This window comes from Microbacterium sp. ARD31, assembly GCF_031844425.1.
Genome location: NZ_JAUZVE010000005.1, coordinates 284,104 through 341,384 on the forward strand (window position 1 = coordinate 284,104; position 57,281 = coordinate 341,384).

51 protein-coding genes (2 of these 51 only partly in view) are annotated in these 57,281 nt (G+C 71.5%); 19 read left to right on the top strand and 32 right to left on the bottom strand.

The features are described from left to right. A protein-coding gene (locus Q9S36_RS16885) for a CHAT domain-containing protein (protein WP_311286126.1) crosses the window boundary here: on the top strand, positions 1–615 show its end. It extends 1,851 nt beyond the left edge of the window; 615 of the gene's 2,466 nt are visible here — the last part of the coding sequence; its start codon lies off the left edge, out of view; the stop codon is at positions 613–615. A 221-nt stretch (positions 616–836) separates the two neighbouring features. Here Q9S36_RS16885 and Q9S36_RS16890 read toward each other — a convergent pair whose 3' ends face one another. Further along, a complete protein-coding gene (locus Q9S36_RS16890; protein ID WP_396653788.1) occupies positions 837–1,598 on the bottom strand; it encodes a LysR substrate-binding domain-containing protein in 762 nt (253 codons plus the stop codon). 38 nt (positions 1,599–1,636) lie between these two features. On the opposite strand from Q9S36_RS16890, the gene Q9S36_RS16895 reads away from it, so the two are divergent. Continuing rightward, the gene (locus Q9S36_RS16895) at positions 1,637–2,032 is read left to right on the top strand and encodes a DUF1304 domain-containing protein (protein ID WP_311286181.1); all 396 of its coding nucleotides are present in this window, start codon (positions 1,637–1,639) and stop codon (positions 2,030–2,032) included. Positions 2,033–2,059: 27 nt separating this feature from the next. Here Q9S36_RS16895 and Q9S36_RS16900 read toward each other — a convergent pair whose 3' ends face one another. Continuing rightward, positions 2,060–2,677, bottom strand: coding sequence for a thermonuclease family protein (locus Q9S36_RS16900; protein ID WP_311286127.1), 618 nt, complete (start codon positions 2,675–2,677; stop codon positions 2,060–2,062). Positions 2,678–2,725: 48 nt separating this feature from the next. Then, positions 2,726–3,133 carry a transferase gene (locus Q9S36_RS16905; protein WP_251451886.1) on the bottom strand — a complete coding sequence of 136 codons (408 nt, stop codon included), beginning with the start codon at positions 3,131–3,133 and terminating at the stop codon, positions 2,726–2,728. Positions 3,134–3,439: 306 nt separating this feature from the next. Here Q9S36_RS16905 and Q9S36_RS16910 point away from each other — a divergent pair, with 306 nt between their 5' ends. Further along, positions 3,440–5,026, top strand: a complete 1,587-nt coding sequence (locus Q9S36_RS16910; RefSeq protein WP_311286128.1) for a PucR family transcriptional regulator — start codon at positions 3,440–3,442, stop codon at positions 5,024–5,026. Positions 5,027–5,036: 10 nt separating this feature from the next. On the opposite strand, the gene Q9S36_RS16915 is transcribed toward Q9S36_RS16910, so the two are convergent. From Q9S36_RS16915 to Q9S36_RS16960, 10 genes are all read right to left on the bottom strand, one after another. Beyond that, positions 5,037–6,467, bottom strand: coding sequence for an FAD-binding oxidoreductase (locus tag Q9S36_RS16915; RefSeq protein ID WP_311286129.1), 1,431 nt, complete (start codon positions 6,465–6,467; stop codon positions 5,037–5,039). A 66-nt stretch (positions 6,468–6,533) separates the two neighbouring features. Next, positions 6,534–8,186: an amidohydrolase gene (locus tag Q9S36_RS16920; protein WP_311286130.1), complete on the bottom strand. Its 1,653-nt coding sequence runs from the start codon at positions 8,184–8,186 to the stop codon at positions 6,534–6,536. A 3-nt stretch (positions 8,187–8,189) separates the two neighbouring features. Continuing rightward, positions 8,190–9,101 (bottom strand): ABC transporter permease, encoded by a 912-nt coding sequence (locus Q9S36_RS16925; RefSeq protein WP_311286131.1) that lies wholly within the window; start codon positions 9,099–9,101, stop codon positions 8,190–8,192. Beyond that, positions 9,098–10,045 (bottom strand): ABC transporter permease, encoded by a 948-nt coding sequence (locus Q9S36_RS16930; RefSeq protein WP_311286132.1) that lies wholly within the window; start codon positions 10,043–10,045, stop codon positions 9,098–9,100. The genes Q9S36_RS16925 and Q9S36_RS16930 overlap by 4 nt, the downstream gene beginning before the upstream one ends. Beyond that, positions 10,038–11,222 carry an extracellular solute-binding protein gene (locus Q9S36_RS16935; protein ID WP_311286133.1) on the bottom strand — a complete coding sequence of 395 codons (1,185 nt, stop codon included), beginning with the start codon at positions 11,220–11,222 and terminating at the stop codon, positions 10,038–10,040. The genes Q9S36_RS16930 and Q9S36_RS16935 overlap by 8 nt, the downstream gene beginning before the upstream one ends. Positions 11,223–11,263: 41 nt before the next feature. Further along, positions 11,264–12,424: an ABC transporter ATP-binding protein gene (locus Q9S36_RS16940; protein ID WP_311286134.1), complete on the bottom strand. Its 1,161-nt coding sequence runs from the start codon at positions 12,422–12,424 to the stop codon at positions 11,264–11,266. A 248-nt stretch (positions 12,425–12,672) separates the two neighbouring features. Further along, complete coding sequence (locus tag Q9S36_RS16945) at positions 12,673–13,473, bottom strand: DNA-formamidopyrimidine glycosylase family protein (protein WP_311286135.1); 801 nt, start codon at positions 13,471–13,473, stop codon at positions 12,673–12,675. Continuing rightward, a complete protein-coding gene (locus Q9S36_RS16950; RefSeq protein WP_311286136.1) occupies positions 13,466–18,346 on the bottom strand; it encodes a DEAD/DEAH box helicase in 4,881 nt (1,626 codons plus the stop codon). The genes Q9S36_RS16945 and Q9S36_RS16950 overlap by 8 nt, the downstream gene beginning before the upstream one ends. 84 nt (positions 18,347–18,430) lie before the next feature. After that, the gene (locus tag Q9S36_RS16955; RefSeq protein ID WP_311286137.1) at positions 18,431–20,056 is read right to left on the bottom strand and encodes an ABC-F family ATP-binding cassette domain-containing protein; all 1,626 of its coding nucleotides are present in this window, start codon (positions 20,054–20,056) and stop codon (positions 18,431–18,433) included. Between the two features lie 247 nt (positions 20,057–20,303). Then, positions 20,304–20,987 carry an alpha/beta fold hydrolase gene (locus Q9S36_RS16960; protein ID WP_311286138.1) on the bottom strand — a complete coding sequence of 228 codons (684 nt, stop codon included), beginning with the start codon at positions 20,985–20,987 and terminating at the stop codon, positions 20,304–20,306. Positions 20,988–21,050: 63 nt separating this feature from the next. Between Q9S36_RS16960 and Q9S36_RS16965 the strand changes: the two genes are divergently transcribed. Together Q9S36_RS16965 and Q9S36_RS16970 are read left to right on the top strand one after the other, a co-directional pair. Continuing rightward, positions 21,051–21,638 (top strand): NUDIX hydrolase family protein, encoded by a 588-nt coding sequence (locus Q9S36_RS16965; RefSeq protein WP_251451854.1) that lies wholly within the window; start codon positions 21,051–21,053, stop codon positions 21,636–21,638. A gap of 26 nt (positions 21,639–21,664) precedes the next feature. Then, positions 21,665–23,581, top strand: coding sequence for a M3 family metallopeptidase (locus Q9S36_RS16970; protein ID WP_311286139.1), 1,917 nt, complete (start codon positions 21,665–21,667; stop codon positions 23,579–23,581). A gap of 10 nt (positions 23,582–23,591) precedes the next feature. Here Q9S36_RS16970 and Q9S36_RS16975 read toward each other — a convergent pair whose 3' ends face one another. Continuing rightward, positions 23,592–24,662: a low specificity L-threonine aldolase gene (locus Q9S36_RS16975; RefSeq protein ID WP_311286140.1), complete on the bottom strand. Its 1,071-nt coding sequence runs from the start codon at positions 24,660–24,662 to the stop codon at positions 23,592–23,594. Between the two features lie 198 nt (positions 24,663–24,860). On the opposite strand from Q9S36_RS16975, the gene Q9S36_RS16980 reads away from it, so the two are divergent. Continuing rightward, positions 24,861–26,258: an MFS transporter gene (locus tag Q9S36_RS16980; protein WP_311286182.1), complete on the top strand. Its 1,398-nt coding sequence runs from the start codon at positions 24,861–24,863 to the stop codon at positions 26,256–26,258. After that, on the top strand, positions 26,255–27,211 hold the full coding sequence (locus Q9S36_RS16985; protein ID WP_311286141.1) for a rhamnan synthesis F family protein: 957 nt from the start codon (positions 26,255–26,257) through the stop codon (positions 27,209–27,211). The genes Q9S36_RS16980 and Q9S36_RS16985 overlap by 4 nt, the downstream gene beginning before the upstream one ends. Positions 27,212–27,221: 10 nt before the next feature. Here the strand turns inward: Q9S36_RS16985 and Q9S36_RS16990 are convergent, their stop codons facing one another. Continuing rightward, positions 27,222–27,887 (bottom strand): SDR family oxidoreductase, encoded by a 666-nt coding sequence (locus Q9S36_RS16990; protein WP_311286142.1) that lies wholly within the window; start codon positions 27,885–27,887, stop codon positions 27,222–27,224. Beyond that, positions 27,884–29,296 (bottom strand): DUF6421 family protein, encoded by a 1,413-nt coding sequence (locus tag Q9S36_RS16995; RefSeq protein WP_311286143.1) that lies wholly within the window; start codon positions 29,294–29,296, stop codon positions 27,884–27,886. Before Q9S36_RS16995 ends, Q9S36_RS16990 begins: the two co-directional genes overlap by 4 nt. Before the next feature lie 100 nt (positions 29,297–29,396). On the opposite strand from Q9S36_RS16995, the gene Q9S36_RS17000 reads away from it, so the two are divergent. After that, the gene (locus Q9S36_RS17000; RefSeq protein WP_311286144.1) at positions 29,397–29,879 is read left to right on the top strand and encodes an Lrp/AsnC family transcriptional regulator; all 483 of its coding nucleotides are present in this window, start codon (positions 29,397–29,399) and stop codon (positions 29,877–29,879) included. Positions 29,880–29,888: 9 nt separating this feature from the next. After that, positions 29,889–30,869 carry a diacylglycerol kinase family protein gene (locus Q9S36_RS17005; RefSeq protein ID WP_311286145.1) on the top strand — a complete coding sequence of 327 codons (981 nt, stop codon included), beginning with the start codon at positions 29,889–29,891 and terminating at the stop codon, positions 30,867–30,869. On the opposite strand, the gene Q9S36_RS17010 is transcribed toward Q9S36_RS17005, so the two are convergent. Next, positions 30,859–31,344, bottom strand: coding sequence for a hypothetical protein (locus tag Q9S36_RS17010; RefSeq protein ID WP_251451835.1), 486 nt, complete (start codon positions 31,342–31,344; stop codon positions 30,859–30,861). The two genes, Q9S36_RS17005 and Q9S36_RS17010, sit on opposite strands and share 11 nt — an antisense overlap. 165 nt (positions 31,345–31,509) lie before the next feature. On the opposite strand from Q9S36_RS17010, the gene Q9S36_RS17015 reads away from it, so the two are divergent. Then, positions 31,510–32,727, top strand: coding sequence for a histidine kinase (locus Q9S36_RS17015; protein WP_311286146.1), 1,218 nt, complete (start codon positions 31,510–31,512; stop codon positions 32,725–32,727). Continuing rightward, positions 32,724–33,368 (top strand): response regulator transcription factor, encoded by a 645-nt coding sequence (locus tag Q9S36_RS17020; protein WP_311286147.1) that lies wholly within the window; start codon positions 32,724–32,726, stop codon positions 33,366–33,368. Before Q9S36_RS17015 ends, Q9S36_RS17020 begins: the two co-directional genes overlap by 4 nt. Before the next feature lie 107 nt (positions 33,369–33,475). Here the strand turns inward: Q9S36_RS17020 and Q9S36_RS17025 are convergent, their stop codons facing one another. The 10 genes from Q9S36_RS17025 to Q9S36_RS17070 form a co-directional block, all read right to left on the bottom strand. Further along, positions 33,476–35,008: a CoA-acylating methylmalonate-semialdehyde dehydrogenase gene (locus Q9S36_RS17025; RefSeq protein ID WP_311286148.1), complete on the bottom strand. Its 1,533-nt coding sequence runs from the start codon at positions 35,006–35,008 to the stop codon at positions 33,476–33,478. 85 nt (positions 35,009–35,093) lie between these two features. After that, positions 35,094–36,404, bottom strand: coding sequence for an aspartate aminotransferase family protein (locus Q9S36_RS17030; RefSeq protein ID WP_311286149.1), 1,311 nt, complete (start codon positions 36,402–36,404; stop codon positions 35,094–35,096). Positions 36,405–36,522: 118 nt separating this feature from the next. After that, on the bottom strand, positions 36,523–37,188 hold the full coding sequence (locus Q9S36_RS17035; protein ID WP_311286150.1) for a hypothetical protein: 666 nt from the start codon (positions 37,186–37,188) through the stop codon (positions 36,523–36,525). A 134-nt stretch (positions 37,189–37,322) separates the two neighbouring features. Beyond that, a complete protein-coding gene (locus Q9S36_RS17040) occupies positions 37,323–38,504 on the bottom strand; it encodes an ABC transporter substrate-binding protein (protein WP_311286151.1) in 1,182 nt (393 codons plus the stop codon). Between the two features lie 37 nt (positions 38,505–38,541). Then, complete coding sequence (locus tag Q9S36_RS17045) at positions 38,542–39,360, bottom strand: ABC transporter permease (RefSeq protein WP_251451807.1); 819 nt, start codon at positions 39,358–39,360, stop codon at positions 38,542–38,544. Continuing rightward, the gene (locus Q9S36_RS17050) at positions 39,357–40,154 is read right to left on the bottom strand and encodes an ABC transporter ATP-binding protein (protein ID WP_311286152.1); all 798 of its coding nucleotides are present in this window, start codon (positions 40,152–40,154) and stop codon (positions 39,357–39,359) included. The genes Q9S36_RS17045 and Q9S36_RS17050 overlap by 4 nt, the downstream gene beginning before the upstream one ends. Then, positions 40,151–41,065 carry an ABC transporter permease subunit gene (locus Q9S36_RS17055; RefSeq protein WP_311286153.1) on the bottom strand — a complete coding sequence of 305 codons (915 nt, stop codon included), beginning with the start codon at positions 41,063–41,065 and terminating at the stop codon, positions 40,151–40,153. Before Q9S36_RS17055 ends, Q9S36_RS17050 begins: the two co-directional genes overlap by 4 nt. Next, entirely contained in the window at positions 41,062–42,081 is a 1,020-nt protein-coding gene (locus tag Q9S36_RS17060) for a TIGR03842 family LLM class F420-dependent oxidoreductase (protein ID WP_311286154.1), read from the bottom strand. Before Q9S36_RS17060 ends, Q9S36_RS17055 begins: the two co-directional genes overlap by 4 nt. A 10-nt stretch (positions 42,082–42,091) precedes the next feature. Then, the gene (gene hydA, locus Q9S36_RS17065; protein WP_311286155.1) at positions 42,092–43,525 is read right to left on the bottom strand and encodes a dihydropyrimidinase; all 1,434 of its coding nucleotides are present in this window, start codon (positions 43,523–43,525) and stop codon (positions 42,092–42,094) included. 136 nt (positions 43,526–43,661) lie between these two features. Then, a complete protein-coding gene (locus tag Q9S36_RS17070) occupies positions 43,662–44,510 on the bottom strand; it encodes a nitrilase-related carbon-nitrogen hydrolase (protein WP_311286156.1) in 849 nt (282 codons plus the stop codon). Between the two features lie 189 nt (positions 44,511–44,699). Between Q9S36_RS17070 and Q9S36_RS17075 the strand changes: the two genes are divergently transcribed. The 4 genes from Q9S36_RS17075 to Q9S36_RS17090 all read left to right on the top strand — a co-directional run bounded on the left by Q9S36_RS17075 (position 44,700) and on the right by Q9S36_RS17090 (position 49,014). Then, entirely contained in the window at positions 44,700–45,932 is a 1,233-nt protein-coding gene (locus Q9S36_RS17075) for a histidine kinase (RefSeq protein WP_311286157.1), read from the top strand. After that, positions 45,929–46,567: a response regulator transcription factor gene (locus Q9S36_RS17080; protein WP_311286158.1), complete on the top strand. Its 639-nt coding sequence runs from the start codon at positions 45,929–45,931 to the stop codon at positions 46,565–46,567. The genes Q9S36_RS17075 and Q9S36_RS17080 overlap by 4 nt, the downstream gene beginning before the upstream one ends. A 132-nt stretch (positions 46,568–46,699) precedes the next feature. Beyond that, positions 46,700–47,482: an ABC transporter ATP-binding protein gene (locus Q9S36_RS17085; protein ID WP_311286159.1), complete on the top strand. Its 783-nt coding sequence runs from the start codon at positions 46,700–46,702 to the stop codon at positions 47,480–47,482. Positions 47,483–47,619: 137 nt separating this feature from the next. Continuing rightward, on the top strand, positions 47,620–49,014 hold the full coding sequence (locus Q9S36_RS17090) for an FtsX-like permease family protein (protein ID WP_311286183.1): 1,395 nt from the start codon (positions 47,620–47,622) through the stop codon (positions 49,012–49,014). A 79-nt stretch (positions 49,015–49,093) separates the two neighbouring features. Here Q9S36_RS17090 and Q9S36_RS17095 read toward each other — a convergent pair whose 3' ends face one another. After that, the gene (locus Q9S36_RS17095) at positions 49,094–49,648 is read right to left on the bottom strand and encodes a hypothetical protein (RefSeq protein WP_311286160.1); all 555 of its coding nucleotides are present in this window, start codon (positions 49,646–49,648) and stop codon (positions 49,094–49,096) included. Positions 49,649–49,695: 47 nt separating this feature from the next. Between Q9S36_RS17095 and Q9S36_RS17100 the strand changes: the two genes are divergently transcribed. After that, positions 49,696–50,355, top strand: a complete 660-nt coding sequence (locus Q9S36_RS17100; RefSeq protein ID WP_311286161.1) for a 2-phosphosulfolactate phosphatase — start codon at positions 49,696–49,698, stop codon at positions 50,353–50,355. Positions 50,356–50,758: 403 nt separating this feature from the next. On the opposite strand, the gene Q9S36_RS17105 is transcribed toward Q9S36_RS17100, so the two are convergent. From Q9S36_RS17105 to Q9S36_RS17115, 3 genes are all read right to left on the bottom strand, one after another. Then, positions 50,759–51,247 carry a SprT-like domain-containing protein gene (locus Q9S36_RS17105; RefSeq protein WP_311286162.1) on the bottom strand — a complete coding sequence of 163 codons (489 nt, stop codon included), beginning with the start codon at positions 51,245–51,247 and terminating at the stop codon, positions 50,759–50,761. A gap of 30 nt (positions 51,248–51,277) precedes the next feature. Next, positions 51,278–51,805: a tetratricopeptide repeat protein gene (locus Q9S36_RS17110; protein ID WP_311286163.1), complete on the bottom strand. Its 528-nt coding sequence runs from the start codon at positions 51,803–51,805 to the stop codon at positions 51,278–51,280. 89 nt (positions 51,806–51,894) lie between these two features. Beyond that, complete coding sequence (locus Q9S36_RS17115) at positions 51,895–52,758, bottom strand: fused MFS/spermidine synthase (RefSeq protein ID WP_311286164.1); 864 nt, start codon at positions 52,756–52,758, stop codon at positions 51,895–51,897. A 240-nt stretch (positions 52,759–52,998) separates the two neighbouring features. Here Q9S36_RS17115 and Q9S36_RS17120 point away from each other — a divergent pair, with 240 nt between their 5' ends. The 3 genes from Q9S36_RS17120 (at position 52,999) to Q9S36_RS17130 (ending at position 56,719) form a co-directional block, all read left to right on the top strand. Continuing rightward, positions 52,999–54,672, top strand: a complete 1,674-nt coding sequence (locus Q9S36_RS17120) for an ABC transporter substrate-binding protein (RefSeq protein WP_311286165.1) — start codon at positions 52,999–53,001, stop codon at positions 54,670–54,672. An 86-nt stretch (positions 54,673–54,758) separates the two neighbouring features. Further along, positions 54,759–55,763 carry an ABC transporter permease gene (locus Q9S36_RS17125; protein ID WP_311286166.1) on the top strand — a complete coding sequence of 335 codons (1,005 nt, stop codon included), beginning with the start codon at positions 54,759–54,761 and terminating at the stop codon, positions 55,761–55,763. Then, positions 55,763–56,719, top strand: coding sequence for an ABC transporter permease (locus Q9S36_RS17130; RefSeq protein ID WP_311286167.1), 957 nt, complete (start codon positions 55,763–55,765; stop codon positions 56,717–56,719). The genes Q9S36_RS17125 and Q9S36_RS17130 overlap by 1 nt, the downstream gene beginning before the upstream one ends. 30 nt (positions 56,720–56,749) lie before the next feature. Here Q9S36_RS17130 and Q9S36_RS17135 read toward each other — a convergent pair whose 3' ends face one another. Further along, on the bottom strand, positions 56,750–57,281 hold the 3' portion of the coding sequence (locus Q9S36_RS17135) for an ABC transporter ATP-binding protein (protein ID WP_311286168.1). Its footprint extends 1,193 nt past the window's final position; 532 of the gene's 1,725 nt are visible here — the last part of the coding sequence; the start codon falls outside the window, past its right edge; the stop codon is at positions 56,750–56,752.

Here is a 57,281-nt window from a genome sequence, read left to right on the forward strand (position 1 = left end):
CCGGCCCTGCGCGGCCGCGTGTTCACCCTCGCCGTCTCGGCGACGAGGTGGGTGGCGCTGCGTGCGGGCACCGCCTCCTCCGCCCGCGCGGGGTTCGCCGTCGGACCGCGGGTGTCACGCGGGCGGGAGGAGATCGAGCGGGCCGCGCGGTCGTGGCCGGCGGCGACGGTGCTCGACGACGCCGACGCCCGGGTCGACGCGGTGACCCGCCTCGCCGGCGAGGTGGACGTCCTGCACATCGCGGCCCACGGCCGGCACGCGGTGGACAACCCGCTGTTCTCGGGTCTCGAGCTGGCCGACGGCGCCCTCTTCGGCTACGACATCGACCGCATCCCGACCGTGCCGGACACGGTCGTTCTGTCGGCGTGCGAAGTCGGCCGTTCGTCGGTGCGATGGGGCGAGGAGGCGATCGGCATGACGCGCGTCTGGCTCCACGCGGGCACCCGCTGCGTGGTGGCCGCCCCGGTCGTCGTCGCCGACGACGCCGCGTGCGAGCTGCTGGGGGCGATGCACGCGGAGCTCGCCGCGGGTCTCGCGCCCGCCGAAGCGCTCGCCGCGGCATCCGCTCGAACCGGCATCATCGCGCCCTTCCAGTCCCACGGGGCGGGGTTCTGACGAACCGGGAGAACTTCTCCGCGGTCGATGTATCAGGGCGCCCGTACGGGGCTCCTTCACTTCGGAACGACCCACGCAGCTCGGAGGCGGGGACCCCGGGCACTGGGGGCGCTGACGACCGCTGGGGGCGCGAGGAACGCGCGGTCGTCGCGGGTCGTTCCGGGGGATGTCGCAGAGACCCAGGTCGGCGACATCCCTCTTCTTCGTGCGCGCGGCGACGGTCAGTCGCGCGAGGAGTTGGCCGTGCGTCCCCGCACGATGCCGATGAAGGTCTCGACGAAGGGCGACGGGTCATCGACAGGCCAGGCCAAGGCCACCGTCGAGACGGGGCCGTCCGTCAGGGGACGGTATTCGACGTCCTTGCGGCGGTGCAGGCGCGCGAGCGACATCGGCACGATGACGACCCCGACACCGGCGGCGACGGTCGCGATGGCCTCGGCGGTGTCGGCCGGGGCGCCGAAGGCGGGTGCGACGGCGCCGGGGACGGTCACGCCGAGGACGTCGTCGCGCGGGGTCAGTACGATCTCGCCCGCCAGGTCGGCGAGGGCGAGATCGTCCGCCGCGGTGAGGTGAGACTCGGCTGCGGCGACCACGACCGGCATCTCGTCGTAGAGGCGGATGACGTGGACGTCGTCCGCCTGCAGGGGCAGGCGCACCAGGGCCGCGTCGACCGTCCGTTCCGCGAGCGCGTGCAGCTGTTCGGCCACGGCGAGAGGTTCGAGGACCAGATCGACGCCCGGCATCCGCTCCTGCCACACATCGATCCACTTGCCGGGGGTGGCGCCGGGGATGGCGCCCAGGCGGAAGGGGCCGGGGGGAAGGGGCGATGACGGCGCTGGCGCATCGGGTGCCGTGCGCGAGCGAGGACGGGAGGGCTTCGCGGCCCCGGTCTTCGGGGCCGAGGCGCGACCGCCCGTGCGCCCCGCGCCGCCCGGACGCCCCGGTCGTGGGGGTCTGCGGGGGGCACCGCCGCGTTTCGCCATGTCGTTCAGCGTAGCCCGGGCGTATCGTTCGCCTCATGATCGCGATCATCGCCACGGTCGTCGCCGCGCTGGCCGCGCTGCTTCACGTCTACATCTTCGTCATGGAGAGCGTGCAGTGGAGCCGGCCCGCGATCTGGCGGCGCTTCGGCGTCAAAGACCAGGCTGCTGCCGACACCGTGCGCCCGATGGCATACAACCAGGGCTTCTACAACCTCTTCCTCGCGATCGGCGCGGTCATCGGGATCGTGCTGTTCTGGGCGGGCGCGCCCGGCACGGCGGCCGAGGTCGCCGGCCGGACCCTCGTGCTGTTCTCACTCGGATCGATGGCCGCCGCGGCGCTCGTCCTGACCACGACGGGACGCGCCTATCTTCGCGCGGCGCTCCTGCAGGGCACGCTGCCGCTGGTCGGATTCGTCCTGATGCTCTTCGCGTAGCCCGCGGTCGGGGTCCGCGACCCGAGGTCACCAGCCGCAGGAAGCCCATGATCCCGCGCCCGCCTCCCGTGCGTCCTGCTCGGCGCGGGCGAGGAGCGGGGCGTAGGCGTCGTTCGGGGCGATCACCATCGTGGTGGCCAGTCCGTCGGCGACGAGCGCGTGATTGACGAACCCGCCGTCCTCCGCCCACACGTACAGCAGCGCGCGGTCGTAGCGGTCGCGCAGTTCGGCGTCAGGAGCCGCCCACACGGTCGAGCCCTCGGGAAGCAGCGCGGCCAGTCGTTCGGCCGCCTCGCGTCCCCCGCAGTGCAGCTCGGGGTGCACCTCGGGCGCGTCGATCCCGATCAGGCGTACGCGCGTCGAGGCTCCCACCTCCAGGATGCCGGGGTCCAGCGCTCGCGCCCGCAGCGTGTCGCCGTCGACGACATCCTCGACGGACAGCCGGATCGCGCCCGCCGGCGGCGCGGGGATCCCTGCCGTGGCGGGCGGTCGTTCAGGAGACGGTGGGGCCGGGTCGGTGCGCTCGATTCCCCCTGCGACAGCGCCCACCACGACAGCGCCCACCACGACAGCGCCCACCAAGACAGCGACCCCCGCCATCGCGGCGATCACGCGGGTGATCGCCGGTGCGAGGGGTCGTTTCACATCCGGAACGTTAGCCGGATCGTCGGACGTCGGTGCGGCTGATGCCTCTCAGGCGGCCAGTCGAAGCCCGCGACGGTCGGTCGCGACGCGCTCGCCGTCGCCGATCGTCTCGTCGTCGCCGATGAGCGCACCGCCGGCCACACGGGCTCCGGAGCCGATCTGCGTGCGGACGCCGATCTTCGCGCCGGCGCCGATCGCGGCCTTGGGTCCGATGTGGGCGTGCGGCGCGATGTCCGCCTCCGGCCCGATCACGGCATCCGACTCGATCCACGCACCGCGACCCACGCGGGCGCCCGCGGCGACCTGCACGCCCGGCTCGATGTACGCGCCGGCTTCGACCACGGCGCTGGCGTGCACCTTGGCCCCGTGCGCGATCAATCCGCGGCCGTTCGCGTGCTTGCGGTATCGCAGCGTTTCGCCCCGGTCGTTCTCGATGTCGACGTAGTTCTTGCCCACGATCTCCTCCTCCGGCGCCGGGTGGTGCCGAGTAAAGGTAGAACTCGGCGTTGTACAGATTCATTCCCCCGCATCCACCGGTTTGGATGCACGGTCTTGCCACTTCTTCGTCGACGAGGTATGGACGGATTGGATCGGTTCGGCACGGTGCTCTTCCGGACACTTCGACCGGACCGTCGGATAGGCTGGCGACGACCCGAACTCGCAAGCCGGAAGAGGTGCCCCGCCGTGTTCGAACACCGACAGGATCGGGCGAGTCAGACGGAACGTCCGAGCCCGAGGACGGCCACCGAAACGCTGCCGACGGTGCGTGAGGTCATCGCTCTGGACGCCGTGGCGCAGGGTGTGCCGGAGGTGGTCGTGGGCGGGGCCGCACTGGACGCCCGCGTGCGGTGGCTGCACGTCTCCGACAACGCCGGTGTCGGCAAGCTCCTCTACGGTGGCGAGCTGCTGCTGTCCACCGGAAAATCGTGGCCGGTCGACACCGACGAGCTGCGCGCGTTCATGTACGAGCTCGCGGACGCGGGGCTGTCGGGGGTCATCCTCGAACTCGGCACCCACTACCAGTACACACCGGCGGTGGTGATCGAGGCGGCCCGCCAGCGGGACCTCGCTCTGGTCATCCTGCATCGCGAGCTGAAGTTCGTGAACATCACCGAGGCCGTCCACCGACGGATCATCACCGGCCAGACCGATGCCCTGCGCGCTCGCGACGAGGTTCGCGAGCGCTTCACCGCGCTCGCCCTGCGCGGCTCGCCCGCCGACTTCATCGTGCATCAGCTCGCGCAGACGCTGGGCGCGCCGGTCGTTCTGGAGAACCTCGCGCACGAGGTGGTCGCCGCCGAGGTGCCCCTCTCCCTCGAGGACGAGCTGTTCACCGACTGGGAGCTGCGCTCGCGCTCCGCGCACCGGCGCGCCGAGCACCGGCGCGAACGTGCGCTGCCGGCCGGTGACGAGGACTGGCTGGTCATCGCCGTCGAGGCGCGCGGCATCCGCTGGGGGCACCTTCTGGCCCTGCCCGGGCCCGAGCACGCCGCCGGTCGCACGGCGGTGCTCGAGCAGGGCGCGATCGCGCTCGCTGTCGGGCGCCTCGCCGACGGTGATCTCGATGAGTGGGGCCGGATCGGCCGACGCCGCCTCGTCGATGGGCTGTTGGCCGGACGCTTCGCGGGCGCGGGCGGCGCCGCCGCACGGCTGGAGGCCGCGGGCCTGCCGGTGCGCGGTGCGCGGCTCTACGGAGTCGTCGTCGCCGGAGCACCTGTCAGTGCGGAGGGTGCAGAGGCTGCCGCCCGCGCACTGCGCGCGCGGGTGCTGACCGGATCGGCGCCCGACGCCGTCGTCACTCCGGCGTCCGCGCTGCTGCTGTCGGTGCCCGCCGACGCCGTCTTCGACGATGCGGCGGCCCTCGCGTTCGCTCGCGCGGCCATCGACCCCGCGGCCGACGCCGAGCGCGTCGTGGTGTCGGTCGGCCGTGCTGCGGAAGACATCGACACCGCGCTGATCTCGCTGCACGAGGCCGTCGACCTCGCCCGGGGGCGCCGCCGCCGCACCGGCCGCGGCCCGCAGCTGCGTCGCGCCGAGAACCGTCCGCTGGTGCAGCTGGTCACGGCGCTCCGCGACGACCACCGGGTCCTCGACCACGGCGAGCGGATGCTGTCGCCCCTCATCGTCCACGACCTCGCCCGCGGCGGCGATCTGCTCGACGTCCTCGAAGCCATGCTCGCCCACCCGGGCAACCGCACGGCGGCGGCATCGGCGTCTCATCTGTCCCGCTCGGTGTTCTACCAGCGCATCGCCCTCATCGAGCAGCTTCTCGGCGTCGACCTCGACGACGGCGAGACGCAGACGGCGCTGCACCTCGCACTGCTCGTCCGACGCAGCGCAGGCCGCTGACCCGGACCGGCTACGAATCGAACCCGAGTCCGACGGCGTCCAGACCTTTCAGCAGGAGGTTCCGCCGGCCCCCGTGGTGGTCTGCACGATCGAGGGACCACCGCGTCGCGTTGATGCCGAGGGCGGCCGCGGGCTCGGGCGGGAAGGGGAGCGGACGGCGGCGCACCATCTCGAGCTCGGTGCGCTCGGTCGGGGTTCCGTCCAGGAGGTCGAGCATGACGTCGCCGGCGAAGCGCGCGGCGCCGACGCCGAGACCCGTGAAGCCCGCGGCGTAGGCGACCCGGCCGGCGCGTGCGGTGCCGAAGAAGGCGCAGAACTGAGTGGACGTGTCGATCGCGCCCGCCCACCGGTGGGTGAAGCGCAGGCCTTCCAGCTGCGGGAAGGTGGTGAAGAAGTGACTCGCCAGCCGACGGAAGGACTCCGGACGGTCCTCGTACTCGGCGCGCACGCGGCGGCCGTAGTGGTAGATCGCGTCGTAGCCGCCGAAGAGGATCCGCCCGTCGGTCGTCGGGCGGTAGTAATGGAACTGGTTGGCCATGTCGCCGATGCCCTGGCGGTCGCGCCAGCCCACGGCATCCCACTGCTGCGCGCTCAACGGCTCGGTCATCAGCACGTAGTCGTAGACGGGGACCGTCATGAGGACGTTGCGCCGGAGAAGCGACGGGAACACGTTCGTGGCGAGCACCGCGCGGGGCGCGGTGACGGCGCCGTCGGCGGTGACGACGCGCACGCCGGCCCCCGCGTTCTCGAGGGCCCGCACCGGCGCATCCTCGAAGATCACGGCGCCGCGCTCCTCCGCCGCGCGTGCCAGCCCCGCCGCGAGCCGGGCCGGGTGCACCAGGGCGTTGCTTCGGGTGTGCCACACCGCACCCAGGTACGTCGGCGAGGCGACGGATGCCCGGACCGCCGCCTCGTCGAGGAACACCGTGTCGGCGCGGTGGGCGTCGCGCTCTTCGTGCAGCCAGGCGAGCTGGTGGGGCTCGGTGGCCACGTCCAGTGCGCCGACGCGCTCGAACTGCGCGTCCACGCCCCACGCAGCCAGGTCCGCTTCGAAGGCGTCGAGGTTGTCCTGGCCGAGGCGCTCGAGCTGTGCGATCTCCTCCGGCCACCGGCGCGCTCCGTTCTCGTGACCGTGGGTGAGGCTCGCCTCGCAGAAGCCGCCGTTGCGGCCCGACGCCGCCCACCCGACGGTGCGCGCCTCGACGATCACGACGTTCGCGGCGGGGTCGCGTCGCAGAGCATGCAGCGCCGTCCACAGGCCGGTGTACCCGGCGCCCACGACCACGAGGTCGGCGGTGTGCTCGCCGACCAGCGCCGGCCTCGTCGGCACGAGGTCGGCGGGGAGGTCGTCCAGCCAGAAGACGCTCTGACGAGAGTCCTGCAGGCTGTGCGCGACGGCGGAGGAGGAGGCGGGGTGGCGTTCGAAGACCGTGGTGCCCACGGCTATCACTTCCCTGGTGTGTGGTCGGTCGCGGAGTGGCGAAGGCGTCGGGGGTGCGGCTCGGGGCTAGGCGTCGGCGGCCGCGTGCACCCGCTCGCCCTCGACGAAGGTCTGCAGCACGCGGGTCTCGCCGATCTCGTCCGCCGGGGCGGCGAACGGGTCGCGGTCGAGGACGGCGACGTCCGCGTAGGCGCCCGCGCGGATCGTGCCGGTCACCTCGTCCAGGTGGTTCACCCATGCCGACCCGGCCGTGTACGCGGTGAGCGATGTGGCGAGGTCTATCGCCTGTTCGGGGAGGAACGGCTCGTCGCCGCCCTCTTCGCCCGGCGCCGCCGTGCGGTTGACTGCGACGTGGATGGCCGCGAGCGGGTCGGGTGACGACACCGACCAGTCGCTCCCGGCCGCGAGCACGGCGCCGGAGCGCAGCAGATCGCCGAACGGGTACTGCCAGGCGCTGCGGCGGGGCCCCAGGAACGGCAGGGTGAGGTCGACCATCTGCGGCTCGAGCGTGGCCCACAGCGACTGCATGTTCGCCGCTACGCCCAGCGCGCGGAACCGCGGGATGTCGTCGGGGTGCACGACCTGGATGTGCGCGATGTGGTGCCGGTTGTCGCGGCGGCCGTTGCGGGCGATGGCGGACTCGACGGCGTCGAGGCACTCGCGCACGGCGCGGTCGCCGATGGCGTGGAAATGGACCTGGAAGCCTTCGGCGTCCAGCAGCGGGACGGCCTCGTTCAGGACCGCCGGATCGACGAACGAGATGCCGGAGTTGTCGGTCGGGTGGTGGTGCCCGTCGTGATAGGGCTCGAGCATCGCGGCGGTGAAGTTCTCGGCCACGCCGTCCTGCATGACCTTCACGCTGGTGGCGGCGAAGCGTCCGCCGCGGTATCGCTCGCGACGCTCCCGCAGCGACGGGATCTGCTCGATGCCGCGGGCGCGATCCCACCAGATCGCGCCGACGACGCGCGCGGTCAGGGTGCCCTCCGAGGCGGCCTTCAGGTACGCGGGGCCGGGATCGCCGGCATCCCCGTAGCTGCCGACGATGGCGTCCTGCCACGCCGTGATCCCGAAGGAGTGCAGGTGGCGCTGCCCGACCAGCAGCGCCTCGGTCAGGCGCTCGAGCGGCTCCTCGGGGAGGAGGCGGTTCACCAGCGCCATCGCCCCCTCATGCAGCGTGCCCGACGGGTTGCCGTCGGCGTCGCGCTCGATGCGCCCGTCCGCGGGGTCGGGGGTGTCGCGGTCGATGCCCGCCAGGCGGAGCGCCGCGGAGTTCACCCACGCGCCGTGGCCGTCGCGATTGGGGAAGAAGGCCGGGCGATCGGCCACGACCGTGTCGAGCAGCGCCGCCGTCGGTGTGCCGCCCGGAAAGGCCGACATCTGCCAGCCGCCGCCCAGGATCCACGGGTCCTGGGCATGGGATGCCGCATACCGGCCGATCGCGTCGATGTACTCGGGCGCCGTGTGGAACCCGGCCAGGTCGCAGCGCAGCATGTCGAGTCCGCCCCACACCGGGTGGACGTGCGCGTCCTGGAAGCCGGGGATGAGCATGCGCCCCGCGAGGTCCACCACCTCGGTGGACGGGCCGACGAGATCCCGCACGTCATCGCCGCCGACGGCGACGATCCGGCCGCCCGTCACCGCGACCGTGGTCGCCCGCGAGCGGACGGCGTCGGCCGTGAAGACCGGGCCTCCGGTGAACACGAGATCGGCGTACGGCATCGGTCAGCCCCCGGTCATCGTCCGGGCGATCTGCGTGGCGTTGTCGCCGGCGCGCTTGAGCACCAGTGCGACGAGGGCCAGGGCGACGAGGGTCAGCAGCAGCATGATGGTCGACACCGCGGCGATCTCGGGCCGGAGTCCCGAACGCAGCGCGCTGAGGACGTACACCGGCCAGGGCGTCGTTCCCGACACCTGCACGAACGCGGCGATGATCGTGTTGTCGAGGCTGAGGGTGAACGCCAGCAGGAACCCCGCCAGGACCGCGGGCATCGCCAGCGGCAGCGTGATGCGCCGGAACGTGGCCAGGGGAGGGGCGTAGAGGTCGTTCGAGGCCTCCTCGAGATTGGCGTCCTGGCCGACCAGTCGCGCGCGGACGATGTACGAGACGACCGCGGTCGCGAACAGCGACGAGCCCACCGACAGACGCACGATGCCGTCATTGAACATCGACAGCCCGACGTCCTGCCCGAGGAAGACCATCCACGGGAGCAGCGCGACGGCGTCGACGATCTCGGGGGTGACCGAGACGAACAGCAGCAGGCCGAGGAACCACCACGTCCACTTCCCCGGGTAGCGGGCCATCGCGATGCCCGCGAGGGTTCCGAGGGCGGTCGCGATGATCGCGGCGATGAAGGCGGTGATCAGCGACACGCGCACCGCGCTCTGGATGGCGGGCTTTTCGAGGATGGTCAGGAACGCGTCGATGCCGAAGCCGTCCCACGCGACCAGGAGGCGTCCGGTGTTGAACGAGTAGATGACGATGACGATGATCGGCGCGAACAGGAAGAGCATCACCAGAACGCCCCAGACGTTCAGTGCGACGTCCGTCCACGGCCTGCGCACCAGTCGACTGCGGCGGTTGGGGCCGGTGGCCCCCTCGCGGCGGAGGATGGTCTCGGTCTTGGTCTCGCTCACGAGTTCACCTCGGCGGGGCTCTGCGCGGCAGGGGCGGGGACGGCGCCTGCGGGCGCGGCGGCGGGGCCGAGGACGAGTCGGTTGCGCCTGCGGAAGGGAAGCGACACGAGCCACACGATGAGGCCCGCGACGGCGATCGTGAGGGTGATGACGAGCATCAGCACGACCGCCATCGCCGAGCCGAGGGCCCAGTTCTGCGCCGTCTGGAACTGGCTCGCCACGAGCTGGCCCACCATGTTGCCCTTCGCGCCGCCCAGCACGGTCGCGGTGATGTAGTCGCCCATCAACGGTATGAACACCAGCAGCACTCCGGCGATGATGCCGGGCTGCGACAGCGGCAGGGTCACCCGGAAGAAGGTGGCGACCTTCCCCGCACCCAGATCCTTCGAAGCCTCGCGCAGGGCCGGGCCCACGCGGTCGAAGGCGACGAAGAGCGGGAGGATCATGAGCGGCAGGTAGTTGTACACCACGCCGATCAGCACCGCGGTGCGGGAGTAGAGGATGTCGAGGGGGCCGCCGATCAGGCCGATGGCCTGCAGGAACTCCGACACGGCGCCCTCGGGCGACAGGATCACCTGCCACCCGATCGTGCGCACCAGGAAGTTCGTCCAGAACGGCACGAGGACGAGGGCGATGAGGATGCCGCGCCGCTCGGGCTTCACTTTGAAGGCCATCCAGTAGGCCACCGGTGCGCCGATGAGGAAGCAGAGGATGGTGCCGATCACCCCGACCCACAGAGTGTTCTGGAAGGTCGAGAAGAAGGTCGGCGACATCGCCTCGACGTAGCGGTCGAACGACAGGATGTCGTTCGCGTGCGTGCCGAAGATGCCGGGCTTGTAGCCGAAGCTGAACCACACCACCATCAGCACGGGCGCGACGAAGAAGAGCAGGAGCCACACCCACGCCGGGATCGCGAGCGCGGCGCCGGTGGGGCGTCTACGCACCAGCGGCGGCCTTCATCTCGTTCCAGATCTCGACGCGGCGGGACTGGGAGTCGTTGAGGACCTGCTCCTTCATGGACGACAGCTGCTCGGGCGTGAAGAACATCAGGTCGAGCATCTCCAGACCCGCGTCTTCGGCTGCCTGCTCCATGTCCTTGCCGCCGACGTTGTAGCCGATGTAGTCGAGGTTGAGCAGCAGGTTGTCGGGGGTCATCGACCAGTCGATGAACGCGTGGGCCGCCTCGGGGTGCGGCGCGCCTTCGGCGATGGCCCAGTTGTCCATCCACAGCTCCGTGATGGGGCCGGGCAGCACCCACTGCCAGCGTTCCGGCTCGCTGGACTCCATGAGTCCGAGACGCGCGTCGCCGTTCCACGACTGCATGAGCGCGTGGGTGCCCTGGGGGATGGCGTTGCTGCCGGCGTAGGAGTCGAACGCCGAGATGTGCGGGGCGATCGTGTTGACCAGGAAGTCGGCGCACGCGTCGAGCTCGGCGGGGTCCTCGGTGTTCCAGTCCATGTCGTTGGCCCAGAAGTAGGCGCCGAGGATGCCGGCGGGGTCGTCGGACATCGACGTCTTGCCGCTCGCCTCGTTCTGCGCGGCGTCGAAGAAGTCCGCCCACGTAGTCAGCTCGCGGGTGATCACGTTCTTGTCGTAGACGAAGCCGGTCGTTCCCCACGCCTTGCAGACGGAGTACTCGTTCTCGGGGTCCCACGCGCGACCGAGGTAGGCCGGATCCATGTTCGACATGTTCGGCAGCAGTTCTTTGGTGAACGGGAGGAGCAGGCCGTTCTCGATCATCTGCGGGATGAAGACACCGGTGGGCACGACGATGTCGTAGCCCGAGGTGCCCTTGGCGGCGATCAGCTTCGCGATCAGCTCCTCGTTCGACGAGTAGGAGTCCAGCGTCACGCGCGGCCCCAGCTCCGAGGTGAACGACTCGACCACATCGGGCGAGTCGTAGTCGCCCCACGTGTACACCGAGAGGCTGTTCTCGAGGGAGCCGCCGGTGGCCTGCGGCTGCGGCGTGGTGCCGCCGCCGCTGCTGCACGCGGCGAGGAAGGCGGCCCCGCCGGTCATGGCCGCGATGCTCAGGAAGCGCCGGCGCGAGACCTCGCGTGCGATCACCTGTGCGGCGCCTTCGGGGGCGAGGATGCGCAGGGGGTTACGGGAGTCGGTCATCGTGGTCTCCTGGGTCGGGTCGGAGCCTGGCGGCGAGGCGGTCAGCGGGTGGGCGGGGCGATGTAGCCGCCCTCTTCGGCGGCGTCGTCGAGGGGGAACAGCAGGACGTTCTGCGCCGACCACGTGCAGGCGACGGCGTCGCCCACGCGCAGGCTCGGTGCGTCGGGGGTCGGGCGGCGGACGATCAGACTCTGATCGCCGCCGAGCTGCACCAGGTACTGCATGGTGTCGCCGAGGTGCGAGACGCCGATGAGTTCGCCGCGGGCGACGTTGGCCTCGCCGGCGGTGGCTGCGGCATCCCTCTCGATGCGGATGAACTCGGGGCGGACGGCGGCCTCGCCGCGCGAGCCGCTGAGAGTGGTCGCCGTCCCGCGCACGAGAGCGTGGGCAGACGCCACCGCCGCGCCGGATTCGGCGACGTCGCCGCGGAAGAAGTTCTGCTGCCCCACGAACGCGGCGACGTACGCGGACGCGGGCCGGGCGTAGACGGTGTCGGCGTCGGCCAGCTGTTCGATGCGACCGGCGCGCATGATGGCGATGCGGTCGCTCATCGACAGCGCCTCGCCCTGATCGTGTGTGACGAAGACGAAGGTGATCCCCAGTCGCGCCTGCAGGAGCTTCAACTCGAGCTGCATCTCTTCGCGCAGCTGACGGTCGAGTGCGCCCAGCGGTTCGTCGAGCAGGAGCACGGCAGGACGGTTGACGAGCGCGCGCGCCAGGGCGACCCGCTGCTGCTGGCCGCCGGACAGCTGCGTCGCCTTGCGATCGCCGAAGCTGCGCATCTGCACGAGGTCCAGCGCTTCGGACACGCGATCGCGAACCTCGGACTTGGGCGTGCGCCGCTGCTGGAGGCCGTAGGCGACGTTCTCGGCGACCGAAAGATGCGGGAAGAGGGCGTACGCCTGGAAGACGGTGTTGACGTCGCGGCGGTACGGCGGAACGTTCAGCACCGACGCTCCGGAGATGCGGATGTCGCCGGCGTCGGGGTGCTCGAACCCGGCGATCATGCGCAGCGTCGTGGTCTTGCCGCAGCCGGAGGGGCCGAGGAAGGAGATGAACTCGCCGGGCTGGATCGACAGCGACAGGTCGTCGACGGCCACCGCGTCGCCGTAGCGCTTGGTGATCCCCTCGAGGTGGACCGACCCGCGGCCCTCGGTCGTGACGGATCCCGTCACCGTGTCCGTCTCGGTCGCCGTCGTCACCTCGTGAGGCCCTCCTGATCGCGTCGGGCCTCGGCGCCCGGCGGTGGAATGTTGTCGTCATTCAATACACGCGGTCCCCGGCGGTGCAATGGTCGCGCGCGCGAACCGGACGATCCGCGGACGGGCCGCTCGCCGCCCGACAGATCGTCCGGAGTTGTGTAACGGTATGGAAAACGTGGCGTTTCCTCGCCGGCATCCGGGTCCGATCCCGTGCAAAGAGGGGAGCGTGCGACAGATCGTCCGCCGCGTCAGGTCGCGGGCGCCTTCTGGCACGTCGGGCACCAGAAGACGTTGCGCTCGCGCGTGGGGTCGGCGCCCAGCGAGCCGCTGCGGATCCGTGTGCCGCAGCGGCGGCAAGCGCGGTTCTCGCGGCCGTAGACCCACGTGGAACGGCCCGGACGTGCGTCGCCGGTGAAGGTGCGTCCGCTGCGGTCGCGGTTCGCCCGGATCATGCGCGCGCCGAGGTCGATGATCGCCGCCGTGTCGGTCTCGTCGGCCGGGACATCGGGCAGGATGCCGCGCACGAAGAGGATCTCGTTGGCGTACTCGTTCCCGAAACCCGCCACGTTGCGCTGATCGAGGAGGGCGACGTGGACGGCCCGGTGGTCGGACCCCAGGCGGCGTGCCGCTTCGCCCGGATCCCAGTCGTCGGCGAGCGGGTCGGGACCGAGGTGCCCGACGAGTCGATCCTCTTCGCGCGTGGGGACGACCGAGATGTCGGCGAGGTCGAATCCCACGGTCTCCCACTCCGTGCCGTCGGGGACGCGCGCGCTCACGACCGCGCGCGCGGTGTAGGCGGGTCGGCGCCAGCGGTCGCCCGGGCGGTACACGTCCCAGCGGCCCTCCATCTTCAGGTGCGAGTGGAGGGTGAAGTCGCCGATGCGGTGGAGCAGGTGCTTGCCCCGCGGCACGACCCCGTGCACGATCTCGCCGGTGAGGTCGACCGTCGCCGCCTGCGGCACCCGCAGCTCGAAGCGCGTGACGACGCCGCCCGCGAGCGCCGCGTCGAGCCGATGAGCGGCGCGGTAGACGGTGTCGCCCTCAGGCACGGGCGGCCTCTCGCGCGGCGTCGCCGGCGGTGAGCCGGCGGAGGGTCAGGCCACGCGGCGACTCGACGAACCCGGCATCCCGCAGCGCTCGGCCGATGCCCGTCCCGTAGACGAACTCGCCGTTCACCTGCTCGATCGTGAGGGTGTCCAGTCGTCGTGTGCGGGCGGTGGCGACCAGATCGCGCGCGGCGGCCGCCAGGGCGTCGTCGTCGTCGGTGAAGACGAGCGCCGACTTCCCGCCGCGCTCGAGGTACAGCGTCAGGAAGCCGTCGACGAGCACGACCAGCCCGCCGGCCTTGCGCCCGGGGCGGTGGCCGACCCCTTCCAGAGCGGGCCATACCAGGGCGGCGCCGTAGGGATTGGCGGGATCGGTCGCGGCGAGGGTGACGGCGCGCTTCGGCGGCGGGTCGCCCGCGGAGGCGAACTCGCGGATGCGGTCGATCGTGGCGGACGCGGCGAACTGGGCAGCTCCCAGCTTCTCGATGACGTACCCGCGACGGCAGTGCCCGGCATCCTCGAAGCCCGCGAGGATGCGGTAGGTCTGCGCGAAGCCGCCGGGCACCGCCTCCGCCTGCACCGACCCGCGCGTGACCACGCCGTAGCGGTCCAGGAGCAGGCTCGCCGTGGCCGTCGCCCGCAGGACCGGGTCGGCCTCGGGTGTCGGCAGCAGCGACCAGCGGCCGCCGACGGCCGACGGTCGCGCCGGCGTCGCGGCTGCGACCGTGCGGACGGCGGCGCCGCGGTACATGCGGGCGCGCGGAGCTCGGCGAGCGGTGCGGTGCGCGGTCTTTCCACCCGCGAGCAGGGTCCGCACCGGCGCGAACGTGTCGTTGGTCACCCGGCCCGCCCATGTCAGCCGCCACAGCGCCTCGACCACTGACTGTTCGTTCTCCGCATCCGCGAGGCTCTTCAGCTGCCCGGCGAAGTAGGCCCCACCACCGTCGAGCGCGGCGAGCACGCGGGCGTCGAGGGAGTCGGACGCGACGTCGTCCTCCGGCTCGGACAGGGTGAGGGTGAGGCCGTCGGCCGGGTGCAGGGCCACCCAACCGTCGCGTCCGGGAAGAGCGCCGTGCCCGGTCCAGACGACCTCGCCGGTCGACGTGAGCTCGTCCAGCATGCCCGCCGTGTAGTCGGCGACGCGGGAGGGCAGGATCAGCGACTCCCAGGCGCTGGCCGGAAGCGGCACCCCGGCGAGCTGCTCGATGACGGCCGCCACCCCGTCGACCCCCTCGAGCGGACGCGTCACGTGCTGCCACGTGGGCAGGAACCGCGCGAACGCATCCTGCGGGACCGGTTCGACGCTTCCCCTGATCGCCGCCAGCGAGCGCATCCGCAGTCGGCGGAGCACCTCGGCGTCGCACCACTCCGTCTGGTCGTCCGCGCCCGCGCCGGCCGCGGGGAGGAAGTAGCCGCTGGCCAGCCGCCCCTGGGCCTCGAGGCGCTGCAAGGTCAGGCGCGCCACGGCGATGCCGATGCCGAGTCGTTCGGCGACGGCATCCGTCCGGAACGGACCGTGGGTGCGCGCGTGACGGGCGACCAGATCGCCGAGCGGGTCGGCCAGGGGTTCGAGGAAGGCGTTCGGGATGCCGACGGGAAGGGCGGCGCCGAGGGCGTCGCGCAGGCGGCCGGCGTCTTCGATGGCGGCCACCCGCGGGTGCCCGGCGAGGGTGACGGGGATGGCCCGGCGGGCGGTGACGAGGGCGTCCAGGAGCGCGGCCGCCTCGGCCTCGGTGGCCGGCATCGGCGCGTCGTCCTCGTCGTCGACGTCGGGTCGCAGCCGCAGCGCCACCTCGGCGGCGTCGAGGGGGCCGAGCAGGCGCAGCAGGTCCGCCACTCCCTCGGCGCCCCGCACGCGCCGGTCGGGGTCGAGCCGCTGCGCCTCGCGCTCGAACTGCGCGATCACGTCGGGGTCGAGGAGCTCGCGCATCTCGATCTTGCCGAGCAGCTCGCTCAGCAGCGCGGGGTCCACCGACAGCGCGGCCGCCCGGCGTTCGGCCAGCGGCGAGTCGCCCTCGTACATGAACGCGCCCACGTAGCCGAACAGCAGGTCGCGGGCGAACGGCGACGGCTGCGTCGTGGTGGTCTCGACCAGGCGGATGCGGCGCTCGCCGATGCCGCGCACGATGCCCAGCAGCGCCGGCACGTCGTACACGTCCTGCAGGACCTCGCGGAGGGTCTCGAGGATGATCGGGAACGTCGGATGGCGCCGGGCGACTTCGAGCAGCTGGGCCGAGCGCTGTCGCTGCTGCCACAGCGGACTGCGGCGGCCGGGGTTGCGTCGCGGCAGCAGCAGGGCGCGGGCCGCGCACTCCCGGAACCGCGACGCGAACAGCGCCGAACCGCCGACCTCTTCGGTGACGATCTGCTCGAGCTCGTCGGGGTCGAAGACGAACAGCTCGGCTCCGGGCGGTTCGGCGGTCGCGTCGGGGATGCGCGCGATGATCCCGTCGTCGCTGGCGACGGCGGAGCCCTCGACGCCCAGCCGTTCGCGGATGCGGGCGTTGACGGCGAGCGCCCAGGGGGCGTGGACCTGCATGCCGAAGGGCGAGTGCAGGATGACGCGCCAGTCGCCGACCTCGTCGCGGCTGCGCTCGACGGTGAGGGAGCGGTCGGTGGGCAGCGTTCCGGTTGCTTCGCGCTGCTCGGCGAGGTAGGACATGAGGTTGCCGATGGCACGTTCGTCCAGGCCCGCCTCTTCGAGCCGCTCATGGGCCTTCGCCGGGTCGGCGGCCGAGACCTCCCGTGAGAAGCGGCCGAGCGCCTCGCCGAGCTCTGCGGGGCGGCCGATGCCGTCGCCGTGCCAGAACGGCAGCTTGCCGGGCTGGCCGAACGCGGGCACCACGTTGACGCGGTCGTGCGTGATCTCGACGATCCGCCAGCTGGTCGTGCCGAGGGTGAACACGTCGTTCACCCGCGATTCGTACACCATCTCCTCGTCGAGCTCCCCGACGCGGGCGTTCTGCGACTCGCCCGCGACGAAGACGCCGAACAGCCCGCGGTCGGGGATCGTCCCGCCGCTGGTGACCGCAATCCGCTGCGATCCCGGGCGACCGGTGAGGGTGCCCGCGTCGCGGTCCCAGACGACCCGCGGGCGCAGCTCGGCGAACTCGTCGGACGGGAAGCGTCCGGCGATGAGGTCGAGCGTGGCCTCGTACGCCGACCGCGGGAGCGAGCGGAACGGGGCGCTCCGCTTGAGCGTCTCGTACCATCCCTCGACGTCGATGGGCCCGAGCGCGCAGGCGGCCACCGTCTGCTGCGCCAGGATGTCGAGGGGGTTCTGCGGGATCGCGATCGCCTCGATACGACCGGCCAGCATCCGCTCCGTCACGATCGCAGTGTGCAGGACGTCGCTTCGATGCTTGGGGAACAGCGCCGCACGGCTGACTTCTCCGACCTGGTGTCCGGCGCGGCCGATGCGCTGCAGGCCCGATGCGGCGCTGGGCGGGGCTTCGACCTGGATCACGAGGTCGACCGCTCCCATGTCGATGCCCAGTTCGAGGCTGCTCGTGGCGACGACGCAGCGCAGGATGCCGGACTTCAGCTCCTCCTCGACCTGCGCGCGCTGCTCCTTCGACACCGATCCGTGGTGGGCCTTGGCCAGCACCGGAGCCGCGCCCGCGCTGGATCCGGCCTGCGCCATCATCGCCGCGGGCGGCGCGGCGTCGGCGGGAGCGGGGATACCCAGTCGCTCTTCGTAGATCTCGTTGAGGCGCCCGGTCAGGCGTTCGGCCAGGCGGCGCGAGTTGCAGAAGACGATGGTCGACCGGTGAGCGAGGATGCGGTCGACGATCGCCTCCTCCACGTGCGGCCACACCGACCCCGTCGCCTCGGCCCCGCCGTCGTAGCCGGCGCCGTCGGGCCCTGCGGTGCGGCCGGTGCCGTTGCGGTCGGCGAACCAGTCCTCGTCGATGGTCGGCGCCGTGTCGGCGGTATCCCGATCAGCGCCGTCGTGAGCAGCACCGTCGCGATCGGCACCGTCGCGATCGGCACTGTCGCGAGGCCCCGGCGCCGGGGCGCTGCCGGGCGGCGGCGGAGGGTTGAGCATGTCTTCGATCGGCACGATCACCCGCATGTCGAAGGCCTTGGTCGCGCGCGGGGCCACGATCTCGACCGGCGCCGCGCCGCCCAGGAAGCGCGCCACCTCGTCGATCGGGCGCACCGTGGCCGAGAGCCCGATGCGCTGCGCGGCGGGGGCGGCGGGATCATGGGCGCGACGCAGGGCGTCGAGGCGCTCGAGGCTGACGGCGAGGTGCGCGCCCCGTTTGGTGGCCGCCACGGCGTGGACTTCGTCGACGATGACGGTATGGACGTCGCGCAGCGTCTCACCCGCCTGGCTGGTGAGCATGAGGTAGAGCGATTCGGGCGTGGTGATGAGGATGTCGGGCGGCGTCTGCACGAGCTTCCGGCGGTCGCTCGACGTGGTGTCGCCCGAGCGCACCCCGACCGTGACGTCGGGAACGTCGATCCCCAGCCGCCGCGCGGCCTGGCCGATGCCCACGAGGGGGGAGCGCAGGTTCCGCTCGACGTCGACGCCCAGCGCCTTGAGCGGCGAGATGTAGAGCACCCGCGTGCGGCCCGCGCGAGGGGCGGTGCCGCTGTCGCCGTCGCGGCGGGCGCGTGACCCGCCGGTGTCGTACGGCTCGCGGAAGACGCGGTCGATCGCCCACAGGAAGGCCGACAGGGTCTTGCCCGATCCGGTCGGGGCGACCACGAGCGCATTCCGGCCCGCCGAGATCGCCTCCCAGGCGCCGACCTGCGCGTCGGTGGGACGCGGGAACGCGCCGCGGAACCAGTCGCGGGTCGCCGGTCCGAAGCGCTCGAGCACGGCGTGGGTCGCATCCGGCCCGCCGCCGCTCGTCTGAGGCGCACTCATCCCTCCATCTTGGTCCCCGCCTCCGACAGCGGGGCGGGATTGACAGCGGAGCAGCCGGCCGGATCTCGGGGGCACGCACGCGCCTCAGGTGGTCAGGATTGCCGCGGTCAGCGTTCCGTCGGGCTGCAGGTGCAGCATCCGGTCGACGCCGATCCGCGAGAGGAACACATCGTCATGGCTGACCACCACCACGGCACCCCGATAGGCCGACAGCGCTGCGACCAGCTGATCCACCGTGTCGAGGTCCAGATTGTTGGTCGGCTCGTCGAGCACCAGCAGCTGCGGCGGAGGGTCGGAGAGCAGCAGCCGGGCCAGCGCCACACGGAACCGCTCGCCCCCGGACAACGTGGCCACCGGCCGCTCCACCGCCGCGCCGCGGATGAGGAAGCGGGCGAGGCGGTTGCGCAGCGCCACATCGCCGACGCCCGGTGCGGCGGCTCGCACGATCTCGAGGACGGACAACTCGTCATCCAGCCCGTCGATCCGCTGCGGAAGATAGCCGATGCGGTCGGTGCGGGCCGTGGCGCGGTGCGCAACGGATGCCGTCTCGTCGGCCCGCCCCGCTCCGACGAGGTGCTCGAGCAGTGTCGTCTTGCCGACCCCGTTCGGGCCCACCAGGGCGACCCGCTCCGGGCCCTGCACGATGTGCGTGCGCTCGCCGTCCGTCAGCGTCGCCAGCCGCCGTGCGGCGGGTACGCCGGGGTCGGGCAGGTCGATCCGCACGGCGTCGTCCTCACGGACACGGCGCTCCGCGGCATCCAGGGCAGACCGCGCCGACGCCTCGCGCTGACTCTTCTCGGTGCGCATCCTGCCCGCCGACACCTCGGCCGCGCGCTTGAGACCGCCCGCGACGATCGGCGGGACCCGCTTCTCGAGCTGCGCCTTCCGGCCGTACGCGGCCCGGCGGGCGAGCTTGGTCTCGGCCTCGATGCGTTCGCGCTTCTCGCGACGCACCACCTGCGCCGCCGCGCGCTCGGCCTGCCGCGCGGCGTCCTGCTCGGTCTCGAGCCAGGCGCGCCACGGCGAGTACGGACCGCCGAACACCGACAGCCCGCCGCCGTAGAGCTCGGCGGTCTCGTCCATCAGGTCGAGCAGCGCGACGTCGTGGCTGACGACGACGAGGGCCCCGCGCCACCGGGTGACGAGGTCGTACAGCCGGGTCCGCGCGTCTCGATCGAGGTTGTTGGTCGGTTCGTCCAGCAGGGTGATGGGCGCCCCGCGCAAGCGGATCCCGGTGATCGCGGCGAGGACGACCTCGCCGCCCGAGAGCTCTCCCGCGCGGCGGTCGAGCATGTCGGGGGCGAGGCCGGCGTCGGCCAATGCGGCCTCGGCGCGTGCCTGGACGTCCCAGTCGGTGCCGACCTCGTCGAAGTTGTGCGGGTCGGGGTCGCCGGCTTCGATGCGCCGGAGCGCGCGCAGGGCCGTACCGACGCCGAGCAGATCGGCGACGGTGCGATCGACGTCCAGCGTCACCTGCTGCGGCAGCCAGGCGACCTCGCCGGTGTGTGCGACGTGCCCCGAGGTCGGGGTGAGGTCGCCGGCGATGAGGCGCAGCAGGGTGGACTTTCCCGAGCCGTTCCGGCCGACGAGGCCGGTGCGGCCCGATCCGATGGCGCCCGACACGTCGTCGAGAGCGGGGGAGCCGTCGGGCCAGCGGTACGAGAGCCGGTCGAGGACGACCGTAGGGGATGAAGCGAGGGGTGCGGGCATGAGTGCCTCCGGGGTCAGCGGGCGCTGACGTGTCGGGGGCGGCCTGAACGAAGGTCCCGCACGCACGCGTGGCCGGAGAACCCGGGAGGACGTGGAGGGGGCTCGAAAAGAGCGGCCGGATCGACGGTCAGCGCAGGAACGGGGCGCCGGCACGTCGAAGGGATCGACGGATCAGCGCGTGGTCACAGCGCGGTCGCGACGATCTCTGTCACGTTCTTTCCTCACGTCGGGGACAGGACGAGACACTCTAGCGCGGATCGGGCGGGGATGTCGAGGCGCTCACCGCGGCAAGCTGCTTGTCGAGGAAGGTCCGCACGTCGGCGAGCTCCTGCTCCGACACGCTGTGGGTGAGCCCCTCGTACACGCGTCCTGAAAGATCGGCGTGGGCCGGGAGCCACTCCACCGTGTGGGCGATCATGGCCGCGGGGATGACGTCGTCGCGCGATCCCCGACCCCAGAACACCGCCGGCCGTCGCTCGGCGAGTTCGGCGTCGCCCGGCAACGGCCCGGGCGCGACGTACCCGCTGAGGTTGACCGCATACGCGAAGCGGGCGGGCGCGAGCCGCAGAGCCTGAAGAGCCACCGCGGCGCCCTGCGAGAATCCCAGCAGACCGACGGATGCCGCATCCGCCGCCTGTGCCTCGATCCAGTCCACCAGGGCGTGGGCCGCCGCCGTGACGCGTGCCGGGTCGCGGCCGTCGAGCCCCTCGATCGGATACCAGGACCGTCCGGGAGACGGCCACGGCGGCGCGAGCGGGGCCGCCGGGGCGGCGACGACGACATCGTCGGGAAGGTGGGGACGAAGGCCGAACAGGTCGTGTTCGTCCGCCCCGTAGCCGTGGAGGAGCACCAGGAGGTGGCGCCCGGGACGGTCGGCGGGTTCGTGCGACCACAGCACGGCTGCCGTGTCGAGGGAGAGCGGTTCCGACATGCCTGCCATCCTGCCACCGGGGTACGACGCGGCATCCCGACCCCGAGGGGGTATACAAGAGGCATGTCGGTGCGCACCCCTGATCCCGAGCCCGCCGGCGACGAGCCCTTCGGCCCGCCGCCGGGCAACGTGTCGAACCCGGCATGGCTGAGCGACATCGAACTCGCCGAGGCCCGCCGACGGATGCCGATGCTCTACGTCGAAGGCATCCCGGTGCGAACCGACGGCATGGGGCAGGTGACGCAGGTCGGGATCCTGCTGCGGGCCACCCCCGTCGGCGAGATCACCCGGACCATCGTGTCGGGACGCATCCGCTACGGCGAGACGGTGCGCGACGCCCTCTTCCGCCACCTCGAGAACGACCTCGGCCCCATGGCGTTCCCGATGCTGCCGCCGCAGCCGGTGCCGTTCACCGTCGCCGAGTACTTCCCCATCCCCGGTGTCAGCGCGTTCCACGACGACCGGCAGCACGCGGTCTCGCTGGCGTTCGTCGTGCCGGTCACCGGCACGTGCGAACCGCGACAGGACGCGCTCGAGGTCACCTGGCTGTCGCCCGAGGAGGCGTCCTCGGACGCGCTGGCCTCCGAGATGGAGGGCGGTCGCGGCACGCTCGTGCGGCTCGCGCTGGCCAGCGTCGGCGCGCTGCGCTGACACCGCGGCCCGCATAGGCTCGGAGGATGACCGGCCTCGAACCGCTGACCTTCCCCGCCGACCTCGACGGCTGGCTCGCCTTCGCCGCCGATCGGCCCGCCGAGCGACGCGCGCTCGTCGAGACGATCGACGCGACGCTGCGCGAGCCGGCCGATCGCGGCGTGCTCGACCTCCTCGAGCTGTGGAACGACGCCGAGCTCGCGCTCGCCGAGGCGCTGCACGAGTCGTATCTCATCAGCGAATCGCACCCCGACGCGTCGGTGCGCGCGACCGCCGAGGCGCAGGTGGAGCTGACCGAAGCCGTATCGAACGGCCGCCTGCTGGACCGACGGCTGTGGGCGGCGTTCGCACACGCCGCGCATGACGGCCTGCCCGAGGATGCGCGGCGGCTGCTCGCCCACATCCGGCGGGACTTCCGCCGGGGCGGCGTCGATCTCGACGACGCCTCCCGCGAGCGCGTGCGCGAGCTCACCGAGCGCGATACCGCGCTGAGCCTCACGTTCTCGCGCAACATCCGCGAGGGGCGGCGTGAGATACGCGTGGCACCCGAGGCCCTTGCCGGGCTGCCCAGGGACTTCATCGAGTCCCACCCGGTCGGCGACGACGGTCTCGTCGCCCTCACCACGGACTATCCCGACCTCATGCCGGTGCGGGAATATGCCGGCGACCGAGCGACGCGCGCCGCCCTCGTCGGCGCCTACAACGACCTCGCGTGGCCGGACAACGACCCCGTCCTGACCGAGCTCCTCGAGGTGAGGGCCGAGCGCGCCGCACTCCTCGGCTACACCGACTGGGCCGATTACGAGACCGAGCCGCGCATGATCGGCGCCGGTGCGGAGATCCCGAGGTTCCTGGATCGGCTGGATGCCGCGTCCGCCGCCGCGGCAGATGCGGAGTATCCCGAGCTGCTCGCGCGTCTGCGGCAGGACGACCCCACTGCGCAGGCGGTCACGATCGCCGACTTCTGGTACGTGCTGGGTGCGCTGAAGAACGAGCGCCACGGCGTGGATGCGCAGGAGGTGCGGTCCTACTTCCGCTTCGAGCGGGTGCTCCCGGGCGTGCTCGAGACGACGTCGGCGTTGCTGGACGTGGAGTACGTGCCGGTCCACGCCGGGGCGTGGCACGAGGACGTCCACTCGTACGACGTGCTGCGCGGCGGGGTGCGACTGGGCCGCATCCACCTCGACATGCATCCGCGCGACGGCAAGTTCAGTCACGCGGCGTGCTTCGGGCTGGTTCCCGGGGTCCGCGGCCGGCAGCTTCCCGAGTCGGTGCTGCTGTGCAACTTCGCCCGGGGCCTCATGACGCACGACGAGGTCGTGACCTTCTTCCACGAGTTCGGCCACCTCGTGCACGGGATCCTCGGCGGCGACCAGCGGTGGGCCCGCTTCAGCGGCGTCGCGACCGAGTGGGACTTCGTCGAGGCGCCCAGTCAGCTGCTCGAGGAGTGGGCGTGGGATCCGGCCGTCCTCGCGCGCTTCACCTCGAACGAAGCGGGGGAGCCGATCCCGGCCGACCTCGTCGCCCGCATGCGCACCGCCGACGCCTTCGGTCGCGCGCTCGAGGTGCGGCGGCAGCTCGGCCATGCGAGCGTCTCGTACCGCCTGCACGTGCAGCGACCCGCGGACCTGCAGGCGGCGACCGAGCGCATCTACGCCGAGACCAGTCCGGTCCAGCCGCTCGCGGGCCGGCACTCCTACGCCGGGTTCGGACACCTCACGGGCTACGGCGCGTGCTACTACACGTACCAGTGGAGCCTCGTCATCGCCCGGGACCTGCTGTCGGCGTTCGGGGGAGACCTCATGAACCCCGACACCGCGGCCCGGTACCGCGCCGAGATCCTCGAGCCCGGCGGCAGCCGCGACGCCCGCGACCTCGTGGAGTCGTTCCTCGGCCGTCCGACGTCGTTCGAGGCGTACCGCGCCTGGCTCGCGGGGGAGTGACCCGCCGCGGTCAGGCCGCGGAGGTCTCGCGGGCGATCGCCGCGACGAACGCGTCGATGTCGGCCTCGGTCGTGTCGAAGGAGCACATCCACCGCACCTCGTTGCGCGCCGCGTCCCAATCGTAGAAGCGGAACGACTCCCGCAGCCGGTCGGCGACGCCGGCGGGCAGGACGGCGAACACGCCGTTGGCCTGCGTCGGCTGGCTGAACGAGACGCCCCGGATCGACCCGTCCTGTAGGCCGGACTCGACGCCCTGGCGCAGGCGCTGGGCCATGGCGTTGGCGTGCCGCGCGTTGCGCAGCCACAGGTCGCCCTCCAGCAGCGCCACCAGCTGCGCCGACACGAAGCGCATCTTCGACGACAGCTGCATGTTGAGCTTGCGCAGGAACACCAGGCCGTCGGCCGCCGCGGGGTCGAGCACCACGATCGCCTCGCCGAGCATCGCCCCGTTCTTCGTCCCGCCGAAGCTCAGCACGTCCACGCCGGCGTCGCGCGTGAAGGCGCGCAGCGGCAGGTCGAGCGCGGCGGCGGCGTTGGAGATGCGGGCGCCGTCCATGTGCAGTCGCATACCGCGGGCGTGGGCGTGATCGGCGATCGCGCGGATCTCGTCGGCGGTGTAGAGCGTGCCGAGCTCGGTGGACTGGGTGATCGACACCACGAGAGGCTGCGCGCGGTGCTCGTCGCCCCAGCCCCAGGCCTCGCGGTCGATGAGGTCGGGGGTGAGCTTGCCGTCCGTCGTCGGCACCGTGAGCAGCTTGATGCCCGCCACGCGCTCCGGGGCTCCGCCCTCGTCCACGTTGATGTGGGCGGATGCCGCGGCGATCACCGCCCCCCATCGCGGCAGCATGGACTGCAGACCGACCACGTTCGCCCCGGTGCCGTTGAAGACGGGGAAGGCGGTCACGCCGTCGCCGAAGTGTCCGGTCATCACCTGCTGGAGCCGCGCGGTGTAGTCGTCTTCCCCGTACGCCACCTGGTGGCCGTCGTTGGCCGCTGCGATGGCGGAGAGCACCTCGGGGTGGATTCCGGAGTAGTTGTCCGAGGCGAAGCCCCGGACGTTCGGGTCGTGGATCGTGGTCACGACGTCCCAGCCTAAGGCCCCCGCGGGCCGAGGGCACCGAGGCGGATGTCGCCGGGCGGGAGTACCCTCGCGATCGTGACCGAAACTCCTCCGTCTGCGGACGACGCGTCGCCGCCATCGCCGCAGAACGCCGCGCCCCACGGCGCCGAGACGCCGAGCGCCGAGACGCAGAGCGCCGTGCAGCCGCCGCCGGGTGGGATGCGCACGTTCGCGCACGTGCTGGTCAACACCGCCGCCGCGAACATCACCACGAGCTTCCTGTGGTTCGCGCTGACCTTCTGGGTGTACCTCGAGACGCGCTCGGTGCTGGCCACCGGCATCATCGGCGGCGCCTACATGCTGCTGATCGCCTTCTTCGCGATGCTCTTCGGCACCATCGTCGACCGGCACCGCAAGCACGCCGTCATGGTGCTCTCGAGCGTCGTCAGTCTCGCGTCGTTCCTCGTCGCGGGGGGCGTATACCTGCTGCAGCCCGAGTCCGCGCTCGTCGACCTGGGCGGGCCGTGGTTCTGGGTGTTCGCGGGCACCATCCTGTTCGGCTCGGTCGTCGAGCACATGCGCAACATCGCCTTGTCGACCACCGTGACCCTGCTCGTCCCGGTCGAGCGTCATGCCAACGCGAACGGACTCGTCGGGACCGTGCAGGGTGTGGCGTTCATCGTCACGAGCGTCTTCTCCGGCCTGGCGATCGGCTTCCTCGGGATGGGCTGGACCCTGCTGATCTCGATCGTGCTGACCGCTGCCGCGCTCGGGCATCTGCTGCTGCTGCGGATCCCCGAGGAGCAGCCGATCGCCGACGGCAGCAGGTCGGCGATCGACTTCAAGGGCAGCATCGCCGCCGTCCGCGCCGTGCAGGGACTGTTCGCGCTCATCATCTTCTCCACGTTCAACAACCTCATCGGCGGCGTCTACATGGCGCTCATGGATCCCTACGGACTCACGTTGTTCCCGGTGCAGATCTGGGGGATCGTGCTCGGCGTCACCGCGACCGGGTTCATCATCGGCGGACTGCTGGTGGCCAAGTTCGGGCTCGGGCGCAACCCGATCCGCACGATGCTGCGGATCGTTATCGTGATGGGCCTGCTGGGTGCGTTCTTCACGATCCGCGAGTGGTGGTGGCTGTACGCCGTCGGGATCTGGCTGTACATGGTGATCATCCCGGTGGTCGAGTCGGCCGAGCAGACGGTGATCCAGAAGGTGGTGCCGTTCCGGCGCCAGGGTCGCGTGTTCGGTTTCGCCGCTGCGGTCGAGTCCGCCGCGGCGCCCGTCACGGCCTTCCTGATCGCTCCCATCGCCGAGTTCATGATCATCCCGTTCATGCGTACGGACGAGGGGGAGCGGACGTGGGGGTGGCTCCTGGGCGACGGCGAGGCCCGCGGGATCGCGCTGGTGTTCTTCTTCGCGGGCCTCATCATGGTGGCCCTCGCCCTTCTGGCCTTCACGACGCGGTCCTACCGCCTGCTGTCCGAGAGCTTCCAGGGCACGACGGGGTCCGTGCGCCCTGACGAGGCTGCGGGCACCGAGCCCGCAGCCGGCACGACGGCGAGGGCGGTGGCGGCGGGCGCACCCGACACCCCGGACCGCGTCGGAGGATGACCGCCGCTCACCGGCGCCCCGTCGGCCGCGACCGCCGTGCTGCGGTGCTCGCGCACTTCGACGCCGACGGCGCCGTCGCGCCCCACGTCGTGCGTCTCATCGATGCCCTGGCCCTCGTCGCGGCGCGCGTGGTCGTGGTCTCGACGTCCGGCATCGACGCCGAGACGCGCGGCCGCCTGCCCGCGGGCGTCGAAGTCTTCGAACGCGCCAACACCGGCCATGACTTCGCCGGTTACCGCGCCGGGATCGACCTGCTCGACCTCTCGACGCTGGAAGAGCTGATCGTCGTCAACGACAGCGCCGTCCTGCCTCTGGTCCCCTTCGACAAGATCCTCGGGCGCCGCGCCGCGGACGTGTGGGGACTCACCCCTGGCTACGGTTTCGCGCCCCACCTGCAGTCCTACTTCCTGGTGTTCGGCCCGCGGGCGCTGGCATCCCCCGCCTTCTCCGCGTTCTGGCGCACGGTCGACGTCGACGCGGACCGCGACCAGGTCATCGCGTCGTCCGAGGTCGGACTCGGCACCGCGATGCGTGACGGCGGCCTGTCCATCGGGGCGTTCTATCGACCTGGTCTCCGCGACCGCCTGATCGGCGCCGCGCGTGCCCACGGCGCCGAGGTCGCCGCGCACGTCCGCGACCGCAGGTGGCGGCGCGTGGCGGGGTGGGCGCGACGCACGGTGCAGCGCGCGCGGCAGCCCGAGTGGAACGTCTCGGCGGCCTTGGCCGATCGTGCGCTCGGCACGCGTTCGCGGCTCCCGGCGGTGAAGCTCTCGGTGCTGCGCGATGACCCGTACGGCCTCGGCACACCGCATCTTCTGTCGATGCTCGAGCGCCGGCACCCGGTCGCGTTCGACGGGGTGCGGGAGTATCTCGCACGCACCGACCACGCCTATGCGGACCGCTGGCAGGCGACGCAGCGATCCCAGCCGCAGGGTCTGCGTTATCGGGCGTGACGCACGCGGGTCAGGTCAGCTCGATCACGGTGTCGTTGAGCGCGGCGGCGTCGGTGTTCCAGAGCCCGACGACCGCATCGGCGAGTTCCTCCACGAGCGGGTCGAGGGAGTTCACACGGAAGATGACGGATGCCGCGCTCGGCGTCGCAGCGCGATCTCGCGCATCCTTCGCGAACCCCTGCGCCACGGCCCGGGCCCAGGCCTCGCTCGCGGCCTTGACCGCCGCGTAGTTCGCGCCCCCCGCGAGGGGACGCGACACCGCGGGCGACGAGACGATCGCCGATCGCCCCGCATCCGACCCGCGCAGGTCGTCGTCGAAGGCGCGGGAGACATGCCGGAGGGCGGTCAGCGACCTCTCGAGGAACCGGTAGTCCGCTTCGGTCTGTCCCGCGAGCCCGCCACCGCCCCGCCAGCCGCCCACCAGATGCACGAGCCCGTCGACGGTGTCCTGCCCCTCATGCACACGGGTGGCGAGTCGGTCGACATCGGCCTCATCCGTGAGATCGCACGCCACGGTGACGATGCCGGGCACGGCCTCGGCCAGAACGTCGAGCTTGCCCCGGTCGCGGCCGACGGCGACGACCCGCGCGTCCGCCCGGGCGAGTGCGCGCGCGGTGGCGAGCCCGACCGCGCTGGTCGCGCCCGCCAGCAGCACCGTGCGCCCGGCGACGGTCACCGGTCGCGGCCCGTGATGCCGGCCGTGGAGTCGATGACGGCCCGCATCTTCTTCTCGAGCGCCTCGTAGAACATCGACAGGGGGAACTCGTCGTCCAGCACCGCGTCGGTGAAGCCCTTCGGTGCCCCGGCGAGCACGTCGTCGGGCAGGCCTCGTGCCCACGCGGAAGCGGGGTGCGGAGTGAGCACTGCGCGGACGAGCTCGTAGGCGGCGAGCCAATGAGCGGTCTTGGGCCGGTCGATCGAGCGCCAGTACAGCTCGTCGATGGCATCGCCGAGGGCCATGACCGCGTCCGGGACGCCGTCCCAGTCGATCGTCAGAGCCGTGTCCGTCCAGTGCAGCACCCCGCGCTGGTGCAGCCACGCGAACAGCAGCTGTCCTCCCACACCGTCGTAGTTCCGCACGCGCGTGCCGGTGATGGCGAACCGGAAGATGCGGTCGAAGAGCACGGCGTACTGGACCAGGCCGGCGTGCTCCCGCATCTCGCGCTCGGCGTCGTCGAGGTCTGCACCGTCGTCGAGGCGGCCCTGCAGCCGGCGCTGGATCGCCACGCACTCGCGGAACGCCGTCAGGTCGCAGCGGAGCTCCTCGAGCGAGTACAGGAAGAACGGCATGCGCTGCTTGATCATGAACGGATCGAACGGCAGGTCGCCGCGCATGTGCGTGCGGTCGTGGATGATGTCCCACATCACGAACGTCTTCTCGGTGAGCTCCTGGTCATCGAGCATGCGTGCCGCGTCCGCCGGCAGATCGAGCTTGGTGATCTCGGCGGCGGCCCGTACGACTCGGCGGTACCGGGCCGCCTCGCGGTCCTGGAAGATCGCACCCCACGTGAAGGTCGGGACCTCGCGCATGGCGACGGTCTCGGGGAAGAGCACGGCGGAGTTGGTGTCGTAGCCGGGCGTGAAATCCACCAGGCGCAGTGACACGAACAGCGCGTTGGTGTACTCGGATTCGAGCCGTGCGATGAACTCCGGCCAGATCACCTCGACGAGGACGGCCTCGAGGCGGCGGTCGGTGGAGCCGTTCTGCGTGTACATCGGGAAGACCACCAGGTGGCGCAGTCCGTCGACGCGATGCTGCTGCGGCTGGAACGCCACCAGGGAGTCGAGGAAGTCGGGGACACCGAATCCGCCACCGGCCCACCGTCCGAGATCGCGGATCGCCGCGGCGAGGTAATCCTCGTCATGCGGGAAGAGCGGCCGCAGGTCGTCGATCGCCGTCGTGATCACCTCGACGTGGGTGCGGGCCGCGGCGTGGTGCGCGGCATCCGGGATCGAACCGTCCTTCACCTGGAAGGCCTGCAGCGCCGTCGTCGCGGACTTCAGGGCGCGCCACGAGGGGGTCTCCTCGACGGCGACGGTCGTCGAGGGGGCCGACGCGGGGGACGTGGGGGTGGTGATCGTCATGTCTCTCCATCACGGAACGGGTCGCCTGCGATTCTAAAGATCATCCCGGCGCGGCGCTCTCGCACAGGAAAATTTACGGTTCGGGCTTACCCTGGACGCCATGAGCGCTGCTTCCGACCCTTCACGCGTCGACGATCCCGTCGACGCCGTCATCGTGCGAGAGATGTCGCGGAACGCCCGCACCACGCTGGGCGACCTGTCGACGGTGGTGGGACTGTCGGTGTCTGCGGTGCAGGCGCGATTGAAGCGTCTCGAGACCCGCGGCGTCATCACCGGCTACCGTGCGGTCGTCGACCCCGAAGCGGTCGGCAAGCCGCTCGCGGCCTTCATCGAGATCACCCCGCTCGACCCCGCGCAACCGGACACCGCCCCCGAGCAGCTGGCGCACCTCACCGAGATCGAGGCGTGTCACTCGATCGCCGGCAACGCCAGCTACATCCTCTTCGTCCGCGTGGCGACGCCGCGCGATCTCGAGACGCTCATCCGCGACATCCGCCAGTCGGCCGCCGTCAGCACCCGAACGACCGTCGTCCTGCAGACCTTCTACGAGAACCGCCCCCTGCTGCCGACAGCGGTGGGCTAGCCTCAGTCGATGCCCACGCCTGCCGACGACCGCGCGCGCCCCGCCGATCCCGAGCGCGGGCGCGGGCTGCTCGTCGTCCGCAACGCGCGGTCCGGGGCCGACGTCATCCGCTTCGGGGGAGAAGACCTCGGGGACCGGCTCCCCGGCGCCCGCGTCCACGAGCTCGGTCCGTCCGAGGACATGGCCGACGCGGTGGATGCCGCGATGCGGACCGATCCCGCTCCGACGGTGCTCGGCGTCTACGGCGGTGACGGCTCGGTCGCGCGGATGGCGGACCTCGCACGCGCGCACGGGCTGCCTCTCCTCGTGCTCCCCGGGGGGACCTTCAACCACTTCGCCCGCACGGCGGGGATGGACGATGTCGGCGCCGCACTGGACGCGTACGAGGCCGGGACGACACGACACGTCAGCGCCGTCGAGGTCGCTGCGGGCGACGATGCGCCGCGGCTGGCGCTCAACGCGGTCTCTGTGGGCGTCTACCCGGAGCTCATCGACGAGCGCGACCGCCGGCGCGCACATCTCGGCAAGTGGCTCGGCGGCATCGTGGCCGCGTGGCGGTCGATGCGCACCGCCGAGCCGATCGAGATCGTGCGCGACGGCCGGAGGGCCCGGGTGTGGTCGGTCTTCGTGGGTGTCGGACGCAACGATCCGCGACGGGTCGCGTCGATGCAGCGCGAGAGCCTCGAGGAGGCCACCCTCGACGTGCGCATCCATCACGCCCGCGGATCACGGTTGCGCGCGATCGCCGCGCTCGCGTTCGGGCGCCGGACCGCCGCGGTGCTGCGCGCGCTGCGGCTCATGCCGCCGCGGTCGGACGTGGAGCGCCTGGTGGTGTCGACATTCCAGATGACGGTTCGGCCCGGTCCCGGCCATCCGTCGCTCTATGTGCACGACGGGGAGCTGGAGCCCCAGAACGGCGACTTCGCGCTGCGCTGCACGGCGATCCCGCACGCCGTGACCGTCTTCGCCCCCGAGCCCGTCAGCGGGTGAGCTCGACGCCCAGGGTGGCAAGGATGCCGAACGCGACGCCCCACAGTGCGATCGAGACGATCTGCCAGAGGATCACGGCGTTCCTGCTGGCCCCGAACGACACCATCGCGGCCGACGTGATCTGACTCGGCAGGATCGTCTGCCCCAGCAGGCTGACTCCCGCCACGCCGTATCGATCGAAGGCGAGGCGCAGCTTCTGGCGACGAGGCGACTCCGCCGGGTCGGCATCGGGGCCGCCGCGCCCGGCGAGCACCCGCGAGCGCACCCGGTGCGCCGACAGGACGAAGGCGAGCATCGAGACGACGTTGCCCACGACGGCCGCGCCGATCGCGACCGGGGTCGGCAGGCCGATGAGCACCCCGATGACGGAGCCGAAGTAGGACTCCACGAAGGGGATGGCCGACACCAGCAGCACCCCGAGCCATTGCACGTAGTCGGGGAAGGAGGCGGCGAAGTCCTGCAGGGCGGCGATCATGGTTTCCTCTCGGGGTCCGGTACGGTCGACGACCATCCTGCGCCGCATGGCGGCGGCGGCGGCAGTGTCGTCGCGTCACCGGAGAGCGGGTGGAATCGCACCGCGGACCGTGACAGATGTCACTGGTCTACCCTCGGGGGGATGGTCCCCGATGACACTCGCAGCGTGCGCACCACATGGCTCTACACGCTCGGATCGATCGTCGCCTTCATGGGCTTCTTCACGGTGTTCGTCGCGCTCATGATGCTCGAGGAGTTCCGCCAGGAGAGCGAGGCTCTGATGGCGACCATCATCGTCCTTCAGCTGGCCGCGGGAGCGGTGCAGATCCGCTTCTGCTGGTATCTGCGCGGCGGCCGGGGTGCGGGGCTGCCCGCGCCGGGATGGACCGTGGCGCTCGTCGCGCTCGCCGCCGCGGTCTGGATCCTCTCCCTCGCGACGCCGGGCGCCGGTTTTCTCGGGGCGGCTTCCCTGTGGGCGGCGTCGTGCCTGGTCGCCTGCCTGATCGACCGCAGGTGGAGATGGCCGTTGCTGGCCGTGGCTGCCGTCGCCCTGGTCGCACACGCCGCGCTCGCCGCAGCGATCACGACGCCCCCGCACGCCTTCATCGCCTCGTCCGGTGCGTGGCCGACGGCGATCTACGCCGCGATGCTGCCCTTCATGCTGCTGACGAGCGTCTGGTTCTGGGAGGTGGTGGTCGAGCTCGACGAGCATCGGCGCGCCGCCGCCGCCCTCGCCGTCGCGCGTGAGCGACTGCGATTCGCCTCCGACCTGCACGACATACAGGGGCATCATCTCCAGGTGATCTCGTTGAAGGCGGAGCTCGCCGAACGACTGCTCCCGGTCGACGTCGAGGCGGCACGCGAGAACCTGCACGACGTGCGCACCATCGCGCATCGGGCGCTCGCCGAAACCCGCTCCCTGGTGGCCGGCTACCGCCGGGTCTCGCTCGATGACGAACTCCACAATGCCCGCGAGGTCCTCGGTGCGACGGGAGCGCGGTGCGTGCTGCGATCCGACGGCCTTCCCGCCGACGAGGCCATCCGCAGCGTCCTGGCCCTCACCGTCCGCGAGGCGACGACGAACATCCTGCGTCACAGCGACGCCGCCGAGGTCGTCATCGCCACCGGACGCGACCGCCAGACGGGCGGCTGGCTGCTTCGCATCGTCAACGACGGGGTGACCGACCCCGCCTCGGTGCCGCTCGCGCCGTCGGCGAGGACGGCGGGCACGGGACTGGCCGGGCTGCGGGAGCGCATCGTGGCGATGGGCGGGACGCTCGAGGCGGGGATCGAGGGTGGGAGATTCGTGCTGCAGGCCGTCGTGCCGGAGTCCGCCTCGCCCGAGGCGCGCGCGGCGGTCTCCGCCGAGGAAGGCGTGTCGTGAACACGGCGACGCCGACACCGGCCGGCAGCGGGGAAGGCGGCATCCGTCTGCTCGTCGCCGACGACGAGCACCTCATCCGCGGTGCCCTGGTCGCTCTGCTGCAGCTCGAGCCCGACATCGAGGTCGTCGCCACGGCGGACAACGGCGCGCGAGCCGTCGAGGAGGCGAGGCGTCATCGCCCCGACGTGTGCCTGCTCGACCTCGAGATGCCCGAGGCCGATGGGCTGGAAGCGGCCGGGCGGATCCTCGCCTCGGTGCCCTCGAGGGTGATCATCGTCACGAGGCATGCGCGCCCCGGGGTGCTGAGGCGAGCCCTGGCGGCCAGGGTGTCCGGTTTCGTGCCGAAGTCCACGCCGGCGGAGCAGCTTGCCGACGTCATCCGCACGGTCGCCGCCGGGCGACGCTACATCGATCCCGAGATCGCCGCGGTCGCCCTCACCGCCGAACGCAGCCCGCTGACCGACCGCGAGCTGGATGTCCTCCGCCACAGCCGCTCGACCCTCAGCGTGCAGCAGATCGCAGCGCAGCTGCACCTGGCACCGGGAACGGTCCGGAACTATCTGTCCTCGGCGATGATCAAGCTGGACGCGCCGTCACGGCGCGAGGCCGCCGACAGGGCGTGGGAGCAGGGCTGGATCTAGCGCCCCGGCGCACCGGGGTCTGCGGTGCCACCGGGCTCTCCGATGCCACCGGGCTCTTCGGGGCACCGGGCGCTTCGGGCGGTGCCCCTGCGCCCGGTGCCACCGGATCAGGTGTGCTGCGGGAAGCCCAGGTTGATGCCGCCGTGCGACGGGTCGAGCCATCGCGAGGTGACGGCCTTCTCGGCGGTGTAGAAGTCGAACCCGTGGGGCCCGTACGCCTTGGCGTCGCCGAACAGCGACGCCTTCCAGCCGCCGAACGAGTGGTAGGCCACCGGCACCGGGATCGGCACGTTGATGCCGATCATGCCGACCTGCACCTCGCGCTGAAACCGGCGGGCGGCGCCGCCGTCGTTGGTGAAGATGGCCGTGCCGTTGCCGAACGCGCCGGAGTTGATGAGGTCCAGACCCTCCTGGTACCCCTCGACGCGCACGACCGACAGCACCGGTCCGAAGATCTCGTCCTTGTAGGCCGCAGACGAGGTCGGCACCCGGTCGATGAGGGTGGGGCCGACCCAGAACCCGTTCGGGTCGCCGTCGACGTCGATGCCGCGACCGTCGACCACGACCGTGGCGCCGTCGCCGGCGGCGACATCGACGTACGAGGCCACCTTGTCGCGGTGGACGCCGGTGATGAGCGGGCCCATGTCGCAGCCCCGCATGCCGTCGCCCGTCCGCAGCCGCGACATCCGATCGGCGATCTTCTCCACCAGCGCGTCGGCGACCGTGTCGACGGCGAGCACGACCGAGATGGCCATGCAGCGCTCACCGGCCGATCCGAATCCCGCGTTCACTGCCGCATCCGCTGCCAGATCGAGGTCGGCGTCGGGGAGGACCAGCATGTGGTTCTTCGCGCCGCCCAGAGCCTGGACCTGCTTTCCGGCGCGCGTGCCGGTCTCGTAGACGTAGCGGGCGATCGGGGTCGAGCCCACAAACGAGATCGCCCGGACGTCCGGGTGCTCGAGAAGGCCGTCCACCGCCACCTTGTCGCCGTGGACGACGTTGAAGACGCCGTCGGGGAGCCCGGCTTCGGTGAGCGCGGCGGCCATCCAGTTCGCCGCCGACGGGTCCTTCTCGCTGGGCTTGAGGATCACGGCGTTGCCGGCGGCGAGGGCGATGGAGAAGAACCACATCGGCACCATGGCCGGGAAGTTGAACGGGCTGATGATGCCGACGACCCCGAGCGGCTGGCGCAGCGTATAGACGTCGATGCCGCTCGAGACGTTCTCGCTGTACGCGCCCTTGGTGAGGTGCCCGAGTCCGCACGCGAACTCGACGACTTCGAGACCTCGTGCGATCTCGCCGTGCGCGTCCGAGAGCACTTTGCCGTGCTCGTTGGTGAGGATCCGGGCGAGCTCGTCCTTGCGCTGGTTGACGATCTCGCGGAACGCGAACATCACCTGCTGGCGCTTCGCGATCGACGTGTCCGCCCACACGGCGGCGGCGTCCACCGCGACGGCGACGGCCTGCTCGACGTCGCCGGCGGTCGCCATGCGCACCTCCCGCTGCACCGAGCCGAGCGCGGGGTTGAACACCTCGCCGGTGCGGTCGGATTCACCCGGCCAGGCGGCGCCCCCCACCCAGTGGTCGACGATCGCGGTGGCGGACCGCGGGGTCTGCTCCAGAGTCGTGGTGTCGGTCATCTTCGTCCTCTCCATCGGAGACCCCTCGTGAGGGCCTCATACCAGTGTGCGCCCGCGCGCGGCGGCCGCAAGCGGGCCGGCGGGCTCATCCGGCCGCGACCGCCGTGAGCGCGTCGTCGTAGATCTCCATCGCCTGACCGACCTCGTCGGCGGTGACGACGCACGGGGGCACGACGTGCACCCGGTTCTCGGCGACGAAAGGCAGCAGGCCCCGCGCGACGAGCTCGCCCTTGAGACGCCCGATGAACGCCGCGGGGACGGGCTCGCGGGTCTGCCGGTCGGCGACGAACTCCAGCGCCCAGAACACGCCCTCGCCGCGCACCTCGCCGATGACGTCGTGCCGCTCGGCGAGTGCGCGCAGGCCCGGGCCGATGTCGCTCTCGCCGATGGCCGCGGCGTGGTCGACGATGCCCTCGGATTCCATGGCGTCGATGGCGGCGACGATGGATGCCGCGGCCAGGGGGTGCCCGGAGTAGGTCAGTCCCCCCGGGAAGACCCATTCGTCGAAAGTCGCCGCGATCGGCGCCGAGATGATCACGCCGCCCACCGGCACGTAGCCGGAGTTCACCCCCTTGGCGAAGGTGATGAGGTCGGGCACGACGTCGTGGCCCTCGAAGGCGAACCAGCGGCCGGTGCGCCCGAATCCGGCCATGACCTCGTCGAGGATGAGCACGATCCCGTAGCGGTCGCACAGGGCGCGGACGCCGGCGAGGTAGCCGGGCGGAGGGATGAGGATGCCGGCGGTGCCGGGAACCGACTCCAGCAGGACGGCGGCGATGGTCTCGGGGCCCTCGGACTGGATCATGCGCTCCAGGTGCCGGAGGGCGCGCGCGCCCTCTTCCTCGGGCGTGGTCGCCCAGAACTCGCTGCGATAGAGGTAGGGGCCGAAGAAGTGCACGTGTCCGCGGGCGTACTGGTTCGGCATCCGTCGCCAGTCACCCGTCGCGACGATCGCCGCACCGGTGTTGCCGTGGTACGAGCGGTACGTCGACAGCACGGTGTCGCGCCCCGTGTGGAGCCGTGCCATGCGGATCGCGTTCTCGATCGCATCGGCGCCGCCGTTGGTGAAGAACACCTTCGCGAAGCCTTCGGGGGCCTTGCCGAGGATGCGTGCGGCGGCCTCGCCGCGCGCGAGGTGCGCGGTCGCCGGTCCGATGGTGGCCAGCCGTCCCGCTTGCTCCTGAATGGCGGCGACGACGGCCGGGTGCTGATGCCCGATGTTGACGTTGACCAGCTGGCTGGAGAAATCCAGCATCCGGTGGCCGGCGTGATCCCACACCACCGTGCCCTTCCCGCCGGCGATGACAGGCAGATCGAGCCCCGCCTGCGCGGACCAGGAGTGGAACACGTGATCGCGGTCGAGCTCTTTCGCCAGGGCGTCGAGGTCTTCGGTCATGCCGCCCACGTTCCCGGTTCTCGGACGACGGGTCAAGGGCGTTTCGTCTGGCTTCCCCCGCTCGGCGGCCGGAGTGTCCGGTGCGCTGTCTGTGAGGACGACCGCGCCGACGCGCGCGTCAGCCGCCGACCAGCGCGCCCGGCGCGCACGCGACCTCGTCGACGGCGGTCGGCATCACCGGCGTGCCCGCCACGATCACGTCCGCGCGCTCCCACGGCCGATCCTCGGCGAGGAAAGGGCGCTCCGCGCCGATCCACTCGTGCCAGAACGCGACCGTCTCCGCCTCGTCGCCGTTCACGCCGTCGGCGAGGTCACGGGCGATGCCGCGCTGCTCGGTGAGGACGTCGTCCGACTGCACCCAGACCACCGCGTCGATCAGATCGGCGACCTCGCGCTGCGAGGAGCCCACACCCTCCACGATCACCAGGCGCCGTCCTGGCGGGACCCGCACCGACCCGTCGCGGCCACGGGCGACCCACGCCGGCGGTGTGAACTCGAGCGCCCCGGTGGACCGGAGTTCCGCGAGCGCCGGGCGGAGCACCCGCCCCCACCCGAAGAAGGGCTCGTGCCACGCGAAGTCGTCGGTATGCACCACCTGCGCGCTGCCTGTCGCGCGTGCCAGGGCATCCGCGAGCGTGCTCTTGCCGGCGCCGCTGCGCCCATCGACCGCGACGATCGCGGGACGGCCGGACACCGCCGCGCGTCCGATGAGGTGCGCGGCGAGTTCCGCATGGGTTCGAACGGTCCAGGGGCCGGCGTGTGGTTCTTCGGGTTGCAGCTGCACGCGCTCATCCTAGGTGCAAGCGCTTGCAGGGAGGGGTCGTCCCTCACCGCGGACAGCATTGCCCCCGATCCCCGCCGGGCCGGGTCCGCGGTGCGCCCCGACCCGGCGGGTGAACGGAATGGCTCCGCGCGGCCCTACTGCCCGCCCTCGGTGAGGGTGACCTCGATGGGCGTGTACTCGCCGCTGACCTCGATCCCCTCGTCCTTCAGCTCGGCCAGCGCCTTCTCGATGTACTCGTTCGAGTACGCCGAGTCGGCGGGCTCGGTCGTGATGAGTTCGAGATCGTCCTGGTTCTTCGCCGACAGCGCGGCGGCGACGGTCTTGTCCCAGGCCGCCTCGTCGACCAGGCCGAACTCGGCGCCCGTCCAGATGAGCTTGTTGACCTCGTTCATCTGCCAGAGCTGGTGCACCGGCCCGACGGGGAAGGCCGCCTCCGCGTTGGAGGCGATGTCGTAGACGATCTCGGCCGCCTCCTCGGGGTTGTCGCGCGCGAAGATCCAGCCCTTCGTCACGGCCTTCAGGAAGCGCACGGCCGCATCGGCGTACGCGGGGTCGTCCTCGAGCCGCTGCGTGTCGGCCCAGATGGCGTCCTGCAGCATCGCGCCCTCGGTCTCCTCGTACGAGATGACGTCGAAGTCCTCGGGCTGGTACAGCTCGCCGGTCTCGGGGTTCACGACCTCGAGGATCTGCGCCCATTCGTTGTACGTCATCGCCTGCGCGGCGTCGACGTCGCGGTCCAGCAGCGCGTTCATCGAGAAGTCCTGCGTGGTGATCGACACGGTCGTCGAGTCGAGGCCCTCCGCCGTCATCGCGGCGAAGATCTCCCACTCGTTGCCGAAACCCCACGAGCCGATCCGCTTGCCCTCGAAGTCGGCGACCGACTCGATGCCGTCGCCCTTCCACGACACCTGCAGGGTCCCCGACTCCTGGAAGACCTGCGCGATGTCGGTGAGCTCGACGCCGGTCGCCTCGAGCGTGCCCAGGACCTTCGGCACCCATGCGATGGCGAAGTCGACGTCTCCCGCGACGAGGGCGTCCTGGGGGACGATGTCGCCGCCCGAGGGGAGGATGTCGACCGAGTCGAACCCCTCCTCCTCGAAATACCCCTGGTCGAGTGCGACGTAGTACCCCGCGAACTGCGCCTGCGGCAGCCACTGCAGCTGAAGCGAGACCTCGGTGAGCGGCTCGAAATCGCCGCCGTCGGCGTCGGCGTCGCCGTCGGTGGACGACCCCGACGACGAACAGGCCGCCAGGACGAGGGCCGTCGCCGTGACGGTGGACGCGGCGAGGAGGCCGCGTCGGATGCTGTGTCTCATGCTGTTCCTTTCGGGTTGGTGGTGCGAGGTGCCGGTGTCACGCCGGCGGGCGCCTCGTCACCAGGCGCTCCAGGAGCGAGGTGCCGAGGAAGAACGCGAGTCCGATGCCGATGCCGCCGGCCACGTAGGCCCACGCCAGGGCCGCGCGGCCAGACTTGGCGTACGTCGCGATGGCGGTGCCGATCCCGTCGGCCGGGCCGCCGAAGTACTCCGCGACGAGGGCGGCGATGACCGCGAGCGAGGCGGCGATCCGCAGGCCCGTCATCAGATACGGCAGGGCAGCGGGCAGCGTGAGGTGGCGAAAAGTCTGGAGAGGCGATGCCGCCGCGGCGCGCAGCACATCGCGGTGCACCGGCCGGGTCTGGCGGAGTCCGCGCAGGACGTTGACGAAGACCGGGATGAACGCCGCGATCATCGCGACGGCCTGCCGGCCGAACTGGCTGGAGGCGCCGAACATCGTGTTCAGGATCGGGGTGATGGCCACGATCGGGATGACCGCCAGCGCGGCGACGAGGGGAGCCAGCATCCCGTCGATCGGCCCCGCGGCGGCGGCGAGCCCGGCGAGCACGACCGCGATGAGCGCTCCGAACGTCAGGCCGATCAGTGCGTTGGTGGCCGTGATCGCCATGTCTTCCGAGATGATGCCCCACCGGGTGACGAGCTCCGCCCCGATCGTGATTGGGCTCGGCAGCATGCGGGGAGCGGCGCCGAGGACGTCGACGTAGAGCACCCACACCGCGAGCCCGAGCGCCCCGACCACCACCGGCGCGATGAAGCGCAGCCAGCCGGGCAGCGGTCGTTCGGACGGCCCCCGCCGGGTCGGGCGGACGCGGGTGAGGGACTCGGTCGCGCTCATCGCTCGGCCGCCCGTTCGACGCGTGTTCCGTGCAGTGCCTCGCGGACGGCCGTGACGCGGTCGAAGTAGGCCGGGGACTCCCGGAGGCCCTCTTCGCGTGCGGGGCCGAGATCGGTCACGATGACGTCGGTGATGCGGCCGGGGCGGGGGCTCATGACGACCACGCGATCCGAGAGGAAGACCGCCTCGGGGATCGAGTGGGTGACGAACACCACCGCCGCCCCGGTCTCGGCGGCGATGCGGGCCAGCTCGGTCTGCAGGTACTCGCGCGTCATCTCGTCGAGCGCGCCGAACGGCTCGTCCATCAGGAGCAGCCGGGGCCGGGCGGCGAGCGCGCGGGCGATCGCGACGCGCTGCTGCATGCCGCCCGACAGCTGATCGGGGTAGCGGTCGATGAAGTCCGAGAGCCCGACCAGCTCGGCGAGCTCGGCCACGCGTGCGCTCCGCTCCCCGCGCGAGACCCCGTGCACCTCGAGGGGCAGGGCGATGTTGGCGGCGACCGTGCGCCACGGCAGGAGCCCGGCCTGCTGGAACGCGATGCCGTAGTCCTGGTCCACACGGGCCTTCGCCGCGGGCTTGCCGAAGATCTCGAGCGTGCCCGATGTCGGGGTGTCGAGATCGGCGATCAGACGCAGCAGCGTCGACTTGCCGCACCCCGAGGGCCCGATGAGCGAGACGAACTCGCCGGCCCGGACGTCGAGGTCGACACCGGTGAGGGCGGTGACCTCCTCGCCCTTGGCGGTGCCGAAGACCTTGTTGACGGCGCTCGCGCGGACGGCCGTGGCGGTGCTCATGCGGTCGCTTCTCCTCTGCGGTAGTTCTTGAGGCCGAGCCCGATCAGGGCGACCGAGCCGGCGGCGATGAGGCCGAGCACGATGGATCCGAGTGTCGGCCCCCACGGCGCGGCCGGGTCGGACGATGCCTGCCCGGCCAGCTGGATGAGCATGCGGCCGATGCCGCCGCGCATGCCGATGGACACCTCGGCGACCACGGCCCCGAGCACCGCGTTCGCCGCGGCCAGGCGCAGCGCCGGCAGCAGATAGGGCACCGCCGCGGGCAGCCGCAGGCGCAGCAGCGTCGTGCCGTAGCCGGCGGCGTAGCTGCGCATGAGGTCGAGGTGGATGCGATCGGGGGCGGCGAGTCCGCGCAGCACCCCGACGGCGACGGGGAAGAAGGCCAGGTAGGACGCGATGACCGCCACCGACAGCCACTGCGGCCACGGCGTGCCGCCGCGGTCGATCTGATTCCCGATCGCGTTGACGACGGGGGCGAACGCGATGAGCGGAACGATCTGACTCACGACGATCCAGGGGAGCAGGCCCCACTCCACCAGACGCCACCGCTGCATCGCCAGGCCGAGGACGGCGCCGACGACCACGCCGATGAGCCAGCCCACCGCGGCGATGCCGAGCGTGACGGCGGCGGCCGAGGCCACCGAGACCCATAGCGGCGGGGTCTGCCCGCCGCTGGTCGAGGCGAACAGGCGCGCGACCATGTCCCACACGTGCGGCATCGCGCGGTCGTGCGTGCGGGGGAGGATCATGACCCCCGACCCGGCCTGCCCCGCGGTCGCGCCGATGACGACTCCCTCGGCGGGGCCCAGGAACTTGTACAGCTCCCACAGGAGCAGCACCGACACGACCCCCAGCGCGCCCCAGCCGACGGCGCGCCACCGGTGGGCGTCGGCGTCGGCGCGGGCGCTCATGCCTTGGCCGTGACGTGGTGCGAGAGCGCGGGGATGACGGTCTCGCCGTACACCCGCATCGTCTCCTCCTTGTTGTCGTGCTGCAGGTAGCCGGCGAACTGCGTGACACCGATCTCGCGGAGCGCCTCGAGCTTGGCGATGTGCTCCTTCGCGGTGCCGAGGATGCAGAACCGGTCGACGATCTCGTCGGGCACGAAGTCGACGTGGTCGTTGTCGGCCTTGCCGTGGGTGTTGTAGTCGTATCCCGTGCGCCCGGCGATGTAATCCGTGAGCGCCTGCGGGACGGCATCGCCCCGGTGGCCGTACTTCGCCACGATGTCGGCGACGTGGTTTCCCACCATCCCCCCGAACCAGCGGCACTGGTCGCGCATGTGGGCCACGTCGTCGCCGATGTACATCGGGGCGGCGACGCAGAAGGCCAGCGCGTCGGGATCGCGCCCGGCCGCGGCCGCGGCATCCTTCACCGTCTTGATCATCCACGCCGCGATGTCGAGGTCGGCCAGCTGCAGGATGAAACCGTCGCCCACTTCGCCGGTGAGCTTGAGCGCCATCGGCCCGTACGCGGCCACCCAGACGTCGAGCGTCGACCCGCGGCTCCACGGGAACTGCAGGGTCGCGCCGCGGTACTCGGCCGGGCGCGAGTTCGCCAGCTCGCGGATGACGTGGATCGACTCCCGCAGCTCGGCCATCGTGGTCGGCCTGCCGTTCGTGACCCGCACCGCCGAGTCGCCGCGACCGATCCCGCAGATCGTGCGGTTCCCGTACATCTCGTTGAGGGTGGCGAAGACCGAAGCCGTGACCGTCCAGTCCCGCGTCGCCGGGTTGGTGACGAACGGGCCCACCGTGATGCGCGTGGTCTCGGCGAGGATCGCCGAGTGGATGACGTACGGCTCCTGCCACAGCAGGTGCGAGTCGAAGGTCCACACGTGGCTGAAGCCGTGGGCTTCGGCGAGCTTGGCCAGCTGCACGGTGCGCGCCGCGGGCGGGTTGGTCTGGAGGACGACTCCGAAATCCATCTGGGACCCCTTAGATCAGATACTGCGACAGGCCGCGCTTGAGGAAGCGTCCGTCGCCCTTGGAGCCGAGGTACCGCCCGTCGTCGACGACGACCTTGCCCCGCGAGATGACGGTGTCGACGTGCCCGTCGATCTCGTAGCCCTCCCATGCCGAGTGGTCCATGTTCATGTGGTGCGACGCCGCCGAGATCGTGGTGTGCCCGTTCGGGTCGTAGACGACGACGTCGCCGTCCGCGCCGGGCTGGATCACGCCCTTGCGCCCGTACAGGCCGAACATGCGGGCCGGTGTCGTGCTGGTCAGCTCCACCCAGCGCTCGAGGGTGATCTTGCCGGTGACGACCCCCTGGTACATGAGGTCCATGCGGTGCTCCACCGAGCCGATGCCGTTCGGGATCGCACGGAAGTCGTCGGCGCCGAGCTCCTTCTGGCCCTTCATACAGAACGGGCAGTGGTCGGTCGAGACCATCTGGATGTCGTTGGTGCGCAGCGCCTGCCACATGTGGTGCTGGTGACCCTCGCTCCGGCTGCGCAGTGGAGTCGAGCACACCCACTTCGCCCCCTCGAACTGGCCCCATTCGTCGCTGAACGCGCCGAGCTGCTCCTCCAGCGACAGGTACAGGTACTGCGGGCAGGTCTCGCCGAAGACGTTCCAGCCCTGGTCCCGACCCCACGCGAGCTGCTCCACCGCCTGCTTGGCCGACACGTGCACGACGTACAGCGGTGCGCCGGTGAGGTTCGCGAGCATCATCGCGCGATGCGTGGCCTCTTCCTCCATCTGCCAGGCCCGGGCGATGCCGTGATAGGACGGAGCCTTCTTGCCGGCGTCGGCGAGCTGGGCGGCGAGCACATCGATCGCGGGGCCGTTCTCGGCGTGCATCATCGTGAGCATCCCGGTCTCCGCCGACACCTGCATGGCGCGGAGGATCTGCGCGTCGTCGGAGTAGAACACGCCCGGGTATGCCATGAAGAGCTTGAAGCTCGAGACGCCCTCGTCGACGAGCCCGCGCATCGCGGCGAGGGAGTCCTCGTCGACACCGCCGACGATCTGGTGGAAGCCGTAGTCGATGGCGCAGTTGCCTGCGGCCTTCTCGTGCCAGGCGGCGAGTCCGTCCTGCACGCGCTCCCCGTACCGCTGCACCGCGAAGTCGATGATCGACGTCGTGCCGCCCCAGGCCGCGGCCCGCGTCCCGGTCTCGAACGTGTCCGATGCGTTCGTGCCGCCGAACGGAAGCTCCATGTGAGTGTGGGCGTCGATGCCGCCGGGGATGACGTACTTTCCGGTCGCGTCGACGACGGTGTCGACGGATGCCGCGAGGTCGGTTCCGAGCAGCTGCGAGCCCGGTGAGAGGACGGCGGCGATCGTCTCGCCGTCGATGAGGACGTCCGCTCGGCCGCGGCCCGTGGCCGACACGACGGTTCCGCCGGTGATGAGTGTGGTGGTCATGATCCGATTTCTCCGTTCTCGGTCTTCCTCGACCCGCGAACCAGGGGATCTGCGCCGAGACCCGTGGCCTCGTCCCCGGGCTCGGCGGAAATCCCCTGTCTCGGCGTAGGCGTCGGCTGCGGCATCCGTCTCCCCCTCACGGCTTCGCGATCCGGGTGTACGAATCGGGCCGGCGGTCCCGGTAGAACTGCCAGTCGTCGCGCATCTCGCGCACCATGTCGAGGTCGAGGTCGCGCACCAGCAGCTCCTCGTGCTCGCCGGAGCCGCGCTCGCCGACGAAGTTGCCGCGCGGGTCGATCACCTGGCTCGTGCCGTAGAAGTCGACCGCGAGGTCGCCGTACTCGTTGTCCTCGCGGCCCACCCGGTTGGGCTGCAGCACGAAGTAGCCGTTCGCGACGGCCGCGGCGGGCCCCTCGATCTCCCACAGCCGGTTCGACAGCCCGGGCTTGGTCGCGTTGGGGTTGAAGACCATGTGCGCGTCGTTCAGGCCGAGCTCGCGCCACCCCTCCGGGAAGTGGCGGTCGTAGCAGATGTACATCCCCACCCGGCCGACGGCGGTCTCGAACACCGGGTACCCGAGGTTGCCGGGGCGGAAGTAGAACTTCTCCCAGAACCGGTCGAGGTGCGGCAGGTGGTGCTTGCGGTACGTCCCGAGGACGGTGCCGTCGGCATCGACGAGCACGGCGGTGTTGTAGTACACGCCCGTCTCGGCCTCTTCGTAGATCGGAAGCACCATCACGACGCCGAGCTCCTTGGCGACGGCGGCGAAGCGGGTGACGATCGGACCGTCGACCGGTTCGGCGTAGCGGTAGTACTTCTTGTCCTGCGTGATGCCGAAATACGGCCCGTAGAAAAGCTCCTGGAAGCACATCACCTGGGCGCCCTGCGCCGCCGCGTCGCGCACGAAGCCCTCGTGCTTGTCGAGCATGGACTCCTTGTCGCCGGTCCAGGTCGTCTGCGAGATCGCCGCGCGTACCGTCGTCATCGTGTCTCCGTCCGTGTCGCTCGGGTTCGGCGGGTGCTGCCGGCTGACCCGATCCTTCTGCCTCGACGTTTCCCGTCGGTTTCGGCCTGTGTCCGGACAGTAAAGCCTGCGGGCGGGCGCGACAAGGGGCACCCCCGGATACATCGCCAGACGGATGCCGGCGCGTGCGCTCTGCCGTACCGTGAGACGGTGCTCCGCCCCCTCACCACCCACCAGGTCGTGGTCGACCTCCTCGTCGCCGGACTCTTCCTCGTGGTGGCCGCGCCGGCCGAGCTCAGCATCATGGGGGGCGTGGGGACCACGGGTGCCGCGTCGGACGCGGCCGGGGTGCTGGTGGCGGTGGTCTTCGCGGCGGCGCTCGCCCTGCGCCGACTCGCTCCGGGTCCTGCGCTGGCGACGGCGTGGCTCGGCGCATTCGTGCAGATGGGACTGGGGCGACCCCCCTCGGTGTCGGACGTCGCCATCTTCGGCGTGCTCTACGCCACGGCCGCGTACGGCTCGACCCTGGTGCTGCGGCTGGGCCTCGTGTCTGCTCTCGTCGGCGCTGTCGTCATCACCGCCTACCTGACGTTCGACCAGTTCTACGGCGGAGGCGGCGCCTTGACCTGGCAGACGCTGCCCCTGGCGCTGGTCATGCTCGCGGCGGCGGCGTTCGCACTGGCGCTGTCGTGGACGATCGGCGCGCTGGTGCGCACGGCGCGTCGGGCACGAGCGACCCGCCTGGCGCAGGAGCGCGCAGAGTCCGAGGCCGTCGCCGAGCAGGAGCGGGTGCGGATCGCCCGCGACATGCACGACGTCGTCGCCCACTCGCTGACGGTCGTCGTCGCGCAGGCCGACGGCGCGCGGTACGCCGCGGCATCCGACCCTGCGGCGGCCACCGTGGCGCTCGAGACGATCTCGTCGACCGCACGCGCCGCGCTCGCCGACGTCCGGGTGCTCCTCACGCAGCTGCGCCACAGCCAGACCGACGGGCCTCAGCCCGCTCTCGCCGACCTCGAGCAGCTGTACGCGCAGGTGCGCGCGGCGGGGGTGGCGGTGCGCGTCGAGGTGGATCCCGCACCGGTCGCCGAGCCGTCGGCGGCCGTGCAGCTGGCGGTCTACCGCATCCTGCAGGAGGCGCTGACGAACGCGCTGCGCCACGGCGACGGCGAGTCGGTGTCGGTCCGGCTCTCCTGGCACCCCGACCGCGTCGACTTCGAGGTGCGCAACCCCCTGCCCGCCACGGCGGGCGCCCACGGCGTGACGGGATCCGGCGGCGCCGCCGGAGGCGGCGCCGCCGGAGCGGGTGCGTCCGGCCCGCGCGGGCACGGCCTCATCGGCATGGCGGAGCGGGCGAGCCTGGTGGGGGGCACTCTCCGCGCGGAGCGGCGCGAGGGTGACTTCGTCGTCGACGCGACGCTGCCGATCGGAGCCCCGGCGTGATCCGCGTGGCGCTCGTCGACGACCAGGCGCTCTTCCGCGCCGGCATCCGCATGCTCGTCCAGTCCCAGCCCGATCTGGAGGTCGTGGCCGAGGCCGCGGACGGTCGAGCGGGGGTCGAGGCGGTGCGCGCCGCGCGACCGGACGTGGTGCTCATGGACATCCGGATGCCGGTGATGGACGGCCTGGCGGCGACGGCCGAGCTGCTAAAGGACCCCGACCCGCCGCGCATCGTGATGCTCACGACCTTCGACCTCGACGAGGCGGCCGCCCGCGCGATCCGCGAGGGAGCGAGCGGATTCCTGCTGAAGGACGCCGACCCGGAGTTCCTGCTCGCCGCCATCCGCACCGTCCACTCCGGTTCTGCGGTGATCGCCGCCTCCGCCACGCGGGAGCTGTTCGCCGCTTCGGCGCCGGTCGCGCGGCGGCCGGTGCCGGCGGCGTTCGACGAGCTGACCGAGCGCGAGCGCGAGATCTTCGCGCTCGCCGCGAGGGGGCTGTCCAACGCCGAGATCGCCGCCCGCGAGTTCCTCTCCGAGGCGACGGTCAAGACCCACATCAGCCGCATCCTCACCAAGCTCGCGCTGCGCGACCGCGTGCAGCTCGTCGTCTACGCGTTCGACCACGGGCTGGCCTGACCCCGGGCGCACCGGCTGCCGGAGCCGCCGACGCCCGGCCGGAGCGGCCGGCCCGGGATCATCCTCGCGATGTACGCGGATGCGACCTGCGGCCGACGCGAGGCGGCACAGGTGATCCATAGCGTCGAAGGCATGGAGATCACCACCACAGACCTGGGCCTGGCTGCCCGGGTGCAGCAGCTCACCAAGACCTACGGCTCCGGAGACAGTGCCGTTCACGCTCTCGCGGGTGTGAGCGTTGGCATCCGACGCTCACAGTTCACCGCGATCATGGGGCCGTCCGGCTCGGGCAAGTCCACGCTCATGCATGTCATGGCGGGGCTGGACGCTCCGACGTCCGGACGCGCCTGGATCGGCGACACCGACATCACGGGGCTGTCCGACCTCGAGTTGACGATCCTGCGCCGACGGCGCGTCGGGTTCGTCTTCCAGTCGTTCAACCTCGTGCCCACCCTGACCGCCCTGGGCAACATCCTGCTGCCCTTCGACCTCGACGGTCGTCGCCCCTCGGCGCTGGAGCGTGCCCGCATCGACGGCCTCGTCGACACGCTCGGACTCGCACCGCGCCTCGGGCACCGGCCCCATGAGCTGTCGGGCGGTCAGCAGCAGCGGGTCGCGATCGCGCGCGCCCTCGCCACGGGGCCCGACCTCGTCTTCGCCGACGAGCCCACCGGCAACCTGGACTCGCGCTCCGGACGGGAGGTGCTGTCGCTGCTGGCCACCGCGAGTCGCGAGCACGGACAGTCGATCGCGATGGTCACCCACGACCCGCTGGCCGCATCGCACGCCGATCGCGTGCTGTTCCTCGGCGACGGTCGCATCGTCGCCGACAAGCCGCGGCAGAGCGCGGAAGAGATCTCGGCGTACATGCTCGCCGCAGAACTCGGCGCCGCACAGACCGGGGCAGCGGCATGAGCGGCACCGTGAGCGCCGCCGTGAGCGGCACCGAGAGCCGGATGCCGGGGGCGGCGCGAGCGGGATCGCACCCGCCGCGCGTGGTCGCCCGCGAGACACCCGGCCCGGCACGTCTGGCGTGGCTTCGTGAGCGCGGCATGGGGGCGAGCGTGCTGGTGGCGGCGATCTCGTCGGCGTTCGGCGTGATCCTCCTCGCGGCCACCGCCTATCTGTCCGCGCTGCTGCGTGCCGACCCCTACATCGGCGACAGCGGGACGCTCTCGGTCGTGCTGGCGATCCTCGGCGCGCTGCTGCTCGGCGTGGCGGTGTACGTCGCGGCGATCGTGACGGCGAACACCTTCGCCACCGTCGTCGCCGGCCGCACCCGTCGGATCGCGCTGCTGCGCCTGATCGGGTCGTCCGCGCGGGCCCAGCGCGCCGAACTCGCCCGGCAGGGTCTGGTGGTCGGTGTGCTCGGCGCCGTGCTGGGACTGGTGGGCGGCACCGCCGTCGCGGCGGCGGGAGTCGGCGTCGCCGAGGCCGCGCTCGGCCTGGAGGGCATCGACTTCGATCTCGTGCGCGGTGAGCTGCTGCTGCTGCCGGCGGCGATCGTGGTGCTCACCACCTGGGCGGCGGCCTGGGCGGGCTCGCGCCGGGTGCTGGAGGTCACTCCGCTGCAGGCGCTCGGCGGCTCGCAGGAGCGAGGATATGCCGAGGTGTCCGGTCGTCGCGGCCGCCACGTCGCCGCCGTCGCCCTCATGGTGGCCGGGGCCGCTCTGCTCGCGCTGGGCGTCGTCATGGGTCTGGTCACGCCGTTGGGTGTCATCGTGGCCTTCGTCGGCGGCATCCTGTCTTTCACCGGCCTGTCGATCGGGTCCGTTCTGGTCATGCCTCCCGTGCTGCGCCTGGTCGGCCGGGCCTTCGGGTCGGGGGCGACGGCGCGACTGGCCGCCGAGAACGCGCTGCGCCAGCCGGAGCGATCGAGTCGCATGGCGATCGGGGTGGTGATGGGCGTCACCCTCGTGACGATGTTCGCCGTCGCGCTCGAGACCGTCGAGCGGGTGCTGGCGGTTTCGGCCGGAGGCGAGCTCCCCGAGGAGATGACCACCATCATCGACACCTTCGCGGCGATCATGATGGGCCTCGTCGCGGTGTCGGCGGTCATCGCGGCCGTCGGCCTGGTGAACCTGCTGACGATCGGCGTCGTGCAGCGGCGGCGCGAGCTCGGCCTGCTGCGGGCGGTCGGGCTGTCGAACACCCAGGTGCGACGCATGGTGCTGCTGGAGGCGCTTCACATCACCGTGTCCGCGACGCTGGCCGGCCTCGTGCTGGGGGTCGTCTACGGCTGGGCCGGAGCGCAGTCGGTGCTCGGCTCGGTGCAGGTGGATCCGGACGGGACCGGGCCGACGTTCTCGCTCGTGTGGCCGGCTGTGCCGGCGGGACCGGTGGTCGCGATCGTCGTCGCCACCGCGGTGCTCACCCTCGTCGCGGCCGTCGTCCCCACCCGTCTGGCCACGCGCGTGTCACCCGTCGAGGCCCTCGCGGTCGACTGACCCCCTTCCGGGTCCGGTCCTTCCGGGGCCGGTCGAGTCCGCGAGAGTACATCTCCGCGCCGAGAGGGCGGGTGCGGCCCTACGCCTCGTCCGTCAGATGTACTCTCGCGGATTCGGGGTCGGGTTCGGGCTCGGGGGCAGGGGCGGGGTCGTGCGCCCAGGACGGCGCGAGGGCGCGGATGCGGGCACCCCGCCACTGCCAGGTCGCCCACAGTCCGGGCCACAGGGCGGGGGCGGCGGCGCCGCCGATCACGAGGCGGTCGCGCCACAGCGTGCGGGTGGGGTCGCCGGGGGCCGGCGAGACGGCCATCTGGTGATCCCACACGTCGAGGGCCGCGAGCGGGCCGGTGAGAGGGATGCCGGAGTCGCGGAGGATCCGCACGTCGCCGTCCGCCTCCTCGACCCGCCGCTCGCTCACGTGGATGAGCTGGCGGCCGACCGGCAGGGCCCCGGCGATCGACAGCTGGACGGGGACGTCCGCGCCGGACTCCAGTGACGTCGGCAGGCCCTCCGCCGCCAGCGGGTCCATCTGCAGCAGCGGCCCGTAGAGCTCCGCGACCGCGCGGGGGGAGTGCAGGGCACGCCACGCCGCGTCGGCGTCGCAGTCGATCACGAACTTCAGCAGGATGCGCATGCTGACAGTGTCGCACCGAGCGCGAGGCGCGGTTCTAGGCTTGACGGATGCCGTCCGCCACCCCTACGGAACTGACGCCGTTCGATCAGCACCGCTACCAGGTTCGCCTCGAGTGGGGCGCGTCGGGACTCGCGCGTCTGGCTCCGAGCGACCTCGTCGTCGTGGTCGACGTACTGCGCTTCTCGACGACCGTCACCGACGCCGTCGCGCGGGGCGACCGGGTCGCGCTCGACGCCGACGCGCACGCTGTGTCGATCAACGGCGCCGCAGTCGCCGAGGCGGCCGCTGCGGCCGGGGCGCGGGTGCTGCTCGGGTGCCTGCGGAACGCGGCCGCGGTCGCCGCGGCGGTGCTCGCCGAACAGCGACGGCGGGGCGAGCGCACCAGCGTCGCGGTCATCGCCGCGGGCGAACGGGTCTCGCGCGACCCCGACGCCGACCTGCGCTTCGCGGTGGAGGATCTGCTGGGCGCCGGCGCGATCGTCGCCGCGCTCACCGACCTCGGCATCGACCACACCTCACCCGAGGCCGCGGCCGCATGCGAGTCGTACCGCGGGCTCGGCAGGGCGGTGCGGCACCTGGTCACCGCGAGCGGTTCCGGCCAGGAGCTCATCGTCGCCGGACGCCGCGACGAGGTCCTTGCGGCCGCAGAGGTCGACGCCGTCGGTGTCGTTCCCGTCCTCGAGGACGGTGTTTTCACCGCCCGCTGACCCGCACGCGAGCAGGTGGCCGGGGAGCGCACAGTGCCCGCCGGAAGCACACCCACCCCCACCCGCCGCCCCCACCCGCCGCCTGCCCCTCCGCTCGTCGCGGTCGGCGGAGGTGATGTCGGCCAGGGAGGACCGGAACTCGCGCGAGGGACCTCCGCTCGCGGCATCCGCCTGTCGTCGTCGCGACGAGGGGAGGATGCTGCGCCTCGGCGCCCCGAGGGGAGGAGGCGCACCTCTGCGCGCCCCGAGGGGAGGATGCTGCACCTCACCGCCCGAGGGGAGGATGCTGCGCCTCAGCGCCCCGGGGGAGGATGCTGCACGTCAGCGCCCCGAGGGATTGCGCTGCGGGTCGCGCAGTCCTGGAGGGCGGCGCCGCGACGCGGAACCGGCGCGCACCCGCGAGTCAGCGGGGTGTCAGCGCCGCCAGACGTGTGGCGGGGGTGATCTCGCGACGGGTCCATGCGAACAGGAACCGCTCGTCGAAGCGCGGCGCGCACTTCGCACAGGACGTCGCCCGCGACACCTTGCGGTGGCGGTAGGCCACGTGTCCGGACGGGCACACCCCGATCCAGGGGGCGAGTTCGGTCGCGGTCTCGCCATTGTGGGTGGTGCCCCCGACGTAGCCCAGCTCGCGGGCCTGCGCCTTCCACTGCGGGCCGTGGCCGGCGGTGGCGCCGGCGAGGGCGTGCGCCACTTCGTGCAGGAGCGTCTGGTGATTGGTGTCGTCGTCGTAGCGGGCCGCGAGGTAGCGCGAGACGCTTATCCGCTTGCGCTGGTAGTCGCACAGCCCGGCACGGCGCTTGGCGTTGTCGAACCCGAAGGTCCACGACGCGTCGAGGTGGAGGGTGAGGAGAGCTTCCGCCCAGCGGCGGACGTCACGCAGTTCCGACATGTCCGGAAGAGTAGAACGTACCTACGACACTCAGCTGGCGACGGAGGCGTCGACCCGGCGCCGGTCCGCGGCGTCGGCGGCCATGAGGGTCGCCTGCAGCTCGGCGTCCGACGCTCCGGCATCCTGCCGCAGGAACAGGGCGCGCTTGAAGTCCGCGCGGGCGAGGTCGTAGTCGCCGGCGGAGTAGAAGCACTTGCCGCGATGCTGGTACGCGAACGCGGCGATCGCCGACCAGCCCTGGCCCTCCGCCTCGGCGGCGCACGTCGCGAGCTCCTGCTCGGCGGCGGCGTACGCGCCGCGCCAGTGCATGACCGATGCGTGCAGGATGCGGGCGCGGAGGAGGTCCTTGCGGGTGCCCGCCATACGCGCGACGCGGACGGACTGCTCCGACAGGACGAGGGACTCGTCGAGACGGTCGAGGACCTTCAGCAGCCATACGCGCTCGAGCAGGGCGGGAAGGCTCCGCTGCGGTCCGATCTCGTCGAGCCGCTCCTGGCAGCGTCGCGGATCGACCTTCTCGCGCAGCGTGTCGGGGTCGTACCCGAGGATGTAGCTCACCATGTCTCCCTTCGCCGCGCGCGGCCGCCTCGCGTTCCAGTGTGCAACGGCCCCGCGCCCGATCCGGCGCGGCTCGCCGGTCGGGATCGTCAGCGGTCGAAGACCGACGCCGACGGCTTCGGTGACGCGGTCGCGTCGGCGTCGGTCGCCAGGCGCGCACCCCGCACGAAGTCGTCCAGCTCCGCTCCCTGGGCCACCTTGGCCGGATGCGGTCCCGCGGCCATGAGGCGGGGGAGCCACGCGGTCGGCAACGCGGCCGCCGACCCGACGATCACCAGATTGCCGAATCGCCGCCCCTTCAGCGTCTGCACCTCGGCGAGGACGATCACGTGCTCGAGGACGGCGCGCACCGTCGCGACCTGCCGTCGGGCGAAGGCCAGGCCCGCGCCGTCGGCCACGTTCACCAGCAGCACCCCGTCCGGCGCGAGGAGTGCGGCGGCGGCGCGGTAGAACTCCACGGTCGTGAGGTGCGCGGGTGTCTGCGCGCCGGAGTAGACGTCCGACACCAGAAGGTCGACATGGCCGACGAGACCGGCAGGAAAGCGGCCGAGCGTCTCGCGCGCGTCGCCGATCCGCGTGCGGATGGACGCTCCGCGAGGCAGCGGGAGGTGCGCGCGGACGAGCTCGATGAGGGCCGGCTCGATCTCGACCACCTGCTGGCGCGAACCCGGCCGGGTCGCCTCGACGTAGCGCGGCAGGGTGAGCGCCCCCGCGCCCAGGTGCACCGCGGTCAGCGGCTGCCCCGGCATCCGCAGCTGGTCGATGACCGCCCCCATGCGGGCGATATACTCGAAGTGCAGGTGGGTCGGGTCGTCGAGGTCGACGTGGGACTGCGGGGTGCCGTCGACGTCCAGCTCCCACCCGCCCGCGTACGCGGACGGGATGACGCGGGCGATGGTGCCGTCCGAGAGTCGCGCCGAGGGCGCTTCGTCGTCTCTCCTCGCGCGCGCCACGCACCCACGATAGACCGTGAGGCAGGGTCTCGGATGCCGTGGGTGACGGTTCTGCCCGGTATCGACGACCTTCGCTGATCACTCTGACTGATCGGACGACCCGGGATGCGTCGAAACAGAATCGAGACATTCACGTCACACAGAAGTCGCGGCCTCGCAGGTAGCGTCGGGGGACACACCCTTCGGGGGCGACGGCGCCACCGCGCCGCGCCACCGTTCTCACAGGAAGGTGCACTGCACATGCTCCAGTCCTCCACCCGGCGATGGGCCTCGGGCGCGGCGATGTTCGCCATCGGCGCCATGGTCCTGACCGCCTGCGCGAGTGAACGCGGTTCCGACGATGACGGAGGAGCCGACGCCGACGTCGACGGCACGTTCGTCTTCGCCTCGGCCTCGGACCCCGACGGCCTCGACCCTGCGTTCGCGCAGGACGGCGAGACCTTCCGCGTCTCGCGGCAGATCTTCGAGGGCCTCGTGGGCACCGAGCCCGGCACCGCCGACCCGGCGCCGCTGCTCGCGGAATCGTGGGAGTCGTCCGAGGACGGGCTGACCCACACCTTCATGCTGAAGGACGGTGTGACCTTCCACGACGGCACCGAGTTCAACGCCGAGGCGGTCTGCTTCAACTTCGACCGCTGGTACAACTGGACCGGCCTCGCCGCCAGCGAGAGCATGGGCTACTACTACAACAAGCTGTTCCGCGGCTACGCCGATTCGCCGGATGCCGCCGTCTACGACTCCTGCTCGGTCGACGACGAGCTCACCGCAACGGTCACTCTGGCGCAGCCGTTCGCCGGCTTCATCCCCGCCCTCTCGCTGCCGGCGTTCTCGATGCAGAGCCCCGCGGCCCTCGAGGAGTACGCCGCGGACGAGGTCGGCGGCACCGCCGAGGCCCCCGCGCTGACGGAGTACGCGACCGGCCACCCGAGCGGCACCGGCCCGTTCCAGTTCGAGTCGTGGTCGCCGGGCGAGGAGCTCACGCTCACGGCCTTCGACGACTACTGGGGCGAGCTGGGGCAGATCGACGAGATCATCTTCCGCCCCATCGACGACCCGACCGCTCGGCGCCAGGCGCTGGAGTCCGGCTCGATCGACGGCTTCGACCTCGTTGGCCCGGCCGACGCGGCCGCGCTCGAGGAGGACGGCTTCACCATGGTGTCGCGTCCGCCGTTCACGATCCTGTACCTCGCCTTCAACCAGGCGGTCGAGGAGCTGCAGGATCCGACCGTGCGCGAGGCGCTCTCGTACGCGATCGACAAGGACGCGCTCATCTCGCAGGTCCTGCCCGAGGGAACCGAGAAGGCGACGCAGTTCGTGCCCGAGGGCGTCAACGGGTGGAACGCCGACGTCCCGACGTACGACTACGACCCCGAGCGGGCGCGCGAGCTGCTCGCCGAGGCCGGCTACGACGAGTCGAACCCGCTCACGCTCGACTTCAACTACCCGGTCAACATCTCGCGGCCCTACATGCCGACCCCCGAGGAGACGTTCACCGTCCTGTCGACCCAGCTGTCCGAGGTCGGCGTGGAGATCAACCCGATCACGGACGCGTGGAACCCGGACTACCTCGACAAGATCACCGGCACCGAGGACCACGGCATCCACCTGCTCGGGTGGACCGGCGACTACAACGACACCGACAACTTCCTCGGCGTGTTCTTCGGCGGACCCTCGGCGGAGTGGGGCTTCGACAACCCCGAGCTGTTCGCCGCGCTGGATGAGGCTCGCGGACTGTCCAACCTCGAGGAGCAGACCGCGCTGTACGAGGAGATCAACCTGATGGTCGCCGAGTTCATCCCCGGCGTGCCGCTGGCCCACCCCGCTCCGACCCTGGCGTTCGCGCCGCGGGTCGAGAGCTACCCGGCCAGCCCGGTCAACGACGAGGTGTTCAACGAGATCGTGCTGACCGAGTGACCGCGGCGGCATGACCCTCCGCGGTGCGGGGCGGGCTTCGGTCCGCTCCGCACCGCGTCCTCGCTCGACACCCGGGAGACCCATCCGTGCTGCGGACCATCGGCCGACGATTCCTCCTGCTCATCCCCACGCTGCTGGGGCTGAGCATCCTGCTGTTCCTGTGGGTGCGCGCCCTGCCGGGCGGACCCGCCGTCGCGCTCCTCGGCGAGCGCGCGACCCCCGAGGCCGTGGAGCGGGTCAACGAGCTCTACGGCTTCAACCTGCCCCTTCACGAGCAGTACCTCACGTGGATGAGCCGCCTGCTGGTGGGCGACTTCGGCTCGTCGATCACCACGGGTCGCGAGGTGCTGGACGAGTTCCTGCGCCGCTTTCCGGCGACGCTCGAGCTGTCGATCTTCGCCCTCGTCTTCGCCATCGGCATCGGCGTGCCGCTCGGCTACTGGGCCGCTCGCCGGCACGGCAAGCTCGCCGATCACTCCGCCGTCGCGCTGAGCCTGCTCGGCGTGACCATCCCGGTCTTCTTCCTGGCGTTCATCCTCAAGTACGTCTTCGCCGTCCAGCTCGGATGGCTCCCGTCCGACGGTCGGCAGAATCCGCGTATAGACGCGACGCATCCGACCGGCTTCTACGTCCTCGACGGCCTCCTCACGGGCGAGTTCGACGCGGCGTGGGACGCGATCCTGCACCTCATCCTTCCCGGCATCGCGCTCGGGACCATTCCGCTGGCGATCATCGTGCGCATCACCCGCGCATCGGTGCTCGACGTCCAGAACGCCGACTACGTCCGCACCGGACGGGCCAAGGGCGTATCGCAGGGGATCATCCGCAACAGGTTCGTCCTGCGCAACGCGATGCTCCCCGTCGTCACGACGATCGGCCTGCAGGCGGGCCTGCTCATCGCCGGTGCGGTGCTCACCGAGACGGTGTTCGCCTTCCCGGGCGTCGGGTCCTTCCTGGCCACCGCCATCTTCCGGCGCGACTTCCCGGTCCTGCAGGGCTTCATCATCTTCATCGCGATCCTCTACGCCCTGATCAACCTGCTCGTGGACGTGTCGTACAGCTTCATCGATCCGAGAGTGCGGGTGCAGTGATGTCCAGCGTTCTTCCCCCCGCACCGGACGGCGGTCCCGTCGACGACACCGCCGTCACCGACAAGGAGATCCTCTCCGCCGGTACGCGCGGCGGATTCTGGCGCGACGTCTTCAAGCGGCTGATGCGCAACCCCGCCGCGTGGTTCGGCGCCGTCATCGTCTTCCTCTTCGTCGTCGTGTCGCTCCTGGCGCCGTGGCTCGCGCCCTACGGCGAGACGGCGCTCCCCGGCGCCCGCTACATCACCCCGACGACGATCCCCGGACCGGGCGAGATCCCGGAGTTCCCACTCGGCCTCGACCGCTTCGGCGGCGACGTGCTGTCCAAGCTCATCTGGGGAGCCCGTGCGTCCCTTCTCGTCGGCGTCGTCTCCACGGCGCTGGGCCTGGCGGGCGGCATGCTCCTCGGGCTCATCGCCGGCACGTTCGGCGGCTGGGTCGACAACGTGGTGATGCGCTTCGTCGACATCCTGCTGTCGGTGCCGAATCTTCTCCTGGCCGTGTCGATCGCCGCGATCCTCGGCCAGAGCCCGCTCGCGGTCATGATCGCCATCGGCGCGTCGCAGGTCCCCATCTTCGCCCGTCTGCTGCGCGCGTCGATGCTGCAGCAGCGCTCGAGCGACTACGTCCTCTCGGCGCAGACGCTGGGTCTCGGGCGCGGCACGATCACCATGAGCCATGTGCTGCCCAACGCCATCGGTCCCGTCATCGTGCAGGGCACGCTCACCCTCGCCACGGCGGTCATCGACGCCGCGGCGCTGTCGTTCCTCGGTCTCGGCGGCGGCCGGCCCGAGACGGCCGAATGGGGCCGCATGCTGACCTACGCGCAGGCGGAGCTCGCGATCGCGCCGTGGCTGGCGTTCCTCCCGGGCGCCTGCATCACGATCACCGCCCTCGGCTTCACCCTGTTCGGCGAAGCGCTCCGCGAGGCCATGGACCCCCGCACCCGCAAGAGATGAGCGGATGCCGGACGGGAACGCCGGGCGGACTCAGACCGCGATGTCGAGCTCGTTGCCGGGGATCGAGGCCAGCAGCCGGCGTGTGTACGGGTCGCGCGGGTTGGTGAAGATCTCTTCGCTGGAGGCGGCCTCGACCAGGGCGCCGTCCTTCATGACGCACACGTAGTCGCTGATCAGCCGCACCACCGCGAGGTCGTGCGAGATGAAGAGGTAGCTCAGCCCGTACTCGCGCTGCAGGTCGCCGAGCAGGCGCAGGATCTGGTCCTGCACAAGCACGTCCAGCGCCGACACCGGCTCGTCGCAGACGATCAGGTCGGGTCCGAGGGCGAGCGCGCGGGCGATCGCGACGCGCTGGCGCTGACCGCCCGACAGCTCCGACGGGTAGCGGCGCAGCATCGTCTGGGGGAGGGCGACGTCGTCCAGAAGCGTGCGCACGCGGGCCGCGCGGTCCTTGCTCGAGCCCCGCTTGTAGAAGTCCAGCGGTTCCGAGATGATCCGCTCGATCGTGAACATCGGGTTGAGCGAGGAGTACGGATCCTGGAAGATCGGCTGCACCTTCTGG

Excerpts from the sequence above, each read along its gene's own strand:
- Q9S36_RS17095 (WP_311286160.1), bottom strand. The coding sequence starts at position 49,648 with ATGCGCATCCTGCTGAAGTTCGTGATCGACTGCGACGCCGACGCGGCG.
- Q9S36_RS17130 (WP_311286167.1), top strand. The coding sequence starts at position 55,763 with ATGTCCAGCGTTCTTCCCCCCGCACCGGACGGCGGTCCCGTCGACGAC.
- Q9S36_RS16985 (WP_311286141.1), top strand. The coding sequence starts at position 26,255 with ATGACCGCCGCTCACCGGCGCCCCGTCGGCCGCGACCGCCGTGCTGCG.
- Q9S36_RS16965 (WP_251451854.1), top strand. The coding sequence starts at position 21,051 with ATGTCGGTGCGCACCCCTGATCCCGAGCCCGCCGGCGACGAGCCCTTC.
- Q9S36_RS17040 (WP_311286151.1), bottom strand. The coding sequence starts at position 38,504 with ATGAGACACAGCATCCGACGCGGCCTCCTCGCCGCGTCCACCGTCACG.
- Q9S36_RS17005 (WP_311286145.1), top strand. The coding sequence starts at position 29,889 with ATGCCCACGCCTGCCGACGACCGCGCGCGCCCCGCCGATCCCGAGCGC.
- Q9S36_RS16960 (WP_311286138.1), bottom strand. The coding sequence starts at position 20,987 with ATGTCGGAACCGCTCTCCCTCGACACGGCAGCCGTGCTGTGGTCGCAC.
- Q9S36_RS16935 (WP_311286133.1), bottom strand. The coding sequence starts at position 11,222 with ATGACCGACTCCCGTAACCCCCTGCGCATCCTCGCCCCCGAAGGCGCC.
- Q9S36_RS16950 (WP_311286136.1), bottom strand. The coding sequence starts at position 18,346 with ATGAGTGCGCCTCAGACGAGCGGCGGCGGGCCGGATGCGACCCACGCC.
- Q9S36_RS17045 (WP_251451807.1), bottom strand. The coding sequence starts at position 39,360 with ATGAGCGCGACCGAGTCCCTCACCCGCGTCCGCCCGACCCGGCGGGGG.
- Q9S36_RS17000 (WP_311286144.1), top strand. The coding sequence starts at position 29,397 with ATGAGCGCTGCTTCCGACCCTTCACGCGTCGACGATCCCGTCGACGCC.
- hydA (WP_311286155.1), bottom strand. The coding sequence starts at position 43,525 with ATGACCACCACACTCATCACCGGCGGAACCGTCGTGTCGGCCACGGGC.
- Q9S36_RS17030 (WP_311286149.1), bottom strand. The coding sequence starts at position 36,404 with ATGACCGAAGACCTCGACGCCCTGGCGAAAGAGCTCGACCGCGATCAC.
- Q9S36_RS17085 (WP_311286159.1), top strand. The coding sequence starts at position 46,700 with ATGGAGATCACCACCACAGACCTGGGCCTGGCTGCCCGGGTGCAGCAG.
- Q9S36_RS17025 (WP_311286148.1), bottom strand. The coding sequence starts at position 35,008 with ATGACCGACACCACGACTCTGGAGCAGACCCCGCGGTCCGCCACCGCG.
- Q9S36_RS17105 (WP_311286162.1), bottom strand. The coding sequence starts at position 51,247 with ATGTCGGAACTGCGTGACGTCCGCCGCTGGGCGGAAGCTCTCCTCACC.
- Q9S36_RS17055 (WP_311286153.1), bottom strand. The coding sequence starts at position 41,065 with ATGAGCGCCCGCGCCGACGCCGACGCCCACCGGTGGCGCGCCGTCGGC.
- Q9S36_RS17100 (WP_311286161.1), top strand. The coding sequence starts at position 49,696 with ATGCCGTCCGCCACCCCTACGGAACTGACGCCGTTCGATCAGCACCGC.
- Q9S36_RS17050 (WP_311286152.1), bottom strand. The coding sequence starts at position 40,154 with ATGAGCACCGCCACGGCCGTCCGCGCGAGCGCCGTCAACAAGGTCTTC.
- Q9S36_RS16890 (WP_396653788.1), bottom strand. The coding sequence starts at position 1,598 with ATGGCGAAACGCGGCGGTGCCCCCCGCAGACCCCCACGACCGGGGCGT.
- Q9S36_RS16995 (WP_311286143.1), bottom strand. The coding sequence starts at position 29,296 with ATGACGATCACCACCCCCACGTCCCCCGCGTCGGCCCCCTCGACGACC.
- Q9S36_RS17060 (WP_311286154.1), bottom strand. The coding sequence starts at position 42,081 with ATGGATTTCGGAGTCGTCCTCCAGACCAACCCGCCCGCGGCGCGCACC.
- Q9S36_RS16920 (WP_311286130.1), bottom strand. The coding sequence starts at position 8,186 with ATGCCGTACGCCGATCTCGTGTTCACCGGAGGCCCGGTCTTCACGGCC.
- Q9S36_RS17090 (WP_311286183.1), top strand. The coding sequence starts at position 47,620 with ATGGGGGCGAGCGTGCTGGTGGCGGCGATCTCGTCGGCGTTCGGCGTG.
- Q9S36_RS16970 (WP_311286139.1), top strand. The coding sequence starts at position 21,665 with ATGACCGGCCTCGAACCGCTGACCTTCCCCGCCGACCTCGACGGCTGG.
- Q9S36_RS16955 (WP_311286137.1), bottom strand. The coding sequence starts at position 20,056 with ATGCCCGCACCCCTCGCTTCATCCCCTACGGTCGTCCTCGACCGGCTC.
- Q9S36_RS17010 (WP_251451835.1), bottom strand. The coding sequence starts at position 31,344 with ATGATCGCCGCCCTGCAGGACTTCGCCGCCTCCTTCCCCGACTACGTG.
- Q9S36_RS17070 (WP_311286156.1), bottom strand. The coding sequence starts at position 44,510 with ATGACGACGGTACGCGCGGCGATCTCGCAGACGACCTGGACCGGCGAC.
- Q9S36_RS16980 (WP_311286182.1), top strand. The coding sequence starts at position 24,861 with ATGCGCACGTTCGCGCACGTGCTGGTCAACACCGCCGCCGCGAACATC.
- Q9S36_RS17120 (WP_311286165.1), top strand. The coding sequence starts at position 52,999 with ATGCTCCAGTCCTCCACCCGGCGATGGGCCTCGGGCGCGGCGATGTTC.